The organism is Streptomyces luteireticuli, assembly GCF_041519305.1.
GTDB classification, from domain to species: Bacteria; Actinomycetota; Actinomycetes; order Streptomycetales; family Streptomycetaceae; genus Streptomyces; species Streptomyces luteireticuli.
On the sequence record NZ_CP167927.1, the window covers coordinates 6426832 to 6483474 of the forward strand.

Here is a 56643-nt window from a genome sequence, read left to right on the forward strand (position 1 = left end):
CACGCGGCCAGTCCCCGCGTCCGCAGCACCCGTCGCTCCAGCGGGCTGAAGACGGCGAGGTCGATGGCGATGCCGACGAAGAGGATGAGCAGGATCCCCAGGAGGACGCCCGGCATGTCGGAGTCGGTGCGGGCGTTCTCCAGGTACTGGCCGAGCCCGAGCCCCAAGTCGGGTGAGGAGGCGATGAGTTCGGCGGCCATCAGGGAGCGCCAGGAGAAGGCCCAGCCCTGTTTGAGGCCGGCGATGTAGCCGGGCAGCGCCGCAGGCAGCAGGACGAACCGGGCGCCCCGCACCCCCGTCGCCCCCAGCGTCCGCCCGGCCCGCAGATAGAGCGGGGGAACCTGGTCGATGCCGGAGACCAGCCCGTTGGCGATGGACGGCACCGCGCCCAGCAGGATGACCGCGTACATCGCCGTGTCGGTGATGCCCAGCCAGATGACCGCGGCCGGTACCCAGGCGACGGAGGGGAGGGACTGGAGGCCGGAGAGGATCGGCCCCAGTGCCGCCCGGACGAACGGCACCCGGGCCACCAGCAGACCCAGCGGCGTGCCGATGACGAGGGCGGCCGCGAAGCCGAGCAGGCCGCGCGAGACGCTGGTCCAGATGATGTCGAACAGCGTCCCGTTCAGCCACAGTTCGCGCAGGCTGCCCCAGACCGCCGAAGGGTCGGGAAGCTTGTAGTCGGCGGTGACCCCGGCGACGACCAGGAGCTTCCATACGGCGAGCACCAGCAGCACGGCGGACACCGGCGGCAGCACCTTGCGGAGCAGGACCTGGCGGAAGGGGGCGCGCCGGACCTGTACGGAGTCCAGTGCGTCGAGGCCGGCCTCCAGGCCGACGAGGTCCGGATGGACGGTCTCAGTGTTTGCCATGGCGGCGGATCTCCCCCCGTAGTTCCTCGGTGATCTCCACGGACAGCTCGGCGACGGCCCCGTCCTCGATGCGGCGCGGCTGCGGCAGGTCCACCGTCCACTCCCTGACCACCCGGCCGGGCCGGGACGACAGCAGCACCACCCGCTGGCCCAGCCGGACCGCCTCGCGGACGTTGTGGGTGACGAAGAGCACCGACAGCTCCGTCTCGCGCCAGATCCGGGTGAGTTCGTGGTGCAGCACGTCCCGGGTGATGGCGTCGAGCGCGGCGAACGGCTCGTCCATCAGCAGCAGCCGGCTGTCCTGGGCCAGGGCGCGGGCGAGGGCGACGCGCTGGCGCATGCCGCCGGACAGTTCGTGCACCCGCTTGCCGTACGAGCCGCCGAGCCGTACGAGGTCGAGCAGCCGCTCGGCCTCCGGGCGCCGCTCGGGCCGGGGGACGCCGCGCAGCCGCAGCGCGAGCTCGATGTTGCGGCCGGCGGTCAGCCAGGGGAACAGGGCGTGCTCCTGGAACATCAGCGCCGGGCGGCCGCCGGGCACGTCGATGGTGCCGGCCGTCGGCCGGTCCAGCCCGGCGACCAGGTTGAGCAGGGTGGACTTGCCGCAGCCGGAGGCGCCGAGCAGGCAGACGAACTCCCCGGGGGCGACCGTCAGATCGATGTCGTCCAGCACGGGGCGGCCGTCACCGGAGCGTCCGAAGCTCTTGCCGACGTGGTCGAGTCGGACCGCGTGGTCCAGGGCGGTCGTCGTTGCCGGGGCCATCCGGTCCTCCAGATATGTGGGCGGACACTGCCACTACTGCTTGCCGAGACCGGCCGCGCTCACCGCGGGCCGGCCCTCCGCCCTGAGCACCTTGTTGAGCGGAGTCAGGTCGTAGATGCCGGACAGGTCGGGCCGGTCGAGCAGCCCGGCGGCCACGGCGTGGTCGGCCTCGGCCCGCAGTGTCGCCGCGAGCGGGTCGTCGAGCGTCCGGATCGACTTCCAGGCCGGGTCGAGGATGTCGGCCGGAAGTGCCTTGCCGGAGAGCCTCTTCAGGGCCTCGTTGGCCGACGCCTCGGCCTGTTCCGGGTGCGCGGCGATCCAGGCGTTGGTGCGCACCGAGCCGCGCAGCACGGCCTCGACCACGTCCGGGTGCGCGGCCAGGAACTTCTGCGACACGATCACATTGGTGATCACGAACTTGCCGCCCGGCCACAGCGAGGACTCGTCCAGCAGCACCTTGCCGCCTTCCGAGACCAGCTTGGACGCGGTGGGCTCGGGCACCCAGGCGCCGTCCACGGAACCGGACTTGAAGGCGTCGGGGGTGACCTTGTTGTCCGTGCGGACGACCGAGACGTCCCCCTTGCCGCTCTGCGGATCGACCTTCCAGCCCTTGTCCGCGATCCAGTTGAGGAAGGCGACGTCCTGGGTGTTGCCCTTCTGCGGCGTCGCGATCCGCTTGCCCTTCACCTCGTCGAGCGAGGTGATCTTCTTGGGGTCGACGACGAGTTTGACGCCCCCGGAGGCGGAGCCGGAGACGATGCGCAGGCTCCTGCCCTTCGACTTGGCCCAGCCATTGATCGCGGGCGACGGGCCGATCCAACCGATGTCGATCGAACCGGCGTTGAGGGCCTCGATCTCGGACGGCCCCGCGTTGAAGGTGGCCGACTTCAGCTTCGTGCCGCCGAGTTCCTTCTGGAGGATCCCCTCCTGCTCGCCGACCAGGGGGGTGGCGTGCGTGATGTTGGGGAAGTAGCCGATGCGGACCGTGTCCGCGGAGAGCTTCTTCCCGTCCGTGGCCGTGGACTTGGCTCCCGTCCGATCGGCCTGGGAGCCGTAGCCGCAGGCGGTGAGCGCGGCGGTCAGCAGCGGCAGTGCGGCCAGGGCCGCGAGCACGCGGCGGGCCGGGTGGGGGGCGGACATGAGGGGGCTTCCTCTCGACGGTCCGGGGTGGGGGAGACGGTTACGGGCGTCAGCGTGCACATCGGCCGACTCCGCCCTGTCCGCTGCCGAGGAGGCCGCTGCCCACGCGGCCGCCCTTCTTGTCGAAACCGGAGAAGAGGTCCCGTGGCGTCATGTCACCGCTCCCCAAGTCACGGCTCCCCATGTCACCGCTCCCCCAGGGGTGTTGCGAACGCCGTGCCCGCCATGCCCGCCGTCAGCGTCGTCCCGTCGGCCGGGTCGATCAGCAGGAAGGAACCGGTGCGCCGGGAGACGGCGTACGGGTCGAGCGCCAGCGGTTCGGCCGTGCGCAGCACCACCCGGCCGATGTCGTTGGCGGTCAGCTCGCCCGGGGCGGGGTGCTGGGAGAGGTCGGTGAGGTTCAGCCGGGACGGGAGGTCCTTGACGATCGCCTTGACCGTGCGGGTGGTGTGCTTGAGCAGCACCCGGTCGCCGGTCCGCAGCGGCCGGTCGGCCACATGGCACACCGTCGCCTCCACGTCGCGCACCGGGGCGGGCGCGCCGGTGGTGGGCGCGATCAGGTCGCCGCGGGAGACGTCGAGGTCGTCGGCGAGGCGGACGGTCACCGACTGCGGGGCCCAGGCGACGTCGGCCGGGGTGCCGAGTGCGTCGAGGGCGGCGATCGTGCTGGTGCGGCCGGAGGGGAGCACGGTCACCGGGTCGCCGACGCGCAGCACGCCGGAGGCGATCTGCCCCGCGTAACCGCGGTAGTCGGGGTGCTCGGGGGTCTGCGGGCGGATGACGTACTGCACGGGGAAGCGGGCCGGATCGCGGGTGGGGTCGGCGACCACGGGAACGGTCTCCAGGTGCTCCAGCACGGTCGGTCCGCCGTACCAGTCCATGTGCGCGGACGGCGTCACCACGTTGTCGCCGGCGAGCGCGGAGACGGGGATCGCCGTCACCTCGGGGACGCCCAGCGAGGCGGCGTACGCGCCGAACTCCTCGGCGATGCGGGCGAAGACGGGCTCCGCCCAGTCCACGAGGTCCATCTTGTTGACGGCCAGCACCACGTGCGGGACGCGCAGCAGAGCGGCCACCGCGGCGTGCCGGCGGGTCTGTTCGACGACGCCGTTGCGGGCGTCGACCAGCACCACGGCGAGCTCCGCCGTGGACGCCCCGGTGACCATGTTGCGGGTGTACTGCACATGGCCAGGGGTGTCGGCGAGGACGAACCGGCGGCGGGCGGTGGCGAAGTAGCGGTACGCGACGTCGATGGTGATGCCCTGCTCGCGCTCGGCGCGCAGTCCGTCGGTGAGCAGGGCCAGGTCGGGGGCGTCGTGGCCGCGGCTGCGGGAGGCATGTTCGACGGCCTCCAACTGGTCGGCCAGGACGGACCGGGAGTCGTGCAGCAGCCGCCCGACGAGGGTGGACTTGCCGTCGTCGACCGATCCGGCGGTGGCGAAGCGGAGCAGGGCTGTCGCCCCGGTCTGCCCGGCTGTCGTCATGTGCGATCCTCTGCGTTCCTGCGCGTCCCCGCGCGTCCCCCTGCGTTCCCTTGTATTCCCCCGGGGCCGCGCCCCTGCGATCTCGCCAGGTGACCGGTGCCGGTCCGCGCGGCCGGGGTACGGCCCTGCGGGCGGGCTCAGAAGTACCCCTCGCGCTTGCGGTCCTCCATCGCCGTCTCGGAGAGTCTGTCGTCGGCCCGGGTGGCGCCCCGTTCGGTGAGGCGCGACGTGGCGATCTCGGCGATCACGGCCTCGACCGTCGTGGCGCCGGAGGCGACCGCTCCCGTGCAGGACATGTCGCCGACGGTGCGGTAGCGCACCCGGCGCTTCTCCACCGGCTCGCCGTCCTTGGGGCCGCCCCAGGCGCCGGCGGTCAGCCACATGCCGTCGCGGCGGAAGACCTCGCGCTCGTGCGCGTAGTAGATCTCCGGGAGTTGGATCCGCTCGCGGGCGATGTACTGCCACACGTCCAGCTCGGTCCAGTTGGACAGCGGGAAGACGCGGACGTGCTCGCCGGGGGAGTGCCGGCCGTTGTAGAGCTGCCACAGCTCGGGGCGCTGGCGGCGCGGGTCCCAGCCGCCGAACTCGTCCCGCAGCGAGAAGACGCGCTCCTTGGCGCGGGCCTTCTCCTCGTCGCGGCGGCCGCCGCCGAAGACCGCGTCGAAGCGGTGGTGGGTGATGGCGTCGAGCAGCGGGGCGGTCTGCAGGGGGTTGCGGGTGCCGTCGGGGCGCTCGCGCAGCCGCCCGTCGTCGATGAACTCCTGGACGGACGCGACGTGCAGCCGCAGCCCGTGGCGGGCGGCCGTGCGGTCGCGGTAGGCCAGCACCTCGGGGAAGTTGTGCCCGGTGTCGACGTGCAGGAGGGCGAACGGCAGCGGGGCGGGGGCGAAGGCCTTGAGCGCCGTGTGCAGCATCACCACGGAGTCCTTGCCGCCGGAGAACAGCAGTACCGGGCGCTCGAACTCGCCCGCCACCTCCCGGAAGACGTGCACCGCCTCCGACTCCAGGGCGTCCAGGTGGGAGAGGGCGTAGGGGCTGTCGGAGCTCACAGCAGTCCCCTCCCCGCCAGCAGTGCGTACACCGCGTCCGCCGACTCCGTCACCGTCCGGCCGTGTGCGGCGAGCCGCAGATCCGGGGCGTCCGGGGCCTCGTACGGGTCGTCCACGCCGGTCAGTCCGGATATCTCGCCCTTCGCCTGCCGGGCGTAGAGGCCCTTCACATCGCGTTCGGCGCACACCTCCAGCGGGGTCGCCACATGCACCTCGACGTACGGAGTGCCGTGCTCCAGGTGCCGTTTGCGCACCGCCTCGCGGGAGTCCGCGTACGGCGCGATGACGGGGACGAGGACGGTGACGCCGTGCGCGGCGAGCAACCGGGCGACGAAGCCGATGCGTTGGACGTTGGTGTCCCGGTCGGCGCGGGAGAAGCCCAGCCCGGCGGAGAGGAAGGCGCGGATCTCGTCGCCGTCCAGCACCTCCGCCCGGCGGCCCTCGTCGCGCAGCCGGCCGGCCAGCGCGCGGGCGATCGTCGTCTTGCCCGCGCTCGGCAGGCCGGTGAGCCACACCGTGGCGCCCGTCATCCGCTTCCCCCAGGGGTCCGTTCCGGTCATCCGTGCAGTCCGCACTCGGTCTTGGCCAGGCCGGCCCAGCGGCCGGCCCGGGCGTCCTCGCCCGCGCGCACCCGCCGGGTGCACGGCGCGCAGCCGACGGACGCGTAGCCGTCCATCAGCAACGGGTTGACGAGAACGCCGTGTTCGGCGACGTAGGCGTCCACGTCGTCCTGGGTCCAGCGGGCGATCGGCGCGATCTTGACCTTGCCGCGGCGGGCGTCCCAGCCGACGACGGGCGTGTCCGCCCGGGTCGGGGACTCGTCGCGGCGCAGCCCGGTAGCCCAGGCGTCGTAGCCGGCCAGCCCGTCCTCCAGCGGCCGCACCTTGCGCAGGGCGCAGCACAGGTCGGGGTCGCGGTCGTGCAGCCTCGGGCCGTGCTCGGAGTCCTGTTCGGCCACGGTCCGTACGGGCGTGAGGGTCAGGACGCGGACGTCCATCACCGCCTCGACGGCGTCCCGGGTGCCGAGGGTCTCGGGGAAGTGGTAGCCGGTGTCCAGGAAGACGACGTCCACCCCGGGCCGGACGCGGGAGGCGAGGTGGGCGACGACGGCGTCCTCCATGGAGGAGGTGACGCAGAAGCGCTCGCCGAAGGTGTCGGCGGCCCAGCGCAGGACCTCCAGGGCGGGGGCGTCCTCCAGCTCCCGGCCCGCGCGCAGGGCGAGTTGCTCAAGGCTGCTCATGCGGGCCTCCCGGGGCGGTGCGGCGGGCGAGCAGCCCGAGGAACTTCAGCTGGAACGCGCGGTTGCAGGCGGCGCACTCCCAGGCCCCGTGGCCCGACTCGTGGGGGCGCAGGTCCTCGTCGGCGCAGTAGGGGCAGTGGAAGGGGACGGCGCGGGCTCCCCCAGCTACCGCTGGGCGGTTCCCCCAGCTCATGACAGGTCCTCCTCGGACGCCCGGGCGGTCCAGGCCGCGAACCGCTCGCCGTCCGTGCGCTGTTCGAGGTAGCGGCGCAGGACCCGCTCGACGTAGTCGGGCAGTCCGTCCGACGTGACCTTGAGGCCGCGGACCTTGCGGCCGAAGCCGGCCGCCAGGCCCAGCGCGCCGCCCAGGTGCACCTGGTAGCCCTCGACCTGGTTGCCGTCGTCGTCCAGGACGAGCTGGCCCTTGAGGCCGATGTCGGCGACCTGGATGCGGGCGCAGGCGTTGGGGCAGCCGTTGAGGTTGATGGTCAGCGGTTCGTCGAACTCCGGGAGACGGCGCTCCAGTTCGTCGATCAGGGACGCGCCGCGCGCCTTGGTCTCCACGATGGCGATCTTGCAGAACTCGATGCCGGTGCAGGCCATCGTGCCGCGCCGGAAGGGGGACGGGGAGACGCGCAGGTCCAGCGCCTCCAGCCCGGCGGTCAGGGACTCGACCCGGTCCTCCTCGACGTCGAGCACGATCATCTTCTGCTCGGCGGTGGTGCGCAGCCGGCCGGAGCCGTGCTCCTCGGCCAATTCGGCGATCTTCGTGAGGGTGCTGCCGTCCACCCGGCCGACGCGCGGGGCGAAGCCGACGTAGTAGCGGCCGTCCTTCTGGCGGTGCACGCCCACGTGGTCGCGCCAGCGCTCGACGGGGACCTCGGGGCCGGGCCCGTCGAGGAGCGGGCGGCCCAGGTACTCCTTCTCCAGCACCTCGCGGAATCGTTCCGCTCCCCAGTCGGCGACGAGGAACTTCAGCCGGGCGCGGGTGCGCAGCCGCCGGTAGCCGTAGTCGCGGAAGATCCCGATGACCGCGCCGAAGACGTCCGGCACCTCGGGCAGCGGCACCCAGGCGCCCAGCCGGACACCGATCTTGGGGTTGGTGGACAGCCCGCCGCCCACCCAGACGTCGAAGCCCGGTCCGTACTCGGGGTGGCGGACGCCGACGAAGGCGACATCGTTGATCTCGTGGGCCACGTCGAGCAACGGGGAGCCGGAGACCGCCGACTTGAACTTCCGGGGCAGGTTGGAGAAGTCCGGGTTGCCCACGAAGCGGCGGTGGATCTCGTCGATCGCCGGGGTGCCGTCGAGGATCTCGTCCTCGGCGATGCCGGCGACGGGGGAGCCCAGGATCACCCGGGGCGTGTCGCCGCACGCCTCGGTGGTGGACAGGCCGACCGCCTCCAGCCGCCGCCAGATCTCGGGGACGTCCTCGATGCGGATCCAGTGGTACTGGATGTTCTGCCGGTCGGTGAGGTCCGCGGTGCCGCGGGCGAACTCCTGGGAGATCTCGCCGATCACGCGCAACTGCCCGGTGGTCAGCCGCCCGCCGTCGATGCGCACCCGCAGCATGAAGAACTTGTCGTCGAGTTCGGCGTCTTCGAGAACCGCCGTCTTCCCGCCGTCGATTCCCGGCCTGCGCTGGGTGTACAGCCCCCACCAGCGCATCCTTCCGCGCAGGTCGGCGGGGTCGATCGAGTCGAAACCCGTCTTCGAGTAGATCGTCTCAATCCGTGTCCGTACGTTGAGACCGTCGTCGTCCTTCTTGAACTGCTCGTTGCCGTTGAGCGGGGTGAAGTGGCCCACGGCCCACTGGCCTTCGCCTCGGTGGCGGCCGGCCTTCCGGCGGGCGGCCGCGTCCGCGGCGGCGGGGGGTTTCGGGGTGGCAGGCATGGCGATCCGTCCTTCGGGAGGTGCTGCTGCTGTCCTGCTGCGGCGGTGCCGGGGCTGCTGGCGGCGCGCGCGGGCACGCCTGCCACCTGCGTTCTGTACTGCGGTTTTGACCGCGTTTTTGCGCCAAGTGGCGCGGAACAGTGCGCACTTCGGACCGGGGGGAAGCGAACAGGAACACGTCCGTCCACGACGATGGGGACGGCGGTGGGAACGGTGGTGCTGTGACTGTCAGCCCGCCGGACAGATGGCGCTGGACACGCGGCCGTGGTCGATGTGACGCCGGCTCACCAAGGCAATCCCAGCTCGTGACATGAGGGAAGGGTGGCACGCGGCACTTCGGGCAGTCCACCATTTGCCAGCATGTGAGACACCCCGTCCCGGAATGCGGGACGGGGTGGTGTGGGGGCGCAACTTCGTGTCAGACCGCCGCGCCCTCGTGCACGCCTTCCTGCACGCCGTCGTACGGGCCGTCGTGCGCCCCCGGCCAGGGGCCCGGCGCGGCGACGTCCGGCTCGTCCGCCGTCTCCGTCGCGAACACCCCGAAGCCGCGCCGCTCGTAGTTGGCGAGCGCGTGCGGGCCGTCCTTGGTGCAGGTGTGCAGCCACACCCGCCGCGTCGGCTCCCGGTCCGGCCACCGCTCCGCCAGGTCCCAGGCCCGCTCGGTCCCGAACGCCAGCAGGTGCCCGCCGATGCCCCGGCCCTGGAAGGCGGGCAGCAGCCCGAAGTAGACGATCTCCACCGAGCCTTCCGGCTGCGCCTCCAGCTCGATGTAGCCCGCCGGGGTACCCCGGTCGTAGGCGACCCACGTCTCCACCCCCGGCCGCTCCAGATACGCGCGCCATCGCTCGTACGACCACGGCAGCCGGTCCGTCCAGGTCCAGTCGCCGCCGACCGCCGTATAGAGGTACCGGCTGAATTCGGGCGAGGGCACCTCGGCACGGACGAACCGGACCTCGGGTCCCGGAGCCGGAGCGGAGGGCGGGACCAGGTCGGCCGGTGAGGTCATCTGCAGGGACCAGGTGGTCACGGAGATCGTCGCGACGTTCATGGCCCCACCCAACCACGGTCCGCCGGAGGCCTGTCCTGCGGGTGAACGCACCGGTCGGAGGCGGATACCGTTAGCGCGTGCAGGAAGCGACAAAAGAACCACCGGGGCCACGGAAGGGCCGGCTCCACCGAGCCCGCGCCCTGTACCGGAACGTTTCGAAGCGCAGGATGGCCTGGCTGCTCCTCAAGGACACGGTCAACTCCTGCATGGAGTACCGCGTCACGGGACTGGCCGCGGAAGCGGCCTTCTTCACCCTGCTCTCGTTGCCGCCCCTGCTCCTCGCCCTCATCAGCCTCCTCGGCTACCTGGACGACTGGACGGGCACCCATACGATCCTGAGCCTGAAGAACAACATCATCAAGGCCTCCGCGGCCGTCCTTTCGGACCGCGGTGTCGAGGAGATCACCAAGCCGCTGCTGAAGGACGTGGACCAGGGCGGCCGCCGGCCGGAGATCGTCTCCATCGGCTTCGCCATCGCCCTGTGGTCCGGCTCCCGCGCCGTGAACGTCTTCATCGAGACCATCACGATCATGTACGGGCTGGAGGGCAAGCGCGGCATCGTCCACACCCGGCTGCTCGCCTTCCTGCTCTACATCGTCGCCCTCCTCATCGGGGCGGTGGTGCTGCCGCTGCTGGTCGTCGGGCCCGAGACGATGGTGAGCATCCTGCCCTGGAGCGAGGGCCTGGTCCGGTTCCTGTACTGGCCCGTGGTCCTCGTGCTCTCCATCGCCTTCCTCACCACGCTCTACCACGTGTCCGTCCCCGTGCGCTCGCCCTGGCAGGAGGACATCCCCGGGGCCGTCGTGGCCCTGACGATGTGGGTGCTCGGCAGCTTCCTGCTGCGCATCTACCTCACCCACACCGTGGAGGGCCCCACGATCTACGGCTCGCTCGCCGCGCCCGTCGCCGTCCTGCTGTGGATCGGCGTCTCGGCCTTCGCGGTCCTCGTCGGAGCGGCGGTCAACGCGGCCATGGACCGGGTGTGGCCGTCCGTCGCCACCGCCGCCGCCCGCGCCGACGTCGACCGGCAGCGCGCGGCGGCCGCGTCCCAGGCGGCGGTGGAGCGGGCGGCGCTGGCGATAGTCCACGAGTACGAGGACGACCCGGCCGAGGCGGGGGAGGACGACGGGGTGGCCGGGCAGGACCGGGTGCCGCCCTCGGAGTTCCCCGAGCGCTGGGCGCAGTTCCTGCCGCCGGAGGACGTCCGGACGCGGCTGCAGCACGCGAAGGGGGAGCGGGGCGGCAAGCACCGCAAGGAGTAGCCGGCGACTCCCGTGAAGGGCGCGGGGCGAAGGGTGAAAAACCCTTCGCCCCGCGCCCTTTCGCATGCGTAGAGTCCTCCCGACCCATCCGGAACGATCCGGAACTCTTCGGAATTCTTCGGAATTCTTCGGAAGCAGGAGGTGAGATCGCGATGACGGTCTTCACAGTGATCCCCGCGCACCGCACCACCTCCTCCTCCCTCCTTCCGAAGGAACACCACTGTGTCCACCACCGCTCACCCTCTCGCCCCCTACGGCTGGGACGAGGGCTTCGCTGACAGCCACGCGCCCTTCGCCGCCCGGGGCCTCGTCCCCGGCCGGATCGTCCGCGTCGACCGCGGGCACTGCGACGCCGTCGTCGCCTCCGCCGACGGCACCGGCGTCCGCACCGTCCGGGCCGACGCCGCGCCCGTCGCCACCGGCGACCCGCTGCGCATCATGTGCACCGGCGACTGGGCGGCCCTCGACCTGACGTCGGGCCACGTCCGGGCACTGCTCCCGCGCCGGACGGCCTTCGTGCGCTCCACCTCCTCCAAGCGGTCCGACGGCCAGATCCTGGCCGCCAACGTGGACCGGGCGGTCATCGCGTTCGCGCTCACCGCCGACCCGGACCTCGGTCGCGTCGAGCGGTTCCTCGCGCTGGCCTGGGAGTCCGGCGCCGAGCCCGTCGTCGCCCTCACCAAGGCCGACCTCGTGCCCGACGCGGACACGCTCGCCCATCTGCTCGCCGACACGCGGGCGGTGGCGCCCGGGGTACGGGTGCTGGCCGTCAGCTCGGCCACGGGCGAGGGCGTCGGCGAGCTCGCCGCGCTGCTCGCCGGGGGCACGGGCGTGCTGCTCGGCCAGTCCGGGGCCGGCAAGTCCACGCTCGCCAACGCCCTCGTCGGCGAGGACGTACAGGACGTGCAGGCCATCCGCGACCGCGACGGGAAGGGGCGGCACACGACCACCACGCGCAACCTGCTGCCGCTGCCCCTGCCGGGCGGGGGCGTGCTCATCGACACGCCGGGACTGCGGGGGGTGGGGCTCTGGGACGCCTCGTCCGGCGTCGCCCGGACGTTCTCCGACGTCGAGTCGCTGGCGGCCTCGTGCCGCTTCCACGACTGCGGTCACGACGGGGAGCCGGGGTGTGCGGTCGCGGCGGCGGTCGCGTCGGGCGAGCTCGGGCACCGCCGCCTGGAGAGCTACCGCAAGCTGCAGCGGGAGAACGCGCGGATCGCGGCGCGGACGGATGCGCGGCTGCGCTCCGAGATGCGGCGGGAGTGGAAGCGGCGGCAGGCGGAGGGGGCGTGGGCGGCGGAGCGCAAGCGGGGGCGTTTGCGGTAGGGGGGGGTGCCCCCGGCCCGCCCTTTCACCGTTTCTTCCGGGGGAGACCCCCGGGCCCCCATTCGCCCTTCGGGCGAAGTCCTCAAGCGCCGGACGGGCTGAATAGCCCGTCCGGCGCTTGAGGACACCCGCGCGGAGCGCAAAGAAACGGTGAAAGGGCGGGTCCGGGGCACAAAACCCCACGTCCGAATCCCGCCAGTCGCACACGCCCAGTTCCTCCACACTGGAGACGTGAACGCCTCCACCGACGACCTCCGCTACCAAGCGGTCAGCAGCAGAGACGCCCGCTTCGACGGCACATTCTTCTTCGCCGTCGCGACGACCGGCATCTACTGCCGGCCCAGTTGCCCGGCCGTCACCCCCAAGCGGCGGAATGTCCGCTTCTATCCGTCGGCCGCCGCCGCGCAGGGCGCCGGGTTCCGGGCCTGCCGGCGGTGCCGGCCCGACGCGGTGCCGGGGTCGGCGGAGTGGAACCTGAGGGCCGACCTCGTCGGCCGGGCGATGCGGCTGATCGGCGACGGCGTCGTGGACCGCGAGGGCGTCCAGGGCCTCGCCGACCGGCTCGGCTACAGCACCCGCCAGGTGCACCGGCAGCTCACCGAGGAGCTCGGCGCCGGTCCCGTCGCCCTCGCCCGCGCCCAGCGCGCCCACACCGCGCGCGTCCTGCTGCAGACCACCGACCTGCCGGTCACGGAGACCGCGTTCGCGGCCGGTTTCGCGAGCGTGCGGCAGTTCAACGACACCATCCGCGCCGTCTACGCGCAGACCCCCACCGCCCTGCGGGGCACACCCCGCAGGGCAGGGGACGCGGCACCGCCGGGCGGCATCCCGCTCCGGCTGGCGCACCGCGGCCCGTACGCCGCCCGGGAGGTCTTCGGTTTCCTCGGACGCCGGGCGGTCCCGGGGGCCGAGGAGATGACGGGCGTCCCGGGCGCCCGGACCTACCGCCGCACCCTGCGGCTGCCGTACGGCACTGGCATCGCCGAGGTCCGGGAGCCGCACCGGGCGGCGGCCGGCTGGCTCGCCTGCCGGCTGCACCTGACCGATCTGCGCGACCTGGCCGCCGCCGTCCAGCGCGTCCGGCGCCTGTTCGACCTGGACGCGGACCCGGACGCCGTCGCCGAACGGCTGGGCGCCGACCCGGTGCTGGGGCCGCTGGTGGCGGCCCGGCCGGGACTGCGCTCGCCCGGCGCGGCGGACGCGGACGAGCTCGCGCTGCGGGCCGTGCTCGGCCAGCAGGTCTCCGTCGCGGCGGCCACCCGCCTCGGCGCCCGGCTCGTCGCCGCGCACGGCACCCCGCTCGCGGCCCCGGACGGCACGCTCACCCATCTCTTCCCGGAGCCCGCGGCCCTGGCCGACGCGGAGTTCGACGGCATGCCCGAGGCGCGCCGGGACACCCTGCGCACGGTCGCCGCCGCCCTCGCGGACGGCACCGTGCGCCTCGACCCGGGCGCCGACCGCGACGACACCGGGCGGCGGCTGCTCGCCCTGCGCGGCGTCGGCCCCTGGACCGCCGGCTACATCCGGATGCGGGCGCTCGGCGACCCGGACGTCTTCCTCCCGGGCGACGCCGGGGCGCGGCGCGCGCTCACCGCCCTCGGCGCCCGGCCGGGAGCCGAGGACGCCTGGCGGCCCTGGCGCTCGTACGCCCTGCACCACCTCTGGAACCTCTGGGACAAGGACTCCTGACATGCCTGCCAACGACCTGCTCTACGCAGAGATCGACAGTCCCCTCGGCGTCCTGCTGCTCGTCGGCCGTCCCTCGCCCACCGCCCCGGGCGGGACCGCGCTCGTCTCCCTGTCCGTCCCCGGACAGAAGGGCGGCGCGACGGTTGCCCCCGACGGGCACCGGGCGCCCGGGGCGTTCACCGAGGCCGGGCGGCAGCTCGCGGCGTACTTCGCCGGCGAACTGCGGGAGTTCGACCTGGAGTACGCCGCGGACGGTACGGAGTTCCGCCGCCGGGTATGGGACGCCCTCGACTCTGTCCCGTACGGCGCCACCACCACCTACGGCGAACTGGCCCGGCGGATCGGGGCGTCCCGCGCCGCGGTCCGCGCGGTCGGCGGCGCCGTCGGTGCCAACCCGCTGCTGGTGCTGCGCCCCTGCCACCGGGTGATCGGCGCGGACGGGTCGCTCACCGGGTACGCGGGAGGGCTGGATCGCAAGCGGTACCTGCTGGACCTGGAGCGGTAGCCGTCCACCCCCGTTCCGCCGCCGTCCAGCCCAGCTGGAGGCGGGTGGTGACGCCCGCCAGTTCCATCAGCCGCTTCACCCGGCGCTGCACCGTCCGCAGCCCCAGCCCGAGTTGCTTGGCGACGCTCGCGTCGGTCAGTCCGGACAGCAGCAGCGACAGCACCGCCAGGTCCGTGGCGTCGGGCCCGACGGAGGGCCACAGCGGGCGCGCCTCGCGCCACATCGCCTCGAACAACAACACGAGGGAGTCGAGCAGTTCACCCGGGCCCACCGCGAGCGCGGCCGGTTCGGCGTCGGGCGCGGCGAGGACGAGGAGACCGTCGCGGCGGTCGGCGAGGAACAGTTCGGCCGGCACCCGCTCGGCGATCCGGACCAGGTGCGCCCCCGCCCGGTCGACGGGCGCGGGACGCACCCTGCGGTCAACAACGGTCCGGTGGCGTACTCCTCTGGCGTCGCCGGTGTCAACCCAGGGGCGGTTCCTCACCAGCGCGCACACTTCTTCGACCGCCCCCAGCCGCAGCCGGGTCAGCCGGTGCGCCACGGCCTGCGTCCCGGTGACGACCTCCACCGCCGCGCCGGTGGCCGGCGGCCCCTCCTGCGGCCACTCGCGCCCGTGCTGTCCTGCGCGTCTTTCCCGTTCGGCGTCCCCGACGACCGCCGGGCCTATGGCACCGGGCATATGACACCCCTCCCCACAACGGTGTTGCGACTGCCGCCATCATCCCGTGCGAGGGGCCTCGTGCACTCTTCCCGTATGCCCCGCAGTGTGGACAATAAGGGCATGAGTCAGCTGGGGGATCAGGGACAAGAGGACGCCTGGTGGGCGGAGTTGTACGGCCGGCCCGTCGAGGGCCAGGACTCCACCGCCGGCGGGGACAGCCTCGACGACCGGTTCGCTTCGGCAGCGGCCGTCGTGGGCGGCGATCCGCCGCCCCCGTCCGCCGCCCCGCCCGGCCGCCCCGCGCGCCCCGCGCCGCCGCCCAGCGGCCTGCCCGCCCGGGCCAGTTGGTCGCTCTCCCTGGGCGGCGCGCTCCCCGACCCCTCCCGGCTGCCCCCGCTCCCCGACCTGGCCGGCCCGCTCGAAGCGCCGCCGCCCCCGCCTCCTCCCGCGCCCGCGCCGCCGCCCCCTCCGTCCCCGTCGCCCGCCGTCACCCAGCCCCACTGGGAACTGGGAGTGCCCCCGGCGGGCCCGCGGCGGCGCCCGCCCCGGAGCGCCTCCGACGTCCCCGCCACCTTCCTTCCCGAGACCGCCGCCGGGCCCGGCTCGTCCCGGCCGCCGGGGGGACGGTACGCCGCCCCGGACCCGCAGGCGCCCGCGCCGCCGCCGTCCCCCCGCGGTCCGGAGCCGTCCCCGCACATTCCGGGGGTGCTGGACGTCCCGTCGTCGGAGGCGTCCGCCGCGCCGGAGCCTCCCCGGTCTCCCCGATCTCCCCGGTCTTCCCAGTCTTCCCGGGTCCCGGGGACGAGGGACGGCGCGCGGGACCCGGAGGCGTCCGCGGCGCCCGGGTCCTCCCGCCGGCCGGGCACACCGGAGCCCTCCCGCCTGCCGGGTACCCGGGGCGTGCCCCGGGTACCGGACCGTCCGCCCGTGCCGGACCCCCGCAGGCTGCCGGGGATCCCGGACGGCCGCCCGGTGCCGGAGAAGTCCGCCGCGTCCGAGGCCCCGGGGACGGCCGAGGCGTCCGATCCCCCCGGGACGTCCGAGTCGGCCGCCGCGCTGGAGGCGGCCGTCGTACCGCAGGTCCCGCGGCCCCGCCGGCGCGGCGGGAGCCCGGACGGCGTCCGGGACGCCGCCCGCTCCCGCGCGCCCGAGTACGTCGGCCAGGGGCCGCCCACCTACGAGGCCGAGCCGACCGCCTGGCCCGAGGCCGACCCCGGCGTGCTGGACGACCTCGTCCCCGACACCGTCCTCGACGGGGCGCGGTACGGGGCCATGACGCTGCGGGCCATGTCCCTGCGCGGGGACTCCGCCCGCTACCGCGGCGAGCCCCGGCGCGACGCGCTGCTCACCGCCCGGTTCGGCGCCGGGGACGAGGCCGTGCTGCTGGTCGCCGTGGCCAGCGGGGCGCGCGCCGCCGAGGGCGCGCACCGCGCCGCGCGCGACATCTGCTCCTGGCTGGGCAGCGCGGTCGGCCGCAGCCACGCCCGGCTCGGCGAGGACATCCGGGCCGGACGGCGCGGCGAACTGCGCACCGGACTGCACCGGCTGACCGACCGCTCCTACGGCCGGCTGCGCGCCCGCGCCGCCGAACTGGGGCTGCGGCCCGCCGAGTACACCGCGGCCCTGCGCTGTCTGCTGCTGCCGGCCGACACCCGCTGCCGCACCCGGGTCTTCTTCGGCGTCGGGGGCGGCGGCCTCTTCCGGCTGCGCGAGGGGGCCTGGCAGGACCTCGACCCCGAGCCGCGCGCGGACGGCACCCCCGGCGGTGTCCCGGGGACCGGCACGGCCGCCCTGTGCGAGGACCGGATCACCGTGGACCTCGGCGTCCCCACGCCCGGCACCACCCCCGTCATCGACCCCGAGGAGGTGCCGAGCGAGCCCTTCCGCTTCCGGGCCTCGGTGGCCCGGCCCGGTGACGCGCTGCTGCTGTGCAGCGCGGGCCTGGCGGAGCCGCTGCGCGGCGAGCCCGCGCTGGCCGACGCGCTGGCCGAGCGGTGGGGCGCGCGGCCGCAGCCGCCGGGGCTGGCCGAATTCCTGGCCGACGGGCAGCTGCGCGTCAAGGGCTACGCCGACGACCGCACCGCGTGCACGATCTGGGAGGCGTAGCACAGGACGGCGCGGAGCGCGAGGGGGCCGGGAGCGTTCCCGGCCCTTTCGCGCGTCCTCGCAGTGCCCGTTCGACGCAGCGCCCGTTCGACGCAGTGCCCGATTGACGAAGTGCCCGTTCGACGCGTCGTGTTCTTCGATGTGCACCGATGCGCCCGTCGAAGTGGCCGCCGGGGAGCGGCTATTCACCACCGGCGCACGATGCGCCCGCATTCCCGGATCGTGACCGATGTTGAGAAGTCAACAGGAGTCGTTCCGCCGGGCGCGGGGCATGCATTTGCCGTGAGCCTGTTCGATGCCGGGGCGCCGGGGAGGGGTCGGGGCGGACGGAAATGAAAAGGCGGACTGCACGCTGGGAGGGCGCGGGGAACCGCGAAGGTCGGGAAGGGTCCGCGGACGGCACGGCTTCGGAAGAGGTGAGGAAAGGGGGGCACGAGCCGTGCTGGGAAAGACGGCTCCGGCGCGGTGACCTGGCCGCCGTCGCGGAGACGCGGGCCGGACTGCGCCGGTTCCTGGAGCACTGGGGAGCGCCCGGGCGGGCCGAGACCGCCGAACTGCTGACGAGTGAGCTGGTCACCAATGCCCTGCTGCACACGGACGGCGGTGCGGTGGTGAGCGCGGTCCTCACCGGCGGCCCCGCCGCCCTCGCCAAGGGACTGCTGCGCGTGGAGGTGCGGGACCTCTTCTCCCGGCGCCCGGTGCCGCGCGCGTTCCCGGCGGTGCCGGACCCCCGGAAACCCGGGGACGGGAGTGCCGACGCGGCCGGGACCGCGACCTCCGGACGCGGGCTGCTGCTCGTCGACTCCCTCGCGGACTGCTGGGGTGTACGGGCCCACGGAGTGGGAAAGGCCGTGTGGTTCGAGCTCGACGCCGAGGACCGCTGACGGTCATGGGCGTCTGCCGGCCGCTCCGCTCCGAGCCGGAGGGGCCCGGAGGGAGCGGGTCAGCCGATCTGCTTGGCGATGCGCGCCAGCTTCTCCTCCAGCGTGTCGAGCCGCTGGATGGGCTGGGTGTCGTCCTCGGCGGTCAGGTCGATCGCCTGGCCGGACCCGGGCCGGTTCACCGCCTGGAACGGACGATTGTGCAGGGGGAACTGCTCCGGGTCGGTTATGGAAGGCTCCGCCCCGGACTGCGAGCCGATCTGGGCCGGCTGCGCCGCGGCCGCCACCGCGGTCACCTCCACCTGCCGTCCGCCGCGCGCCCGCCCCCACAGGATGCGGTGCTGGCGGTTGTACGCCTTGAGCCGGGCGCGCTCCAGCTTGCCCGCCTCGCGGCGGCGCAGCCGGTGCTGCTGGCGCTGCCGCTTGTCCTCGCGGACCTCGTCGACCGCCTCGTCCAGCGTGCGCACGCCCTCCAGGAGCATCAGGGACCAGGCGCCGAACGTCTCGCGCGGGGCCCGCAGCCAGCGGACTATGCGGATCTGCGGCAACGGGCGGGGCACCAGGCCCTGTTCGCGCAGCGCGGCCCGGCGGGTCTGCTTGAGCGCGCGGTCGAAGAGGACCGCCGCCGACAGCGACATGCCGGCGAAGAACTGCGGTGCGCCCGCGTGGTCCATCCCGCGGGGCGCGTGCACCCAGTTGAACCAGGCCGCCGCACCCGCGAAGGTCCACACCAGCATCCGGGAGCCGAGCGCCGCGTCGCCGTGGCTGGCCTCGCGCACGGCGAGCACCGAGCAGAACATGGCCGCGCCGTCGAGTCCGAAGGGCACCAGATACTCCCAGCCGCCCCACAGGCCCAGGTTCTGCCGTCCGAAGCCGACCAGGCCGTGGAAGGAGAGCGCGGCGGCGACCGCCGCGCAGCAGAAGAGGAGCACGTAGGAGGCGCTGCCGTAGAGGGCTTCCTTGCGCCTTCTGCGTTCCTCGGTGCGTTCCCAGGAATCGGTGGCCGCCAGGTCGTCCGGGCCGTTCTTGCCCCGGGCGTACACCGTCACCGCCACCACGGCTCCGGCGAGCGCCACGGCGCTGGGCAGAACCCAATTCAGCGGTATGTCGGTCACTCTCATCTTCTCGCGTCCCTTGCATCGCGGTACGGCCTTTCGCGCGCCATCCTGACGGAATCGGCCCGGGAGCCAAGGGGTTTCGTGGCAACTCCCCGCCAATGGACGCCAAGGGCATACGGATAGGTGTGTATCCTCTCGAACGCCATTCAGCGGCAAGGGAATTGTGTTCTCATCAATCCACTCGTCCGGGTGGATTCAGCTCGGTCGCCTTGCGGTCGGGTGCCGGGTGCGCTCTGCGTCACCGGCCCGGGGCTGCGCCCCTTCGCCCGGCAGGGCGGAACGGATGCGAGGGCCGTGAGGGCGGTGCGGCCGGGGTGGCGTGACCGGGCCGTTGTGACCGGGGTGGTGCGGCCAGCGGGTGGACATCCTGGACCATCGTCTGGCAAAGGGGTACAGGTAAGGCTTACCTTGCTCATGTCCACCGGGGTTTGAACTGCCGGACATGCCGCCTATGGTTCGAAGGAACATCGAGGAGGACCCCCCCATGGAGCAGGGCAGACCCCACCCCGCCGTGCCGCGTCAGCGCACCGAAGGACCCGGCGAAACCGCCCGCTTACCGCTTCCCGGGAGCGCCGCCGCCCGCGGCGAGCACATCCACGGGTGCGCCGAGGCCCCGGGCCCCGCCCGCCGGATGCCCACCCGCTACTCGGTCCGGGGCCAGGTGCTCGACGCCCTGCGCAAGGCGCTGCTCGGCGGCGAGCTCATACCCGGTGAGGTCTACTCCGGGCCCGTGCTGGCCGAGCGGTTCGGCGTCTCGGCCACCCCCGTCCGCGAGGCCATGCAGCAGCTCGTGCTGGAGGGCGCCGTCGAGGCCGTGCCCAACCGGGGCTTCCGCGTCACCAGCCGATCCGCCCGCGACCTGGCCGAACTCGCCGAGATCCGCGCCCTGTTGGAGGTGCCGGTCGTACTCCGGCTGGCCGGGGCCGTCCCCGCGGCCCGCTGGCGGGAGCTGGTGCCCCCGGCCCAGGCCGCCGCCGAGGTGGCCCGGCGCGGCGACCGCGCCGCCTACGCCGAGGCCGACCGGGCCTTCCACCGCGCCCTGCTGGGCCTGGCCGGCAACCGCCAGCTCGTCGCGGTCGCCGACGGGCTGCACCGGCGCGCCCAGTGGCCGGCCCCCGACGGCCCCGCCTCGTCCACCGCCGACCTCGTCGCCGACGCCGCCGAGCACCTGGCCCTGCTGGAAGCGCTGGCCGCGCAGGACCTGCGGACCGCGGAGGAGCTGCTGCGGGGGCACTTCACGGGGGCGGCCCGCTGAGCCGTCAGCCGTCCGCGGCCCGGGTGGGCGCCGGCGCCAGCCGGTCCGCCAGCCACGCCGGGACCCCGCCCAGCAGCCGGACCAGCCGGGCCGCCTCCGCCCGCATCCGGGCCGCCTCCGCCGGGTCGGGCAGCACGGCCGCCAGCGAGGCCAGCGCCGGGGCGATGCCCACCAGATAGCCCAGCTCCTCCCGGATGCGCAGCGACTCCGCGTAGCCGTGGCGGGCGTCCGCGAGCCGGCCGTGGTGCTCGGCCATCGCGGCCATGTGCCGCCAGGTGAAGGAGAGCAGCAGCCCGTGCCCGTGCGCCGCCGCGCCCGCGTGGGCGCGCTGGAAGGCGGCCGTGGCGTCGGACGGATTGTCGGAGAGATGCTGGGCGATCAGCCCGCGCCGGAAGTCCAGCAGGGGACGTCCGGGTGAACGGGGAGCGAGGAGCGCCGCCGCGCGCCCCAGTGCCGACCGTGCTTCGTCCGCCCGGTCGCGTACCCCCAAAAGGGTGGCCGCGTAGGCGAGATGACCCCGTTCGCAGGCCGTGGCCCCGCGCTCCTCGTCGTCCGTGGCCAGCGCCTCCGCCGCCCGCAGCGCGTCCTCGGCGGCCCCCCAGCCCCCGCCCGTGAACATGCACCGCTCCACCAGGACGGCCGTCCGCCAGCGCGCGGCGCCCGGATCGGACGCCGCCCGCGGGGCGATGAGCGCGGCCGCGTCCTCCCAGCAGGCGCGCGAGCGCAGCCGCCATACAGCGCGCTCCAGCGGCCCGTCCTGCGGACCGGGGCCCTTCGGCCCCCATGGCTCCGTCAACCCCGATTTCCGCATGGCGGTGTCCGCCACAGTGCCCTCCCCAAGCGCGCCGTCGAGCTGGAAGCCTGCACCGATCACAGCACGAAGATGCGCACCCGGCCAAGAGCCCGGTGTGAACCAATTCACAAAGGAGGGTGGGGAGTTCGTTCGAACACGGTGTCGCCCCGTCGGCCCGCCGCTCGAAAACCACTCGCGCGTCCCGCCCGCCGCTGGCAGCATGACCGCCGCACCGTCCGTCACCCGGAGGAGAGATCCCACAGATGCGCCAGGCCCTCGAAAACCCCCAGCGTCCCTTCCTGACGAACGTTTTCGAGGACTCCTCCGCCCATGCGCACTCCGCACACCTCCGCGCACACCTCCGCCACGGTGAACATCGGCATCCTGGCCCACGTCGACGCCGGTAAGACCAGCCTCACCGAGCGCCTGCTCTTCGACACCGGGGCCATCGACCGGCTCGGCAGCGTCGACGCCGGCACCACCCGCACCGACACCGGCGCCGTCGAACGCCGCCGCGGCATCACCGTCCGCACCGCCGTCGCCTCCTTCACCACCGGCGGCCTGCACGTCAACCTCATCGACACGCCCGGCCACGGCGACTTCACCGCCGAGGTGGAGCGCGCCCTCGGCGTGCTCGACGCGGCGGTGCTCGTGCTGTCCGCCGTCGAGGGCGTCCAGGCGCGGACCCGGGTGCTGATGCGGAGCCTGCGCCGGCTCGGCCTGCCCACGCTGGTCTTCGTCAACAAGACCGACCGCACCGGGGCCCGGGAGGACGCGACGCTCGCCGCGATCCGCGCCGGCCTCACCCCGCGCGTCGTCCCCATGGCCACCGTCCGCGCCATCGGCACCCGGGACGCCCGCACGGTTCCGCACTCCTTCGACGACCCGGCCTTCCGCGAACGCGTGGCCGAGGCCCTCGCCGAGGACGACGACGGCGTGCTCGCCGAACTCGTCGACGGCCGCGTCCCCGACGCGGACCGGCTGCGGACCGGTCTCGCCGACCACACGGCGCGCGGTCTGCTGCACCCCCTCTACTTCGGCTCGGCCCTCTCCGGACAGGGCATCGGCCACCTCCTCGACGGCATCGCGCGATGGCTGCCGCCCGCGCGGGGCGACTCGGCCGGCGAGCCGCGCGGCACGGTCTTCGCCGTCGAACGCGCCCCCTCCGGAGAGAAGACCGCGTATCTGCGGCTCTTCTCCGGCACCCTCGACCGGCGCGCCCGCGTCACCCTCCACCGGCGCGAGCCCGACGGCACCCTCGCCGAGCACGGCGGCCGGGTCACCGGCCTCGACGTCGCCGGCCTCGGCATCGCCGACGGGGATCGCCACCGGCTGACACCGGGCGGCATCGCCACGATCCGCGGCCTGCCGGCGGTGCGCGTCGGCGACCGGCTGGGGGCGAACGGAGGCCACCCGGAGGCCGTCTTCGCACCGCCGACCCTGGAGTCGGTCGTCCGCCCGTCGCGCCCGGCCGACGCGTCCCGTCTCCACGCGGCGCTCGCCGCGCTCGCCGACCAGGATCCGCTGATCGCCACCCGCCCCCTGCCGGACGGCGCCGGCACCTCCGTCCTGCTCTACGGCGAGGTCCAGAAGGAGGTCCTCGCGGCCACGCTCGCCGAGGAGTTCGGCGTCGAGGCCGTCTTCGAGGAGAGCCGCCCGGTCTTCCACGAGCGGCCCATGGGGACCGGCGCCGCGTACGAGGGCATCGACCGCCGTACGACCGCCGCCTTCTGGGCCACGATCGGGCTGCGCGTCGATCCCGGCGCACCCGGCTCCGGCACCGTCTTCCGCCGCGAGACCGAACTCGGCGCACTGCCCGCCGGGTTCGACCGCGCCATCGAGGAGACCGCCCGGCGCACTCTCCAACAGGGCCTCTATGGCTGGCCGGTGACGGATGTCGTCATCACCCTCACCCACTCCGGCTACGCCAGCCCCGTCAGCACGGGCACCGACTTCCGCCGCCTTACGCCCCTGGTGCTGATGCGCGCCCTGGCGGAGGCGGGAACGGGTGTCTACGAGCCGTGCCACACCTACGAACTGGAGGTGCCCTCCGACGCGTTGAGCGCGGCGACGGGCCTGCTCGCCGAACAGGGAGCGACTGTCGGCGATACCGTCCCCGCCGCGGCCGGCTGGCTGATCCGGGGTGTCGTCCCCGCCCGCCGGGTCGCCGCCGTGGAGCGGCGCCTGCCGGGAGTGGCCCGGGGCGAGGCGGCCTGGTGGTCGGCGCCGACCGTGGACCGCCCGCTGCCCGGGAAACCGCCGGCCCGTGAGCGCTCGGGCGCCGACCCCCTCAACAGGGCCGAATATCTGCGGAGTCTGGGCCGCGCGTGAGCGTGCCCCCGGGGGCTCCTTCCCCTCCGAGGAGCCCCCGGGAATCTGCGCAGTCCCCGGGGGGCCGGGGAGCCCCCCGGAAATCCGGGGACCTCCGTCAGAAGACGAGCCGGTACTGGTTCCAGCCGGAGTTGCCTATCTTCTCCTTGGCCTTGAAGGGGGCGGACGCCTTGCCGGTGCCCTTGTAGCGCCACAGGGCACCGGACTTGTCGCGGACCACCAGGTCGCTGTGGCCGTCCCAGTCCGTGTCGCCCGCGCCGTGGATCAGGTTGTACTGGTTCCAGCCGGCGCCGATCTTCGTCCGGGCCTCGAAGGGCTTCTTCCAGTCACCCGTGCCCTTGTAGAGCCAGAGCACGCCGTCCTTGTCCCGGGCGACGACGTCCGCCTTGCCGTCGCCGGTCAGGTCGCCCTTGCCGGTGATCTGGGTGTACTGACCCCAGCCGCCCCCGATCTGCTTCGCGCCGGTGAACGAGCCGTCGGGCTTGGCCAGATGGAGCCAGAGCACGCCCTTCTTGTCACGGGTCAGCAGGTCGGGCTGCTTGCCGCCGCCGAGGTTGCCGGGGGAGAAGAAGACGTCGTACTTCTCGAATCCGGAGGCGATCTTGCGCTCGGTCTGTTCCTCGAGCGGCCGCTGGAGGATCACCGAGCCGTCACCGGTGAGGAAGTAGGTGTCCCCCATGGGGATCCCGTCCTGGTCCATGTCGACCTGGGTCGCGGCGCGGGTGTTCCGCTCGTCGTCGAACATCTGGATGCGCTTCTCCAGCTTGCCCTTGACGTCCCACGTGTAGAAGAAGGTCTTGCCGGCCTGGTCCATCGTCTCCAGCGAGAAGTACGGCGCTCCGGCCGAACCGGCCTTCATCGCCCGTGCCTTCTGCTGCTGGACGGCGGCCGCGGCCTTCCCCGGCGCCTCGTCGGCGGCCGCGGCGCCCGCCGCGGTACCGGCCAGGGCCGCGGCGGCGACGGCCACGGCGACGAGGCGGCTGCTGTTTCGCGTCACGTCGTTCTCCGGATCAATGAGTGAACGGGCACACGGACTTGGACTCATCTGACGACGAGTCAGGCCCGTTCGTGTGCCCACATCATTTCACAAACTCGATGCGTGTCAACTCGGTTCACAGATGCTTTGTTGTCATGGGCGGCCACGTCGTAGGGGACAGCAGGCCCAGCGTGTACGCCCTGGCCACCAGCGCCGTCCGGTTCGGGACGCCCAGCCGGCGGGTCAGCCGCACGAGGTGGTAGTTCACACCGTCGGCGCTGAGCCCGACCGCCCGGGCGACCACGGAGGTGGTGCAGCCCGCGGCGACCAGCTCCACGATGCGGGCCTCCTGCGGGCTCAGGGCGACCGCCGTCCCCGCGTCGCCCGGCGGCGCCGACACGGGCCGCTCCCCGTCGACGCGGAGGGTCGCCAGCAGGGGCGGTGACGTGCCCCCGGGATCGCTGACCGGTTCGACGGTGAGCTGTCCCTCGTACTCCGTCCCGGCCGCGGCCCAGCGCACGCGGACCGGGTAGCGCGAACGCCGTCCGTGCTTCAAGGCGGCGTCGATCCGGGCCAGTTGTCCCCCTTCGGTGGGGGTGAACAGATCGAGCAGGTTGCGGCCCGTCAGCCGCCCCGGCGTGACGTCCCAGAGCGCCGCCAGGGCCGGGTTCGCGCCGGTGATCCGGCCCTCGGTGGTGCTGATCGCGGTCGGCACCGGCATGCGGTCGAGCAGATTGAGGAAGCGGGTGCGCCATACGGCGGCGTCCGCCTCGGGGTCCGACGGATCCGTACCAGAGGTCCCAGGCGCCCCCGACCCCCCCGAAGCCGGTCCACCGCCCGCTTCCCGTCCTTCGCGCATCGCGCCCTCACTCCTCCCGCCGCCCCGCTGTCCTTAGCCCACCAGCGCCCGGAGCGGGCGGAACGACGCGGTGCGGCCACTACAGGATCGTGTAGTTCTCGCCGACGACCGGCCGCCGCGCGGCGGAATCGTGGAGGCAGCAGCCGGCCGGCGACTCCGCCCGGCCGACGAGTCCACCCGGAACCCGGAGGAGACCTCCCATGACCCACCGCGAGCCGCCCCTCGTCGACGTCTCGGAGACGGGACTCACCAGTACGCCGGTCCAGCAGGCCATGGCCCTCGCCCGGGAGCACGGCCCGGTCTTCCGGCGGCGGTTCCACGACCGCGAGACGGTGCTGGTCTCGTCCTACGCGCTCGTCGACGAGCTCTCCGACGAGACGCGCTTCGCCAAGGCCGTCGGCCCCGCCCTGCGGAACGTCCGCGGCATCACCGCCGACGGCCTCTTCACCGCCTACAACGACGAGCCCAACTGGGCCAAGGCGCACGACATCCTGCTCCCCGCCTTCGCCATGGGCTCGATGCGCACCTACCACCCGACGATGCTGCGGGTGTGCCGCCGCCTCATCGCCTCCTGGGACGCGCACCTCGCGCAGGGCGAACCGGTGGACGTCCCGGCCGACATGACCCGGATGACGCTCGACACCATCGGCCTGGCCGGGTTCGGCTACGACTTCGCGTCCTTCGGCCGTCCCGAACCGCATCCGTTCGTCCAGGCGCTCGTGCGGTCCCTGGCGCACAGCCAGGCGGCCCTGTCCCGCGTTCCCGGCCGGGATTACGCGGCGGAGGACCGGGCCTTCCGGGCCGACGCCGACTTCCTCGCCGGGGTCGTCGACGAGGTGATCGGACAGCGCAAGGCCGACGGGGACGCCCGGGCCGACGACCTGCTGGGGCTGATGCTGCACTCCCCGCACCCCGCCGACGGGACCGTCCTGGACGAGGCCAACATCCGCAACCAGGTCATCACCTTCCTCATCGCGGGCCACGAGACCACCTCCGGCACCCTGTCCTTCGCCCTCCACCACCTCCTGAAGAACCCGGCCGCGCTCCACCTCGCCCAGGCCGAGGTGGACACACTGTGGGGCGACGACCCCGACCCCGAGCCGGCCTTCGAGGACATCGGCAGGCTCCGGTACGTACGCCAGATCCTCAACGAGACGCTGCGGCTCTGGCCGACCGCGGCGGCCTTCGGGCGCGAGGCCCGCGCCGACACCGTCATCGGCGGCACGTACCCGGTCCGGGCGGGGCAACAGCTGACCGTGCTCACCCCGATGCTGCACCGCGACCCGGTGTGGGGCGACAACGTGGAGGAGTTCGACCCGGACCGCTTCGCGCCGGAGGCCGAGGCCGCCCGCCCGGCCAACGCGTACAAGCCCTTCGGTACGGGCGAAAGGGCCTGCATCGGGCGGCAGTTCGCGCTGCACGAGGCGACGATGCTGCTGGCGCTGCTGATCCACCGGTACCGGTTCGTCGACCACGGGCGCTATGTGCTCGACGTCAAGGAGACGCTCACCCTCAAGCCCGAGGGCTTCACTCTCACCCTCGCGCGCCGCACCCCCGGGGCCCGCGCGTCGGCACCGTCGGCGGAGGAGGAGCCGCGGCAGGACGGGCTGCCGACCCGTGCCGCCACCGGCTCCACGCTCACCGTCCTGCACGGCTCCAACTTCGGCACCTGCCGTGGCTACGCCGAGGAACTCGCCGAGACCTTCGCGGACCTGGGCTTCGGGGCCACCGTCGCCCCGCTCGGCGAACGCGCCGGGAAGCTGCCCGCCGGCGCCCCCGTCGTCATCGTCGCGGCCTCCTACAACGGACAGCCCACGGACGACGCGGCCGCCTTCGTCTCCTGGCTCGCGGAGGCGGACGCGGGCGCCGCCGACGGCGTCCCGTACTGCGTCCTGGGGGTGGGGGACCGCAACTGGGCGGCGACGTACCAGCGCGTGCCCACCGAAATCGACGCCCGGCTGGCAGAGTTGGGCGGCACCCGGCTGATGGAGCGCACCGAGGCGGACGCGTCCGGCGACCTCGCCGGATCGGTCGCGCGCTTCACCTCGGCGCTGCGCCGCGCCCTGCTGGAGACGTACGGCGATCCGGACACCGCCGGTTCCCCGGAGGCCGCCTCCCTTGAGTACGCCCCCGAGTACGCCCCCGAATACGCCTACGAGGTCGCCGAAGTGACCGGCGCGCCCGGAGACGCGCTCGCCGCCCGCCACGGCGTCGTCCCCCTGACCGTGACGGAGACCCGGGACCTCGCGGACCTCACCCATCCCCTCGGGCGCCCCAAGCGGTTCCTCCGCCTCGCCCTGCCCACCGGTGTCACCTACCGCACCGCCGACCACCTGGCCGTCCTGCCGGTCAACGACCCCGGAACGGTCGAGCGCGCGATCAAGGCGCTCGGCGCCGAGCCGGACACGGTGCTGAACATCCGCGCCCACCGGCCCGGCCGCGCCGCGCTCCCGCTGGACCGCCCCGTCACCGTCCACGAACTGCTGAGCCGCTACGTCGAGCTCCGGGCCCCGCTCACCCCCGAGCAGGTGGAGCGGCTCGCCGAACTCAACCCCTGCCCGCCCGAGCGGGCCGCGATGCGCCGCCCGGCCTCCCGTTCCCTCGTCGATACCGTCGAGGAACACCCCGCCCTCCGCGGCCGGTTGAGCTGGCCGCTCGTCCTCGACCTCCTCCCGCCCCTCCGCCCCCGCCACTACTCCGTCTCCTCGTCGCCCGCCGACGACCCGCACCACGCCGACCTGATGGTCTCGCTGCTCGGCGCCGGCACCTTCACGGGCGTGGGGTCCTCGTACCTGCACCGCGTACGGGCCGGTGACCGCGTCCTCGCCCGGGTGCAGCCCTGCCGGGACGCCTTCCGCGCGGAACACGACGCCCGGACGCCCCTCATCATGATCGGCGCGGGGACGGGACTGGCCCCCTTCCGCGGCGCCATCGCCGACCGCCTCGCCCTCGTCCGCCGGGACGCGCCCCTCGCCCCCGCCCTCTGCTACTTCGGCTGCGACCACCCCGACGTCGACTACCTCCACCGCACCGAACTGGAGGAGGCGGACCGGGCGGGCGCCGTGTCCATGCGACCGGTCTTCTCCAAGGCGCCGGAACACGGCCGGATGTTCGTCCAGGACCGGATCACCGCCGAAGGCGCAGAGGTCTGGCGCCTGTTGCAGGACGGGGCGAAGGTGTACGTGTGCGGGGACGGAAACCGGATGGCGCCGGGTGTACGTGCCGCCTTCCGGGCGATCCACGCGCGGCACACCGGCGGCGACGACGCCGGGGCGGAGCGGTGGTGGCAGAACCTCGTCGCGGAAGGCCGCTACGTCGAAGACGTCCACACCTCCAAGTGACCATCCCTCTCCGGAGATCCCCATGACCACCATGCGCGCAGCCCGCTTCTCCACCGCCACCGGCGAACTGTCCGTACAGGACGTACCCGTTCCGCGCCCCGCCCCCGGCGAGGCGCTCGTCAAGGTCGCCGCCTGCGGCATCTGCCACTCCGACCTGTCGCTGCTGCACGGCGCCGCCCCCTCCCGTCTGCCCGTCATCACCCCCGGCCACGAGGCCTCCGGCACCATCGCCGGACTCGGCTCCCCGGCCCCGGGATGGAGCGAGGGCGACCGGGTCGTCGTCGCGGCGGGACGGGCCTGCGGCCAGTGCGGCGCCTGCGTCTCCGGCGCCGCCTGGGACGACTGCCGCGACCTGCGGGTGATGGCCTTCGACTACGACGGCGCCTGGGCCGAGTACGTCGTCGTCCCCGTCGCCGCCCTCACCCGCGTCCCCGAGGGCATCCCGATGGAACAGGCGGCCGTCGTCGCCGACGCCGTCTCCACCCCCTACGCGGCCGCGGTCGAGACCGCCCGGCTGCGCCCCGCTTCCGCCGTCGGCATCTGGGGCCTGGGCGGCGTCGGCGCCCATCTGGTCCAGATCGTCCGGCTGTTGGGCGCGGCCCCGGTCATCGCCCTCGACCCCCTGCCGGAGGCCCGCCGCCGCGCCCTCGACCTCGGCGCCGACCACGCCCTGGACCCCATGGCCGAGGACGTACCGCGGCGGATCCGCGAACTCACGGGCGGCAACGGCCTGGACACGGCCTTCGACGTCGTGGCCCGTCGCACCACGATGCGACAGGCCCGCCTCTCGCTCGCCCACCGGGGACACCTGGTGCTCGTAGGCGTCTCCACGGACACCGTGGACCTGGGCCCGGAGGCGGAGTATGCCATCGGCCGCCACACCGTCTCCGGTCATCTCGGTTACCGCAAGCGGCACTTGGAGGAACTGGTGCGGCTCGTCGCGCACGGCCGGCTGGACCTGTCGCGGTCGGTGAGCGCGGTGCTGCCGCTGGAGGAGATCGCGGAGGGGGTGCGGCGGCTGGAGTCGAAGGAGGGGAATCCGATCAGGGTGGTGATCCGGCCCTGACGGGGGAGGCGGGTCGGCGTGTCACACGCTCTGGCTTGCGCGGAAACCGCCGGGGGTGTGGCCGGTCTCGCGGACGAGGAACTTCCCGAAGTTGGTGGGCTCGGAGAAGCCGAGAGTCCGGCCGATCGCGGCGACGGGCAGCCCGGTGTGCACGAGCAGGCGTTGCGCCTCCAAGGCGACGCGGGCGTCGATGAGTTGCTTGGCCGTACGGCCGGTGGCGGCCTGGCACGCCCGGGTCAGGGTGCGCGCCGAGTAGCCGGTCCGGGCGGCGTACCTCTGCACGGAGCGGGTGACGGCGAACGAGCGCTCCAGCTCGTACCGGAAGGCGCGGAAGACCTCGCCGCCCGGGGCCGCCGAGGCGGCGCGGTCCGGGTGCGGCAGCCGGGCCAGGCGCAGCAGCACCGCGCCCAGGAGCTGGCGCAGCAGTTGGACGGTGAGGTCGGCGTCCGCGTCCTCACGAGGGTTGTCCACGGTGTGGTACTCGGCCGCGATCTCGGACAGGGCCCGGTCGAGCGCCTCGTAGTCACCCGGGGACAACGTCCAGCCGGCCGGGCCGAAGCCGTCGAGAAGGGACGCGGTCAGGGGCAGGCGTGGGGGGAAGGCGGCGGTGAAGAGCACCAGTACGGCGTCCAGTTCGGCCGGACGGCCCGTCGGATCGGCCGGGAACCGCTGCACCTGCCCGGGCCGTATGTGCAGCAGCCTGCGCGGCGCACAGGGCTGGGGGACGAAATCGACCATCGCGGTTCCCTCGCCGCCCCGTACGAGCAGCAGCTGATGGAAGTCCGGCCGGCTTGCGGTGCCGGCGACCGACCTCCTCAAACGGCGACGCAGGGCATCGAATGTCAGGACCTCGATTCCGAGCTGAGGGCGGTCGGGATTGTGATAGGCGATCTCGACGGGATCGTGTTGTCCAACTTCAACCATGGCGGGTCCGGACTCTACCTCGCTGAGGGAGCCCCCTGGCATGGATCGTGGAGGCATCGCGGCGCCGCTGCCGATCCGAGGCCGGCGGGCACGCACACATCGAACACATCGAAGAGGGACCCATCACCATGAAGTCTGCGATCACCGATCCCGCACAGCTGCCCGGCGCGTTCCAGGACGCCCTCAACAGCGGTGACGTCGAAGGCGTCCTGGCCCTGCTCGCCCCCGGGGCCACCATGCGCACGGTGGCGGGCCAGGTCATCACCGGCCATCAAGCGCTGCGTCAGGAGATCAGCGGGACGGTCGCCGCCCGTGGACAGCTCACCAACGTCCCCCGGCACGCTCTGGTCGGCGCCGACACCGCGCTGCTCGTCACCGACTGGACCCTCGAAGTCACCGCCCCCGACGGAGAGCGCGTCGCTCCGACCGGTACCACGGCCAACGTGGCGTGCCGAGGTGCCGACGGCTACTGGAGGTTCGCCGTGCTCAACCCACTGGGGACGGCCTGAGCGCGAGGACGCGGCGGTCTTTACCCGAACCGGCCCGCCCGGCCGGTGCTGTTCAGGGCGCTTCAACTCGCCAACGGGCTGAATTCAGCGGGGACTTACTCCCGTTGCCCTACTCCTTGTTTTCTCCGCCCGGAGTATCGACTGTGCAGAGATGTCATGGAATTGTGCTGAGGCTGTGAGGCTCGTGACTGCCCGGACTGCCGAGTTGTGGGGAGGGCATGGTGCGCTTGCACGGCGAGCGTGTCCTGGTGCGTGTGCCTGCGTGGTGGCGGCTGTTCACCGTGGGCGTGGTGCTCATCGCGTTCACGACGGGCACTGCACCAGCGGACGCGGCACCGCGTCGGATACCGGACCTGCCTGCGACGATCGGCCCTTCCACGCCGGGGCAAGCGCTCGTACCGCCCGGCCTCCAGCCATCCCGCAAGGGCAACAGAACGTCGGCCGGCAACGGCCCGGGGCCCACTACGGACTCGGCGGTCTACGCCTATGACGCCGCCGGCCGGCTGGTGGGCGTAACGGATCCGAAGGGGGAAACGGCCCACTACCGGTACGACGCCGCGGGCAACAGGCTGGGCATCGACCGGTACGGCTCCGGCACCCTGTCGGTGCTGTCCGTGGTGCCGACGCGTGCCCGGGCGGGGACCAAGGTCACGGTCTCCGGCACAGGATTCGCCTCGGTCGCGGCGGACAACAGGGTCTCCTTCGCGGGCAAGGACGCCGAGGTCGTCTCGGCTTCGGCGACCCGGCTGGTGGTCACCGTGCCGAACGACGTCCCGGCGGGAAAGGTGTCGGTGTCGGCGGGCGGGACCACGGCCGAGTCCCAGGAACCGTTCGCGCCCGCCCCGGACGCCCCGCGCATCACCAAGGTGGAACCGGCGTCCGGGCCGCCCGGCACCGAAGTCACGATCACCGGGGCGAACTTCTTCCCGGAGGCAGCCGACAATGTGGTTCGTTTCAACGGAGTTGTCGCTCGCGTACTACGCGCTGCCGAAGGGGCGCTCACCGTTCTCGTGCCCGGTGCCGCCCAGTCGGGGCGTATGGAGGTCGAGACACCGAGCGGGGCGGTCACATCGTCCGGGGACTTCACGGTCCCGCTGTCCGGAGACGAGGCGCTCTACGACACGACGGCGCGCGCATCGGCCGACGACGCGGATCCGACTCTCCTGACCGTGACGTCGAGCGGTCATCAGGCGCGGATCCTCTTCGACGCGGATCGCGGGGACTCGCTCGGCTTCGGACTCACCAACTCCACCTACCAGAAGGCAGTCGGCTTCCGCCTGGTGTCTCCCCGCGGAGAAGAGGTGGGCCTCGGAACGCTCTCGGGACGGAGCGCGAGCTGGCACGCCGCCAACCTCCAGGTCTCGGGGACCTATCAGTTCGTCCTCGACCCCAGGAAGGACAACCCGGGGTCGGTGTCCGTCCTGATCTCCAAGGCGGCGGGCGGGGAACTGAAGAGTGACGGGCCCACGGTCACCACGCAGATCTCGCGTTTCGGCCAAGGCGGCCGCTGGTCCGTCGAAGGACGGGCAGGCGAGAGCCTCGGCATCGGAGTGGAGGCCGGCGGGGCGGACGGGTACCTCCGCGGCGACCTCTACCGACCGGACGGTTCCCAAGGTGAACATCTCATAGTGCCCGGGCGGGGCAGCGCCTCATTGAGTATCCCCGCGCTGCCGCAGAGCGGGACCTATGTCCTGGTCCTGGATCCCGACAACGGTGGTACGCCGACACTGCGGCTGACCGCCTCGCACTCGGCCGATGCCGGCCGGCTGACATCGGACGGTCCGCCGCCCGTGCTGGACATGTCGCGGCCGGGCCAGGGCGGAGTGGCGACCTTCGAGGCGAAGGCAGGAGAATCCGTCAGCCTCGCGGCCACCGGGACAACTGTCAATGCGGCCGTGGACGTTCTCCAGCCCGACGGCAGGACAGCCGGTTCTTTCACCGCGATGAAGGGCCGTGACACGGACTGGGACAGCCCACCGCTCCTCGTGTCCGGCATCCACACCGTCCGTGTCACCCCCAAGAACACGGATACCGGGAAGGCGACACTCACCCTGTCCCGGCCCGTGGACCTCGGCACGCTTCCCGCCGGGGGAGACCCCGTGGCGCTCAAGGTGACGCGCGCCGGGCAGAACGGAGTGGCGTCGTTCGGCGGACGGGACGGCACCGCACCGGCGCTCTCCATCGCCGGCAACACCTTTGCCAAATCGCTCTTCGTCACGGTCCTCGCGCCTTCCGGCGCCAAGGTGTTGAACGACGGACTTGTCGGAGCCGGACGTCCGGCCACGTTCTCTCTGCCGAAGCTGTCGGAATCCGGAAATTACCGGGTGGTGATTGCGCCGCAGTTCGCGGCCACGGGTTCACTCAACTTGTCCGTCAAGGGCGCAACCGAAGTCCGGGCGTCGACCGGCCCGGCGGCCCGGCCGATGGACAGGGCTGTTATGGGACCGGACACATGGGACCCGGACCCGGCGAGCCTGGATGGCCAGGACTGGGTCACGCGTCGTGGGAGCGTACCGAAGACTCCCGGGACGCTTTGGGGCGAAGGTGACCGGACCGCACTCACCGGGCATGTCCTCAAGCTGAACGGGCTTCCGCTGGCGAAGGTGAAGGTGTCGGTCGGCAAGGTGAGTTCACTGACCGACGAGCACGGACGGTTCCTGCTCTCCGGCATTGACGAGAATGCCACGACCCTTGTCGTCGACGGCAGCACGGCGAATACGAAGGATCGTGAGTACGGGGTCTTCCACATCAGGGTGCGGCCGAAGGACCGGAAGATCGTCGAGCTCGGGTTCCCGGTATGGATGACTCCCCTGGACACCGCACACACCGTGTCGTTCGCCGCACCGGCCGAGCGGGACGTGGTGCTGAAGACCCCGAAGATACCGGGACTCGAAGTCCGCATCCCCAAGGGGTCGGTGGTCCGGGACGGGACAGGAAAGCCGGTCACCCGCTTGGGTATCACCCCCATCCCCATCGATCGTGCGCCCTATCCACTGCCCACGAATCGTGTGGTTCCGGTGTTCTTCACAGTGCAGCCGGGCGGCACCTATGTCTTCCCCAAGGGCGCACAGATCATCTACCCCAACTACACCCATGAGCCCCCGGGAACCCGGGTCGAGTTCATGGACTACGACCCCAAGGGCAAGGGCTGGTACGTCTACGGCCATGGTGCCGTGAGCCCCGACGGCCGTCAGGTGGTGCCTGATGAGAAGACCCGTGTCTGGGCCTTCCACGGGGCGATGTTCAACATCAGCGACTTGATCCCCTGGGACCTCTCGCGGATTGCGGACGTAGGCGATTGGCTGTCGGGGGACCCGGTGGACCTGGGGACAGGGCTGCTCACCGATGCCCGGACGGACCTCGCGGTCGCCGATCCGCTGGGGTCCGCCGAGGTCAACCGCACCTATTGGCAGGGCGATACGCGGAGCCGGGCCTTCGGGATCGGCCGAGACCTGTCGTACAACGCCTTCTTGAACTCGAAGGAGCAGTACAAGGAAGTCGATCTGTATCTGCCGGGCGGGCAGAGAGTGCATTATGTGCGTACCTCATCCGGGACGGGGTACAGGGACGCGGTCTTCGAACCCTCCGGCACGCCAAGTGGATTCCACGGCACGAAGATCTACTGGAACAACGCCAGCGGGTGGGATCTGCGTTTCCGGGACGGCAGTACCTGGGTCTTCCCCCAGTACGGAGCGGTGAGCGAAGTCCGCGACCGGCACGGGAACTCGGTGCGGATCGAGCGGGAGTCGTTCAACGGGCGCAAGAGCCAGGTGAATCGCATCGTGACGCCGGGCGGGCGCTGGATCGAACTGTCCTGGGACGCCCAACACCGGGTTCGTGAGGCCCGGGACAATCTGGGCCGGACCACGGGCTACACCTATGACAGCGCAGGCCGTCTGGAGACCGTGACCGATCCGGCGGGCAGGACAAGCCGCTACACCTATGACGGAAGCAGCAACCGAATCGCGTCCGCCACGGACGCCCGTGGCATCACCTACATGGCCAATGCCTACGATGCCGGCGGCCGGGTCAAGGAACAGACTCTCACCGAGGGAGCGAAGTTTTCCTTCTCCTACACCACGGACGGTACCGGCAAGGTCGCGGCAACGGAGGTCGAGAGACCGGGCGGCAGCGTTCGCAAAGTGACCTTCGATGTCGAGGGGTTCGGGGTCTCGGACACCGTGGCCCACGGTACCGACCTCGCCCGGAAGACGGTGTACGAGCGAGGGAAGAACCATCGGATCGAAGCCGTCGTCGATCCCTTCGGCAGACGCACCGAACTGCATTACGACGCCGTCGGCCACATCACGTCAACGACCGAGATGGCGGGTACTGACAAGGCCCGTGAGAGCGGCAGGACGGACTTCGACGGCCCCTTCGACCAGGTGTCCCGGTCCACCGACCGACTGGGCAACGCCACGTCCTTCGGCTACGACGTGCAGGGTGACCTGCGGACGATCACCGACGCCGAGGGACGCAGGACCGCAATCGACTACACCCCCCAAGGGCAGGTCAGCAAGGTCACCGATGCGGCCGGTGCGGTCTCCGAGTACAGCTACAGCCACGGTGAACAGGTCGCGGTGAAGGACGCCGAGGGCCGGGTGTCCCGGCAGTTCAAGGATGCCGTCGGACGGCCGACCCGTCTCTCGGACGCGGCCGGCGCGGAGAGCACGGTCGCATACGACAAGCTCAACCAGACCGTTCGCACTGCGGATCCGCTCGGCAGCAGCATCGCCTTCGGCTACGACGACAACGGCAATCTGACTTCGCTGACCGACACGCTGGGCAAGACCGCGACGTGGACGTACGACGACGCCGACCGGCAGAGGACGGCCACCGACGCGTTGAGGGCCACGGCGTCCTTCGCATACGACCTTGCAGGCCGGATCAAGCGCGCCACTGCCCGTTCCGGCAAGGCGGCGACGGTCGACTACGACCTCCTGGGGCGCCCGAAGGCCGCAGCATACGGTGTGGACGGAGGCGGTGCGGCCGAGTCCACAGCGACGTATGACTACGACGAACAGGACCGGCTCCGGCAGATCACGGATTCCGCCTCCGGTAAGCAGTCCTTCGCCTACGACGACTACGACCGCACCAAGAGCGTCCTCGGGCCGACCGGAGAAGTGACCTACGGCTACGACCAGGCCGACCGTCGGATCCAGATGACCGCTGCGGGGACCGGAACGGCTTACGGCTACGACAAGTCGGGTGTTCTCACCTCCCTCAAGTCCGGCTCCGACACTGTCTCCTTCGCTCTCGACGCGGTCGGCAGGGAGAAGACCGCCACGCTGCCCGGCGGGTGGACGCGCACCACGGATCTGGACGGCTCGGGGATCGTCAGGGCCGTCTCGTACGCCAGGTCGGGAGCTGTGGTCGGCGACTTGAACTACTCGCGGGATGAACGGGGTTTGCAGGCTGGCTTGTCCGGAAAGCTCGCCAAGGTCGCCCTTCCCGCGGCGGAAACCGGTGCGGTCTTCGACGATGCCAACCGCCTCACAACCCTGGGCGGTCGGTCCTTCGCCTACGACAAGGACGGCCGTCTGACATCGGACGGTCTGCGCGACTACACCTGGAACGCACGCGGTCAGCTGACCGGTCTGACAAGGAACGGTGCCACGTCGTCGTTCGGATACGACCCGCTGGGCGGGCGTGTGTCGAAGCAGGTGGACGGCAAGGCGTCGAAGTTCCTGACGGACAACGGCAATCCCCTTGCCGAGCTGGATGGTTCGGGTAAACCATCCGCGACCGTGACCGCCTCCGGCGTGGACCGGTTCCTCACCCGCACCGAAGGCGGCCGGACGCAGGTCTACTTGACCGATGCCATGGGCTCGGTGGTCGGCCTGGCCAACGACGACGGAACCATCGCGGCCACCTATGCGTACGACCCGAACGGCCAGGTCCAGTCGGATGGTTCGGCGTCCTCGAACCCCTATACCTTCACGGGCCGGGAGGACGACGGCACCGGCCTGCTCTACTACCGCAGCCGCTATTACGACCCGGCCACGGGACGCTTCATCTCTCAGGACCCGATAGGACAGGCCGGCGGCCCCAACCTCTACCAGTACGCCCTGTCGTCACCGACCACCTACACCGACCCGTCCGGGAACAACCCGATGATTGCCGGGTGCGTGGTGGGCGGCCTCATGGATGGCGGAATCGACTGGCTCGGACAGCGGTTGTCCGGCCGCAAGGTCAGTTGGGGGCAAGTAGCCACTTCGGCCGCGAGCGGTTGCCTGACCGGGATGTTCATGGACGGGCTGGGCGCGTTCATGGGGGCCAGGGGTGGCAGCAAGGCGGCGCAGTGTCTGAAGAACAGCTTCACGCCGGACACCCCGGTGCTGATGGCCGACGGAACGACCAAGGAGATCGCGGACGTACGGGTCGGTGACCGGGTAATCGCTACCGATCCGGAGACCGGTGAGAGCGGTGCGCGTGCGGTGACGGCGCTGATCCGGGGGGAGGGGGAGAAGCGTCTCGTCGATCTGACTATCGCCGGGCCTGGAGGTCCTGATGAGCCGAAGGCCGGACACCTCACGGCGACCGACGGGCACCCTTTCTGGGTTCCTGACCTCCACCGATGGGTGCCTGCCGAGAAGTTGAAGCCTGGCCAGTGGCTCAGGACCAGCAGCGGGACATGGGTTCAGGTTGCGGCAGTCAGCCATCGTGCAGCCAAATCTGCGGTCAACAACCTCACAGTTGTCGGACTTCACACCTACTATGTGCTGGCCGGGAATTCTCCGGTTTTGGTTCACAACTGCCGGGAGGGCTTTGCCACGGTCTACCTGGACCGAGTTGAGGGGCATGCCACCGTGAAGGTCGAGATGGGGGATGATGTGCTGCACACTGAGCAGATAGGCCGTCCAGGAACCTACGCTGTACCGGCGATCCGCACAGCGCCGCACTCACCCACGACCATCAAAGTGAGAATACCGCTACCGAACGCTGGTGGTGCGCTCGCCTATCAAGAGGTGAAGTTGGGGAAGAACCTTGGTCGGTATGATCTCGATACGAGGAGCTGCGTTACCTACTGTGCCGAGGTGCTGCAGGCCGGAGGCGTCACAGATCTCCCGGACATGACGTCATCGTTGGAGTTGACGAAATACCTGATTCGTCGCCATAACACGGGATGACAGGAGGGGCGATGTCGGTGCCTGGTGGTTGGGAGTTCTTGGAGGAGCTGCCCGACAAGGTATGGCCTGTGCCGGAAGAGATTGCAGGTCCCACAGGATCCCTGAGTTCTAATTTGGCGATTCGGATGCTCACCAGTGATGCGCTGGGTAACGACATGGTGGCGCTTGTCGGTGACTATCTTGCCGAGGGGGCGCGGTTCAACTGGTGGTTTGGTAGCTATGGGAAGGGAAGGGTTTCCATCCGTCAAATGTCCGAGTGCTCGTCTCTGAGTAGGGAAAGCGTCAGGATGATCTACGAGGCGTGGCGTAAGTTCTCCCAGGTGTACGAAGAATCGAATCGGACGGCAGGGGTGGCGCAAGCTGAGTATGAGGAACTTGAAACTGAACTGAAAGTAGCGATCGGGAGGTTGCGCGGCCGTAGGATGCAGTGGCCTGGCGCCTGGGGGAGTTGATGTTACGACCGTACGGAGTGCGCTTCGGCTCGCGTAGAGGTGCACTGCCTGATTCAGGCGAAGACGGCGGAGGGGGAGGTCATCAGGGGCGGAATCACGCGGACGGTGAGGAGGGCGGAATAATTCAATGCCGACATCAAATGCGGCTGGACATGGTGAACCAGCTCACCCCTGCGGCCGTTGCGTTCGGCTGCAGGAAGATCTGGAGGGTGACTTGTCCACGGTTCGATTCGACTCGCTCAGCCAGGATTCGCTTGGTGCGCTTGCTGCGTCCGGGTGGAGTACGGAGAGAGCCGTCGACGATGGTCAATGGGTGAAGCCATTGCAGGATGAAGGTTATCGGGCCCATCCGTTGGCTAGAGAAGTCCTCAGGGCGCTGGGAGGGCTTTCGGTCGAGCCGGTCAGTCGAGTTGGCCCGAATTTCAACAATGACGAGCCGTACAACTTCGATCCTCTCGTGGCCGGATCAGGCCAGCGTGCCCTGGCTATGGAGGTGGAGAGTGTTCTCGGTGGAGAATATTTCCCCATCGGCGAGTGGCTCAGTTATTCAAGCGTCTTCGTAGAAGTCAAGGGGAGGGTCGTCGCTGCCGGCATGGGTTGGATTTGGGAGCTTGGTCCAACCTTTGAAGATTCTTTGGAGTTGGCGGTCTGCGCGAATCGCCCGTTGGTGTGCCTGCATTCTGATCCGGGACTGGCTCCTTGGCCGCACCCGTAACCCCTTCCACTCCGCCGAAGGCGTTGGTAACCCGCCTGCCGAGCGCGAGGTCAGGGGACGCTCCTTATCTTGACCCGGAATGCGGTGGTGCAGGTCGAGTCGGGGTACGGCGAGAGTACTTTGAGGTAGGCGCTGAGGACTCGGGAATTGGCGGACTATCCAGCGATTATGTACCTCCCGCAAGGCAGCGGAAGCATGATTGAGAGCCTTGAGCAGGCTGGCATCATGGTTACGTGCGACAAGGACGTTCTGCTGGACGTCCTGTCTCCATAGTTCGAATCCGTAACCGGGCAGCTCGTCAAGATAGGAAGACTCATGCGGCCCACCATTGTCCTACTCAGCCCTCTGGCGGACCATCAGAGCATCGTGACTCGACTTCAGCAAGTCGGCGTCTATAGTGAGGGATTGATTCTCGATCTACTCGATCGGGGAGAGTGCAGCTTCGGCGTAGATGTGTCCGGGGATGTTCTGGGGGAGTTCGATGCAGAGGAAGCGGATGAAGTTCGCAACAGGATCGGCGAGTTCCGGGTGATTCTGCTCGAATACTCCCGAGTGTCCTGCGTCCGCGATCTCTTGGGTGAGGTACTTCAAGGAATGTCGGGGTTGCTGGATACGAATTACGGCGAACTGCTCGAGTATGAAGAGGTCCTGGCGCGTTTTCGTCGCGAACCTCTTTGGGATTGGCGCTCTACGGTAGCCGAGTGAGTGTCTCAAATTGCCGTAAGGGTCGATCTATCGATTGGTCCAGCAGAGCACGGTACTTATGCAGGTCGAAATATTGTTTCCGTCCTTGGAGGGGTTCGTGGACTGGATCGGTGACCCAGGGATGGTGCGGGAAGCGCGAAGGCGGCTGAAGTTGTACTCGTGCCAGGGGTGTTGAATGAATCTGCGGGAACTGGTGGACCGAAGAACCGTTTTGGGGCTAGCGGGAACACTGCTCGCAGGGAGTGTGATGGCCTGTCGGCGGACTGGGGCTGACGAGTCCGGGGCAACGGAGGAGGGCGTTCCGCGGCAGGTTCCGGCTCAACTGCGGGGTTCGGCCCCGGCGCCGTACGCATGCGTGATGGCGCTCGATCTGCGGGGCGATGTGCCGGACCGCGCCATGGAGTTGCGCCGATTGGCGCGGGCTGTGGGCGGGAGCGGGGGAATCGCGTTGGGTGCGGGGCTGCTCGGTGGCGGAGCCGGGCGGCCCCGCCATTTGCGGAGGATGCCGACCTTCCCCGGCGATCTGCTGGATCCCAGTGCATCGCATGGCGATGTCCTGGTCCAGATCGAGGCGCGTTCGCGGTCAGCCGCCGCAGAGGCGTCGGACAGATTCCTGAGAGCCGTTCCGGCGTGGAGGCTCCGCTGGCGGATAGACGGGTTCCTCGCGGGCTCCCAGACCGAGCGTGGAAGGGCCCTCACCCGTGACCCCTTCCATTTCACCGAAGGCTTCGGAAACCCACCCACTGAGCGGGAGATCAGGGAACGCTCCTTGGTGCGGCCGGGGCAGGGTGAGCCGGACTGGGCCGTGGGCGGCAGTTACCAGGTCGTCCGCCTGGTGCGACTCGCGACCGAGCTGTGGGACAGGGATTCTCAGGAGGAACAGGAACGGATCATCGGGCGGCGACGGAACGGGCGATGGCTGGACGGGACGCCTGCCGAAGAGCGACCGGACTTTCGGTCCGATCCCAAGGGGTGTGTTACGCCGCTCACTTCCCATGTGCGTATGGCCGCTCCAGATCGGCGGAATCCGCCCCCACTCGTCCGCCGCAGCTATGGTTACGACCGGGGTGACGGCGACATCGGGCTGATTTTCTCCTGTTTCCAACGGGACTTGGCGGCCGGCTTCGAGGCCGTGCAGCGGCGGTTGGAGGGCCAGGAGCTGGGCAAGTATGTTCTCACCTTCGGCGGTGGCTACTTCTTCGTGCCGCCGCTCGGTGATGCGTGGGTGGAGGCGGCATTGCGGTAGCGGGTGCTGTCAGCCGCCGGCATTGATCTCGGTGATGAACGAGCGCCAGGACGGCGAGGAGAAGGTGAGGGACGGCCCTTGGGGGCGTTTGCTGTCCCGTATGGGTATGGCGCCGTGTGTGGCTCTGGAGGGTGCCCACTCGACGCACTGGCCTCCCTGGCCGCTGCTGTAGCTGGACTTCACCCACTCTGGATGTGAATGATCCCGTGTGCTCATCTCGGCAACTCCTCCATCGCCTTGCGCAGTTCGTTGATCGAATTTTCCGGTGAGAGCGCGTCGGCGCGCAAACGCTCGTAGATCTCGTCGGCTGTCACCACGTGTGCGGATGAGTCGATGACGCGTCCCATGCCCTGAGCCTCGGTGTAGAGAGCTGTCGGCTGTTCCTCGAACTTGAGCAGGGTGAAGCTCTCGCCCGCCGGGGGTGCCCCCGTGTCGAAAGGGAGTACTTGCAGGGTGATGTGTGGTGACTCCGAGAGCTCCAGCAAGTGGGCCAGTTGCTCGCGCATGATCGAGGGTGAGCCGACTGTGCGACGGAGACAGGACTCGTCCAGAATCACCCAGACCAGTGGAGGAGCATCACGATCGAGTACGTCCCGCCGCCGCACTCTTGCTGCGACCTTTTCCGCTGTCACGTCGAGGTCCTCACGTGGTGCTGACGCGCGGAAGAGCGCATGGGCGTACTTCTCGGTCTGCAGCATTCCCAGGACAAGGTACGAACTGAAGTCAAGAATCTGCGTCGCCCGCGCCTCCAGCTCCAAGTACGGCAGGAACCACTCCGGATGCCCCCGCCGCGAGGCCCGCTTCCACAGCCGCGTGAACGTCCCCGGCGTGCCGAACACCTCGTCGCAGTGCGCGGCGAATTCCGGCGACCCGATCCGGTCCCCGCTCTCGACCATGGCCACGTACGACTGCCCGTACCGCGCCCCCTCACCGAGTTCCCGCTGGCTCAGGCCCCGTAGCAGACGCCACTCCCGGACCTCCGTGCCATACTCCGAACCCCTGGAAGTCGAACTGTTGGGCGGCTTGGTCAAAGCTCAACGTCCCTTCATCACACGTCACTTGTGATGCCGCCAACCCTGTCGTCAAGAGCGCCGATCGGCAACTCTGGGCCGCACGGTTGATGCCCGCCCGCCGTGGGCGGGACACGCGGAGGATCGAACGCAATGACGGGAACAGTGGTGGTGCCATGTGCGAAATGCCGCAGGATCAAGAGCGCTCATGCCAGGGCGGCGGCAGCCCGGCGCACTGCCGTGGTGGACCGGCTGATCGCCATCATGGGCAGGCACCTGCGCAGGGAGCACGCGTGACGCTCGTGACCCTGCCCCACAGTGCGGGGCCGCCCCTGCGGCGCGACGACCGCTGCCCGGTCTGTCTCCGGCTCCATGACGCCATGGTCGAGGCGGGACGGCGGGGGGACGGCAAGGCGGGAGAGCTGTTCCGCGATGCGCTCGTCCGGCACCGGGAGTTGCGGCACATCTCATGAGGGCTGGGCTCCCCTCACCCCGTCGGCGGCCCCGACTTCAGCCCCGTCCCGCACAGCGGTGCCACCGCGAACAGGCGGTCGCCCTCCACCGGGGGCACGGGCGCCAGCCCCGCCTCCAGGGCCGCCCAGCAGACGGCGGACGTCGGTTCGACGTAGAGGCCGGCGCGGGCCAAGTCACGGTGTGCGGCGCGGATTTGGTCGTCGGTGACCGTCACCACCGTCCCGCCCGTGGCGGCGACCGCCGACAGGATCTGGGCGCCGCGCGCCGGGCGGGCGATGGCGATGCCCTCGGCGATCGTGGGCTCAGGGGTGACAGGGGTGATCCCCGCGGGGGACGCCAGCGGGGCGCAGGCCGCCGCCTGGACGGCGGTGATGACCGGCATGCGGTCGATGAGGCGCTGCTCCAGCAGCTCGCGGCAGCCGAGGTACGCGCCGAGGACCAGGGTGCCGTTGCCGACGGGCAGGACGAGGGACGACGGGAGGCGGCCGCCCAACTGCTCCCAGAGTTCGAAGACGTAGGTCTTCGTGCCGTGGACGAAGAAGGGGTGGTGGACGTGGCTCGCGTAGAAGACGCCGGGCTCGTCGGCCACCCCCGCCGCCGCCTCGGCGGCGGACTCGCGGGGGCCCTCGATGCGGCGCACCTCGGCTCCGTAGGCGCGGAGTTGGCCGAGTTTGCCCTCGGAGGTGGCGGCGGGGACGTACACCGTGCACGGCAGACCCGCCCGCGCGGCGTACGCGGCCACCGCCGTCCCCGCGTTGCCGCTGCTGTCGGCCACCAGCCGCTCCGCGCCCAGCCGCAGTGCGAGCGCGACCAGCACCACGGCGCCGCGGTCCTTGAACGAGCCGGTGGGCATGAGGTAGTCGGCCTTGAGGAGGACGTCCGGGCGGCCGGGCGCGGACACCAGGGGGGTCATGCCCTCGCCCAGGGTGATGCGGGGCGGGCCCGGCACCGGGATCGCCTCCGCGTAGCGCCACAACGTCGGCGGGCGGCGGCCGAGTTCGAGCGCGTTGGGCAGGGACGGCTCGAAGCCGTGGACGTCGAGCAGGCCGCCGCATGCCGTGCAGCGCCAGGGCATGTCCGTCAGCGGATGCAGCCGCCCGCACGAGGCGCATCCCAGGGTCACCTCGATCACCACCCCACCCGTCACCTCCCGAGAACGACTTGAGTCTCCGGCGGTCCACCGGCGGAGGTCAAGATCGAGTCAAGCCAAGATCAGCTCATCCGCAGCGCCAGGAAGAAGTCCAGCTTGTCCTCCAGCCGCGACAGGTCGCGCCCGGTGAGCTGCTCGATCCGGCCCACCCGGTACCGCAGCGTGTTCACGTGCAGGTGCAGCCGCGTCGCACAGCGCGTCCAGGAGCCGTCGCTGTCCAGGAACGCCTCCAGGGTGGGGATCAGCTCGGCCCGGTGCCGGTGGTCGTACTCGCGCAGCGGGTCCAGCAGCCGGGCGGTGAAGGCGCGGCGGACGTCGTCGGGGACGAAGGGGAGTAGCAGGACGTGCGAGGCGAGCTCCTGGTGGCCGGCGGCGCAGACGCGGCCCGGGCGGGCGGCGGCGACGCGGCGCGCGTGCCGGGCCTCCTCCAGGGCGCCGCGCAGGCCCTCCGCGGACAGGACGGGGGCGCTGACGCCGAGGGTGAGGCGGCCGTCGCCGTCCAGCCCCTTCGAGAGGGGGGTGCGGATCACGGCGAGGAGTGCGTCGGCATGGAGGCCGGAGCCGGACGCGTCGGCCGGCTGCTCCGTATCGGTGACGGCATCGGCGACGGTCGCCGGCAGCGGCACCAGCGCGACCGCCTCGTCGCCGGTGTGCGCGACGGCGATCCGGTCGGACGGCTCGGCCCCGACGGCCTCCGGCGCGACCAGCGCCTCCTCCAGCAGGCTCTGGGCGACCGGCCCGCCGGCCAGTTCGTCGCCCTCGCCGTCCGTCCACTCCACCTTCGCCACGACGACCTGCCAGTGCGGGGCGGTGACCGGACCGGGCAGCAGCACGGGCGCGGCGACCCGCAGCCGCGCCGCGATCTCGGCGGGGGAGGCGTTGGTCTGGACGAGCTCCAGCACCTCCTGGGCGAGCCGGCGCCGCACCGTACGGGCCGCGTCGCGCCGCTCCCGCTCGACGGCGATCAGCTGGGTGACGCCGTGCAGCAGGTCCAGCCGCTCGGCGGGCCAGTCGCCGGCGTCGGCCTCGACGGCCAGCAGCCAGTCCGACAGGACGGTCTCGCGGATGTCGGAGGGGCCGGCGCCCGCGCCGCGGATCGGGAACAGCGAGTAGGTGGTGGTGCCGGACAGGACCCGGTGCGGGCCGCGCCGGCCCGAGCGCGCCGCGGCCAGCTGCTCGCCCGCGAGCATCGCGGCGACCTCGGGCGGCAGCGCGGGGCCCGTGCCCGCGAGCGAGGAGCCCGCGATCACGCGGCCGGTGGGGGAGAGCACCCAGGCGCGCAGGTCGAGGTCGGAGCCGAGCAGGTCGAGGACGACCTCGGGGCCGCCGCCCGCCGGGCCCGAGGTCATCAGGCGGCGGTGCCGGTCCACCACGGCCGCCAGGTCGCCCGCGCGCTCGCCGGAGACCTGCCGGACGACGTACTCGGTGATGGATGCGAACGACACCTTCTCGTCCACGGAGAACAGCGGCAGCCGGTGCCGGGCGCAGGCCTCGACCAGGTCGTCGGGCGTGGAGCTGATCTCCGCCTCGCCCGCCGCCAGCCCGGCCACCCCGGCGGTCGCCAGGATGCGGACGAACCGCTCGGAGTCCGCCGGTTCGCGCCGCCAGGCCAGACCGGTGAGGACCAGCTCGCCGCCGGAGAGGTAGCGGCTGGGGTCGCGCAGGTCGGTGGTCATCACGCCGCGTACGGTGCGGTCCAGCTCGTCCTCGCCGCCGAGCAGGCGGAGGCCCAGTGCCTCGGTCTCCAGCAGTGCGCGCAGCCGCATCGTGGGTCGCCGCCGATCTTTCTCGATGTTCTGGGTGTTTCCGGTGCGAAGCCGTGAGGTTTCGAGGCTCCGCCTTTCGTTCGAATCTACAAGACCCGCCCGGCGACCAGCCAACCGCTTCATGGTTTCGGTGACTGCTCGCATCCGGCGGGCCCTCGCTGTACTGGCTGCACGCGGCGCGCACGGACACGGCACACGGACACGGCACACGGCCAACGAGAAGAGAAACGCCCATGGACTTCCTGCGCCCTGCCCGCTGGGAGGAGGCTCTCGCCGCCAAGGCCGAGCATCCCACGGCGGTCCCCCTCGCGGGCGGCACGGACGTGATGGTCGAGATCAACTTCGACCACCGTCGCCCCACCCACCTGCTGGACCTCACCCGCGTCGCCGAGCTGTACACCTGGCAGGACGGCGGGGACCACGTACGCCTCGGCGCCGCCGTCCCCTACGCCCGCGTCATCGACCGGCTGGCCGACGGGCTGCCCGGCCTCGCCCTCGCCGCCCGCACCGTCGGCTCCCCGCAGATCCGCAACCGCGGCAGCGTCGGCGGCAACCTCGGCGCCGCCTCCCCGGCCGGCGACTCGCACCCCGCGCTGCTGGCCGCCGGCGCCGAGGTGGAGGCGGAGTCCGTGCGCGGCACGCGCCTGATCCCCGTCGAGGAGTTCTACACCGGCGTCAAGCGCAACGCCCTCGCCCCCGACGAGCTGATCCGCGCCGTGCACATCCGCAAGGCCACCGGCCCGCAGCAGTTCTCCAAGGTCGGCACGCGCAACGCGATGGTCATCGCCGTCTGCGCCTTCGCCCTCGCTCTCCACCCGGACACGCGCACGGTGCGCACCGGCATCGGCTCGGCCGCGCCGACACCCGTCCGGGCCCGGGCCGCCGAGGACTTCCTGAACGCCGCGCTGGAGGAGGCCCGTTGCTGGGACTCCGGCGCGCCCGTACCACCGTCCGTCGCGGCGGAGTTCGCCCGGCTCGCGTCGGCCGCCTGCAGCCCGATCGACGACGTGCGCGGCAGCGCCGCCTACCGCCGGCACGCGGTCGGCGTCATGGCCCGGCGCACGCTCGCCTGGGCCTGGGGGCAGCACACCACGGGGGAGAGGAACGCACGATGCGCGTGAAGGTCACCGTCAACGGCCGCCCGCAGCAGGCCGACGACGTCTGGGAGGGCGAGAGCCTGCTCTACCTGCTGCGCGAACGGCTGGGCCTGCCCGGCTCCAAGAACGCCTGCGAACAGGGCGAGTGCGGCTCCTGCACCGTCCGCCTCGACGGCGTCCCCGTCTGCGCCTGCCTCGTCGCCGCCGGTCAGGCGCACGGCCGCGACGTCGTCACCGTCGAGGGCCTCGCCGCCCGTTCCGACGGCCCGGAGGGCGAACTCTCCCCGATCCAGCGGGCGTTCGTCGACGCCGGCGCCGTCCAGTGCGGCTTCTGCACCCCCGGTCTCCTCGTCGCCGCCGACGAACTGCTGGAGCGCGACCCGGACCCGTCCGACGCCGACATCCGCGAGGCCCTCTCCGGCAACCTGTGCCGCTGCACGGGCTACGAGAAGATCCTCGACGCCGTCCGCCTCGCGGCGGCCCGCACCGCCGGCTCCGGACGCTCCGGACAGGGGGCCTGAGCCATGCGACCCTCCCGCTCCACCCCCTTCACCCAGCAGAGCACCCGCGGCGGCATCGGCGAGTCCACCCTGCGCCCCGACGGCGGCCTCAAGGTCACCGGGGAGTTCGCCTACGCCTCCGACCTGTGGCACGAGGACATGCTCTGGGGCCACACCCTGCGCAGCCCGCACGCCCACGCCCGCATCGTCTCCCTCGACACCGCCGAGGCCCTGGCCACCCCCGGCGTGTACGCGGTGATGACGTACGACGACCTCCCCGCCGCCACCCGCTACGGCCTGGAGATCCAGGACGCCCCCGTCCTCGCCGACGGCGTCGTGCGCCACCACGGCGAACCCGTCGCCCTCGTCGCCGCCGACCACCCCGAGACGGCCCGCCGCGCCGCCGCGAAGATCAAGGCGGTCTACGAGCAACTCCCCGTCGTCACCGACGAGAAGAGCGCCACCGCTCCCGGCGCCCCCCTGCTGCACCCCCACCGCACCGACAAGCACGCCCCCCACGTCCCGCACCCCAACATCGTCCACCGTCAGCCCGTCGTCCGCGGCGACGTCGCGGCCGCCCGCTCCCGCGCCCACGCCGTCGTCACCGGCGACTACGAAGTGGGCATGCAGGACCAGGCGTTCCTCGGCCCCGAGTCCGGCCTCGCCGTCCCCGCCGAGGACGGCGGCGTCGACCTCTACGTCGCCACCCAGGCGCTCCACGCCGACCTGCGCCAGATCGCCCCCGTCCTCGGCCTGCCCGAGGACAAGGTCCGCATGACCCTCTCCGGCGTCGGCGGCGCCTTCGGCGGCCGCGAGGACCTGTCGATGCAGGCCCACGCCTGTCTGCTCGCCCTGCGCACCGGGCGGCCCGTGAAGATGGTCTACAACCGCTTCGAGTCCTTCTTCGGCCACGTCCACCGCCACCCGGCCACCCTCCACTACGAGCACGGGGCCGACCGCGACGGCAAACTCCTCTACGTCCGCTGCCGCATCGTCCTCGACGGCGGCGCCTACACCTCGTCCTCGCCCTCCGTCGTCGGCAACGCCGCGTCGCTGGCCCTGGGCCCCTACGAGTGCGACAACGTCGACATCGAGGCCCTCGCCCTCTACACCAACAACCCGCCCTGCGGGGCGATGCGCGGCTTCGGCGCCGTCCAGGCGTGCTTCGCCTACGAGGCCCAGATGGACCGGCTCGCCGACGAACTCGGCCTGGATCCGGTGGAGTTCCGCCGCATGAACGCCGTCTCGCAGGGCTCGCTCATGCCCACCGGCCAGGTCATCGACGCCCCGGCCCCCGTCGCCGAACTGCTGCGCCGCGTCAAGGCCCTGCCGCTGCCGCCCGAGCGCCAGTGGGAGTCCGCCGGCGGCTCCGCCGACCTGCGGGCGCTGCCCGGCGGGGTGTCCAACACCACCCACGGGGAGGGCGTCGTCCGCGGCGTCGGCTACGCCGTCGGCATCAAGAACGTCGGCTTCTCCGAGGGCTTCGACGACTACTCCACCGCCCGGGTCCGCCTGGAGGCCGTCGGCGGCGAGGCGGTGGCCACCGTGCGCACCGCGATGGCCGAGGTCGGCCAGGGCGGCGTCACCGTGCACGCCCAGATCGCCCGCACCGAGCTGGGCGTCGCCCGGGTCACCATCCAGCCCGCCGACACCCGTATCGGATCGGCCGGTTCGACCTCCGCCTCCCGCCAGACGTATGTCACCGGCGGCGCGATCAGGGCCGCCTGCGAGGCCGTCCGCGAGCGGGTCCTGGAGATCGGCCGGGCGAAGTTCGGGACGTACCACCCGGCCTGGGCCACCGCCGAACTCCTCCTGGAGGGCGGCAAGGTCGTCACCGACGGCGGGGAGGCGCTGGCCGACCTCGCCGAGGTCCTCGACGGCGAGGAGCCGGTGGAGTGCGAACGCGTCTGGCGCCACCGGCCCACCGAACCCTTCGACGTGCGCACCGGGCAGGGCCGGGGACACGTCCAGTACTCCTTCGCCGCGCACCGCGCCGTCGTCGAGGTGGACACCGAACTGGGCCTGGTCAAGGTCGTCGAGCTGGCCTGCGCCCAGGACGTCGGCAAGGCCCTCAACCCGCTCTCCGTCCTCGGCCAGATCCAGGGGGCCACCGTCCAGGGGCTCGGGCTGGCCGTCATGGAGGAGATCGCCGTGGACCGCGCCACCGGCCGGGTCCGCAACCCCTCCTTCACCGACTACCTCATCCCCACCGTCCTCGACACCCCGGCCATCCCCGTGGACATCCTCGAACTCGCCGACGCCCACGCCCCGTACGGGCTGCGCGGCGTCGGCGAGGCGGCCACGCTCTCCGCCACCCCGGCCGTCGTCGCGGCCGTCCGCCGGGCCACCGGCCTGGCGCTGAACCGCGTACCCCTGCGACCGGAGCACCTCACGGGGACGTGACGTCCCCCGTACCCCCCACCCTGTACCCCCCACCCCGGGCCGTCCCCCGGGTCGTGTGGTCGCCGCCCGTCATCGGCATCCCAAGGAGCAGGCACCATGACCCAGTCGTCCCTCGGGCCGGCCGTCACGGCCGGGGGCGGGTGTCCCCCGCCCCGCAGGTCCTGGCCCGACCGGTACTTCCGCATCACCGAACGCGGCTCCACCCCCGCCCGCGAAGTACGCGGCGGCATCACCACCTTCATGGCGATGAGCTACATCCTCCTGCTCAACCCGCTGATCCTGTCCGGCAAGGACGCCACCGGCCGCACCCTCTCCCACGCCGGGCTCATCACCGCCACCGCGCTCGCCGCCGCCGTCTCCACCCTCCTCATGGGCCTCGTCGGCCGCGCGCCGCTCGCCCTCGCCGCCGGGCTCGGCGTCTCCGGGGTGCTCGCCGGGCAGGTCGCCCCGCACATGAGCTGGCCGCAGGCGATGGGCATGTGCGTCGTCTACGGCGGGGTCATCGTCCTGCTCGTCGTCACCGGGCTGCGCGAACTCGTCATGAACGCCCTGCCGTTGGCGCTCAAGCACGCCATCACCATGGGGATCGGGATGTTCATCGCCCTGATCGGCCTGGTGAAGGCGGGGTTCGTGCACGCGGGCCCGAAGGGCGGCGGCCCGGTCACCCTGGGCCCGGCCGGCGAACTGGCGGGCTGGCCCGTCCTCGTCTTCTGCGCCACCCTGCTCGTGGTCTTTATGCTCCAGGCCCGGGGAGTCCCCGGCGCCATCCTCATCGGCATCATCACCGGTACCCTCCTCGCCCTCGCCGTCGACGCCTTCGCCCGCCCCGGCGCGGGCGCCTGGCAGGCGGGCCCGCCCGAACTGCACGGCGGCGCGGTCTCCATGCCCGACTTCTCCCTCCTGGGCCACGTCGAGTTCGGCGGCTGGGGCTCGCTCGGGGCCCTGACCGTGGGCGTGATCGTCTTCACCCTCGTCCTCGCGGGCTTCTTCGACGCCATGGCCACCATCATCGGCGTCGGCACCGAGGCCGGACTCGCCGACGACCGCGGCCGCATGCCCGGCCTCAGCCGCGCCCTGTTCGTCGACGGCGCGGGCGGCGCGATCGGCGGCCTGACCGGAGCCTCCGGCCAGACCGTCTTCGTCGAGTCCGCGACGGGCGTCGGCGAGGGCGCCCGCACCGGCCTGTCCGCCACCGTCACCGGACTCCTCTTCGCCGCCTGCCTCTTCCTCACCCCGCTCACCCGCATCGTCCCCGGCGAGGTCGCGGCGGCGGCGCTGGTGGTCATCGGGGCGATGATGATGGGCAACGCACGGCACATCGACTGGAACGACCGGGCCGTGGCCGTCCCCGCGTTCCTCACCGTCGTCCTCATGCCCTTCACCTACTCCATCACCGCCGGCGTCGGCGCGGGCGTCATCGCCTACACCGCGATCCGCACGGCCGAGGGCAGATGGCGGGAGCCGGGCCCCTTCATGTGGGTGCTGACGGCGGTCTTCGGTATCTACTTCGCACTGCACCCGATCGAGGAATGGCTCGGCGTCAAGTGATTAAGCAGGAGGCGTCATGCTCGACCTGGCCCGCGAACTGCACCGCTGGTGCACGGAGGGACGCGACTTCGCTGTCGCCACCGTCGTCGCCGTCCACGGCAGCGCGCCCCGGCAGCCGGGCGCGTCCCTCGCCGTGGACGTCTCCGGCACGGCGATCGGCTCGGTCTCCGGCGGCTGCGTGGAGGCCGCGGTCTACGAACTGTGCCGCGAGGCACTGGAGACGGGCCGGGGGACGGCCCACCGCTTCGGCTACTCCGACGAGGACGCGTTCGCGGTCGGCCTGACGTGCGGGGGAGTCCTGGACATCCTGGTGACGCCGGTCGCCTCTGCCCAACGTCCCGTATATGAGGCGGCGTTCACCGCCGTGCTACGGGGCGAGGCCACGGCCGTGGCCCACCCGGCGGACGGCTCGCCGGGCGTCCTGGTCGTCCATGCCGACGGTACGCACCGGGGCGCGATGGCCGGACTGCCCGACGTCGCCGCCTTCCTCTCCACCGGCCGCACCGGCACGGTCTCCGTCGGCTGCGAACGCACCACCCTCTTCGTCGAGTCGAGCGCCCCGCCGCCCCGGATGATCGTCTTCGGCGCGGTCGACTTCGCGGCGGCACTGGTCCGCGCGGGCAAGTTCCTCGGCTACCACGTCACGGTCTGCGACGCCCGCCCCGTCTTCGCGACGCGGCAACGCTTCCCGGACGCCGACGAAGTGGTGGCCGACTGGCCACACCGCTACCTGGAATCCCAACACGTCGACTCGCGAACGGTGTTGTGCGTCCTTACCCACGACGAGAAGTTCGACATCCCGCTCCTGGAACGGGCGTTGCGCCTCCCGGCCGCCTACGTGGGCGCGATGGGCTCGCGCCGCACGCACACGGCCCGTCTGCAACGGTTGCGCGAGGCGGGCCTGAGCGACGCCGAACTCTCCCGCCTGCGCTCGCCCATCGGCCTGGACCTGGGAGGCCGGACGCCGGAGGAGACGGCGCTGTCGATCGCGGCGGAGATCGTGGCGGTGCGCAGGGGCGGGTCGGGGGTGCCGTTGACGGGGGCGGGGGTGCCGATCCATCGGGCGGAGGTGGCCCCGGGTACGGCGCGTCCGAGGGAGGAGATCGGTCTGGCGGTTCCGATGTCGACGGTCTGACGCAAGCCTGGGGCCACGGCACCGGAGTACGTCGGCGCGCCGTCGCAGGGGACTCCACAGACGGGGCCTTCGTGGAACGATCAGCCCTCCTGTCGAGCCCGGGCTGTGCGCCCGGTGCTGAGTATCATGAAGTGAGTCCCGGGAGGAGGCGCGTGATCATGAATGCAACGCGGGAGCGGTCACAGATGGACGTGGAAGACTTCGAGGAGATCGCCCGCCACGCACCCGAGACGGTCACCCTGGAGTTCCTCTACGGAAAGATCGGTGCCAAGCCCATGCCGGATGGCGATCACGGGCAGATCATCATGTGGCTCATCCGGCAATGCATCCAGCAGCGCCCGGACCTCAACCTCTTCCCGGAACAAGGCTTGAAGGTCGACACGTACCGCAACGGCAGGGTGAAGCCGGACGGTGCACTCGCTCCCGAGGAACACTTTGCCGGTCAGGAAGAGTACGGCACTCCGGACGGCGTTCTGATGGCAGTCGAGATCACCTCATGGGACCGGGACACCGATCGACGCGACCGGGCCGAGAAGCCCCGTGCGTACGCCGAATCCGGCATTCCTGTCTACCTTCTCGTGGATCGCGAGCACTGCACCCTGGTCGTCCACTCCGGCCCGCAGCGCGGTCGGTACAGCGACGTCCACACCGCCGGCTTCGGTGACACCGTCGACCTGCCGGGGCTCGGCATCACCCTCGACACCGAGCGTTTGAAGAACTACGTCCGTTGAGGTGGGGTTCGAGTTCGCCGGGCTGTCCGATCCCGTTCGTCCCAGCTCAGAGAGCACGGAAGTTCGGGATTGGCACGGTTCGGTGAGCAGGTCACCAGGGCCACCGACAGGAACAAGGTTCCTCGGAGGTAGAAGCCGAGTGAAACGTCCCCGCCGAGGGCCAGACGCTCGGCAGCGGAGGCGACGAGGGCGACGATCCTCGTGGTGTCCCGGTCGTGGTCCGATGCGAACCGGGACGCGTGCTCGGTCAGCTGTTGTCCAAGCCGGTCGGCGGCTTCCTTCGGCTCTTCCCACGTGCCCCGGATCAACCGGGGCGGCTTCAGCAGCCACAGGGCCGTCTCGATCGGCGGAACATCGGTCGTCTTCCACTCCGCGACGGCTTCCCGGTACCGCTGCTGCACTTCGTCGGGACTGGTCGCCGTCGGCGCCAACGGCGGCGGTGGGCGACGAATGCTCTCCTTGTCGAACGTGGTCTTCTCGCCGGTCCAGAGATACCCGTGAGCGTGCAACTGGTCGTCCTGTCCAGAGCAGATGAGGGCGGCCCCCACCCCCGGGAGGGTGGAGGCCGCCGGTCAACGAGTGGCCGTGAAGGCCGTGGTCAGGCCGTGAGGTTGAAGCGGGCCGGGTCGATACCGGCCGCGTTCAGCTCTGCCGTGGTGAAGCGCAGTGGTTCCGCGCCGGGTCGCTTGCTGTCGCCCAGGGCCCAGGCGTTGTCACCGATGCGGGCGAGGACGACGCACGCTTCGCCGTCTGGGTGGGTGTTGCCGCCGCATGCCTTGGAGAACCGGGCGCCGTCGATGTCGAGCCCGTACAGGTTGGTCATGATGAGCCTTCCTGATCGAGGTTGGGTACGGACACCGGGCTAGGCGTCGTGACCGGAGTCGCGCCGACTCCTTCGGGACGACTCCGCGGAGATCAGGGCGTCGATCAGCTTCCTGACCGTGGCCAGTGGAACCGTCCCGAGGAAGACGGACGGCTCACCGCTGAGGGACGCGCGGCCCTTCAGCAGCGGCCACGAGTCCGTGTCTCCGACCCTGATGCCCATCTCGGCCAGCACACGCCCCAGCGTGAAAGCCATGTCGTCGGCCTTCTTCTTGCCTGCCAGGAAGGCGTCGGCTTGCTGGGCGGCTGCTTCGATGTCCGTGGTCATGAGGAGAAGTTAGATACCAACGGTCCCTGGCGGCCGCGATGTTGCACGATGTTGTACGCCTTCATGCTTCGCAGGCGTCGAGAGCCGTCCTGACCAGGGCTTTGGCCTTCGAGCCGTACACGGCTGCGCGTGCCATCTGAGCGAAGGCACCGAGGTATACGTTGATCTCGGATGGGTTCGTCACACGGACCATGGCTGTCAGGGTCTCGACTTGAACTTCGCGATCATCGAACGCATAGAAGGTTTCGATGGGCCATACCGAGCGGCGCGACATCTTGGGGATGATCCCGAAGGAAAGATTGGGGCGCCCGATGACTGACAGGAAGTACTCCAGCTGCCCCGCGTGCTGGGGGAGTTCAGTCATCGGCATGTACAGGGCCAACTCTTCCATGAGGATCGAGACCTGATGTCTGCCCTGGATGACGTCGTCTGAGCGCTCCAGCCGGGCCTGTACGGCGTCCTCGACGTCGTCCGGCAGGTTCCTGAAACGGCGGATCGCGCGGAGAATGCCACGGGCGTACGGCTCCGTCTGAAGCATCCCGGGAAGCACACCGCAGCTGTAGACCCGGAAGGCGCGTGTCTCCTGGTAGATGCTGCTGCGCTGTGCCTTACTGAGCCCGCCCTTCAGGTACTGCGTCCACTGGACGTACAGGGTCTTGGCTGTGCGAGTGGTCTCTATCAGCGCTTCGGCTTCTTCGGGTTTGCCACACGCAGCGCACCAAGCGCGGATGTCAGCGGGCTTCGGGATTGTCTTCCGAGTGATGATCCGGTGCGTCTTGGAACGGTCCCAGCCGCACAGAGCGGCCAGCCGGGCTCCCGAAAGATCGGCGTCTTCCATCATGCGCATGAGCCGGTCGGCAACTGCCTTATGGGCCTCTTCAGCCGTAGACAGAGGTGAGGTCATGGACTGGCCGCTGTTCTGTTAGATGCTGTACTTGTCGTGCGGGATGGCTCGCTCCCAGACCGCCTCGAACATGTCGGCACACCGCGCCGCCACGCCCGCGTCTTCGGTGAAGTCCGTGTGCATCCAACGGCCGTCACCGTCAAAGATGTTGAACTGGACTAGCTTGTCATCGAAGAGCCAGATGTCGTTGCCGGGCAACGCCAAGTCGGATGCCTGACGGCGCGGGAGCCACCGGACTTGCTCCCCGCAGGCGATGTTGCCGTACGTGACGTAGTGCTCCCACCTGATGTAGTCCGAGACCGGCTCGCTGATCACCCGCGCACGGCGTACCGAAACACCCTGCGCTGTCATGTCCTGAATGAGGCCGTGCCAGTCGTCGCGCCACCACGACGAACGGTCCTCCCAGGTCTTTCGCTCGCCAGCCAGCCAGGCATCGAAGCCGGGATGTTCTCCGGGGACAGCGTACGCATCGCGGGTCTCAAGGTGCACTGCCGAGCGCTCGCACTGCCGGAGCAGAGCGGCGAACTCAGCCAGACTCTGCGACACGGATAGCCTCCTTCAGGAGTGGGATCATCCTCGGTTCAAGAACGATCAGCGTCTCATCCTCAGACCGCGGTGAGTCTGCCAGCGTACGAGCTTGAGCGTCGCCCCCGGCCTGCCGCCCCTGAATGAGCAGCCGCCGGTCGTCATCCACCCAGACCGCCGGGCACCCGTTCACATCGGACTCGGGGACCTTGTCGATGAAGGTGTAACCCATAGTGCGCCTTCCTACCGCGAGCGTTGCGCTGCGTTGCAGGGCGTCACACTGCCAGTAGAGCCCGGTCAAGGGAGCGTGCGGGATCTACAAGGGGCGCCCGCTGCGGCGTTGTGCCTCCAGCGCACCAATCGACCTCGGGAAGAACAGAGGCGAGTTCACACCTGCTGGCAGCGCGAACACCAGCAGGAGTGCTGCGGCTGCGCCGGGGCTTCCCTGGAACGTCAGCTCAGCCGCAACGACTGAGCCGCAGAGCACAAGCAGCATCGGCAGAATCCACGCGCACCTGGCCGACGTCTTCGGCGTCGACTTGGTTCTCGTTCGTGTGCTCGGCTGGCCGGACTGGCTCCCCGGAAGTGATGAGACCCGTACGCTCGCCCCGCATTCCGCCCCTGCCGCGCTCAGAGAGGCCATTGCAGCCCGCATGGACCGCCGAAACTTCGTCGCCTACACCGCCGCCTCCCTGGCCGGTTTCGCCCACGAGTGGGCTACCACGCCCCCTGCTGCCTTCGCCGCGGCACAGCAGGGAAAGCCGGTGGACGCCGACTTGGTCGGCTCCCTGGAATCGATCAGCCGGAACCTGACCACCGCGCCGACCGCCCCGCGTCAGTACACCGCCCCACTGCTCGACGACCAGTTGAAGATCGTCACTGATCTCATCGAGGAGGGCCGCTACACCGAGCGG

At 71.4% G+C, this 56643-nt stretch carries 52 protein-coding genes (3 of these 52 running past the window's edge); 25 read left to right on the forward strand and 27 right to left on the reverse strand.

Annotated elements, in window-relative coordinates:
* Positions 1-3 carry the start of a sirohydrochlorin chelatase gene (locus tag AB8735_RS28915; RefSeq protein WP_372410373.1) on the reverse strand. It extends 789 nt beyond the left edge of the window, so 3 of the gene's 792 nt are visible here — the first part of the coding sequence; it begins with the start codon at positions 1-3; the stop codon falls past the left edge of the window.
* Positions 1-872, reverse strand: the 5' portion of a protein-coding gene (locus AB8735_RS28920; RefSeq protein WP_372410374.1) for an ABC transporter permease. Its footprint begins 1 nt before the window's first position; 872 of the gene's 873 nt are visible here — the first part of the coding sequence; the start codon lies at positions 870-872; the stop codon is cut by the window's left edge — 2 of its three bases fall inside, at positions 1-2. Before AB8735_RS28920 ends, AB8735_RS28915 begins: the two co-directional genes overlap by 4 nt.
* A complete protein-coding gene (locus AB8735_RS28925; RefSeq protein WP_372410376.1) occupies positions 859-1632 on the reverse strand; it encodes an ABC transporter ATP-binding protein in 774 nt (257 codons plus the stop codon). The genes AB8735_RS28920 and AB8735_RS28925 overlap by 14 nt, the downstream gene beginning before the upstream one ends.
* A gap of 33 nt (positions 1633-1665) precedes the next feature.
* Positions 1666-2772: an aliphatic sulfonate ABC transporter substrate-binding protein gene (locus AB8735_RS28930; protein WP_372410377.1), complete on the reverse strand. Its 1107-nt coding sequence runs from the start codon at positions 2770-2772 to the stop codon at positions 1666-1668.
* Positions 2773-2957: 185 nt separating this feature from the next.
* Positions 2958-4256 carry a sulfate adenylyltransferase subunit 1 gene (locus tag AB8735_RS28935; RefSeq protein WP_372410379.1) on the reverse strand — a complete coding sequence of 433 codons (1299 nt, stop codon included), beginning with the start codon at positions 4254-4256 and terminating at the stop codon, positions 2958-2960.
* A gap of 137 nt (positions 4257-4393) precedes the next feature.
* The gene (gene cysD / locus AB8735_RS28940; protein ID WP_344019645.1) at positions 4394-5305 is read right to left on the reverse strand and encodes a sulfate adenylyltransferase subunit CysD; all 912 of its coding nucleotides are present in this window, start codon (positions 5303-5305) and stop codon (positions 4394-4396) included.
* Entirely contained in the window at positions 5302-5835 is a 534-nt protein-coding gene (gene cysC, locus AB8735_RS28945) for an adenylyl-sulfate kinase (protein WP_372411929.1), read from the reverse strand. The genes cysD and cysC overlap by 4 nt, the downstream gene beginning before the upstream one ends.
* A gap of 26 nt (positions 5836-5861) precedes the next feature.
* Positions 5862-6545 (reverse strand): phosphoadenylyl-sulfate reductase, encoded by a 684-nt coding sequence (locus tag AB8735_RS28950; protein WP_344019647.1) that lies wholly within the window; start codon positions 6543-6545, stop codon positions 5862-5864.
* Positions 6532-6738 carry a hypothetical protein gene (locus AB8735_RS28955; RefSeq protein WP_372410382.1) on the reverse strand — a complete coding sequence of 69 codons (207 nt, stop codon included), beginning with the start codon at positions 6736-6738 and terminating at the stop codon, positions 6532-6534. The genes AB8735_RS28950 and AB8735_RS28955 overlap by 14 nt, the downstream gene beginning before the upstream one ends.
* Positions 6735-8438 (reverse strand): nitrite/sulfite reductase, encoded by a 1704-nt coding sequence (locus AB8735_RS28960; RefSeq protein WP_372410383.1) that lies wholly within the window; start codon positions 8436-8438, stop codon positions 6735-6737. Before AB8735_RS28960 ends, AB8735_RS28955 begins: the two co-directional genes overlap by 4 nt.
* 418 nt (positions 8439-8856) lie before the next feature.
* Positions 8857-9486: a GNAT family N-acetyltransferase gene (locus AB8735_RS28965; RefSeq protein WP_344019653.1), complete on the reverse strand. Its 630-nt coding sequence runs from the start codon at positions 9484-9486 to the stop codon at positions 8857-8859.
* A 167-nt stretch (positions 9487-9653) separates the two neighbouring features.
* Between AB8735_RS28965 and AB8735_RS28970 the strand changes: the two genes are divergently transcribed.
* The 4 genes from AB8735_RS28970 to AB8735_RS28985 all read left to right on the forward strand — a co-directional run bounded on the left by AB8735_RS28970 (position 9654) and on the right by AB8735_RS28985 (position 14268).
* On the forward strand, positions 9654-10748 hold the full coding sequence (locus AB8735_RS28970; RefSeq protein ID WP_372410385.1) for a YihY/virulence factor BrkB family protein: 1095 nt from the start codon (positions 9654-9656) through the stop codon (positions 10746-10748).
* A gap of 222 nt (positions 10749-10970) precedes the next feature.
* Positions 10971-12074: a ribosome small subunit-dependent GTPase A gene (gene rsgA / locus AB8735_RS28975; protein WP_372410386.1), complete on the forward strand. Its 1104-nt coding sequence runs from the start codon at positions 10971-10973 to the stop codon at positions 12072-12074.
* 231 nt (positions 12075-12305) lie between these two features.
* Positions 12306-13763 carry an AlkA N-terminal domain-containing protein gene (locus AB8735_RS28980; RefSeq protein ID WP_372410387.1) on the forward strand — a complete coding sequence of 486 codons (1458 nt, stop codon included), beginning with the start codon at positions 12306-12308 and terminating at the stop codon, positions 13761-13763.
* A gap of 1 nt (position 13764) precedes the next feature.
* Positions 13765-14268, forward strand: coding sequence for a methylated-DNA--[protein]-cysteine S-methyltransferase (locus tag AB8735_RS28985; protein ID WP_372410389.1), 504 nt, complete (start codon positions 13765-13767; stop codon positions 14266-14268).
* Here AB8735_RS28985 and AB8735_RS28990 read toward each other — a convergent pair.
* Positions 14210-14947 carry a winged helix-turn-helix transcriptional regulator gene (locus AB8735_RS28990; RefSeq protein WP_372410392.1) on the reverse strand — a complete coding sequence of 246 codons (738 nt, stop codon included), beginning with the start codon at positions 14945-14947 and terminating at the stop codon, positions 14210-14212. The genes AB8735_RS28985 and AB8735_RS28990 overlap by 59 nt on opposite strands.
* A gap of 102 nt (positions 14948-15049) precedes the next feature.
* Between AB8735_RS28990 and AB8735_RS28995 the strand changes: the two genes are divergently transcribed.
* Positions 15050-17035, forward strand: coding sequence for a protein phosphatase 2C domain-containing protein (locus tag AB8735_RS28995; RefSeq protein WP_372410394.1), 1986 nt, complete (start codon positions 15050-15052; stop codon positions 17033-17035).
* A 332-nt stretch (positions 17036-17367) separates the two neighbouring features.
* The gene (locus AB8735_RS29000; protein WP_372410396.1) at positions 17368-17919 is read left to right on the forward strand and encodes an ATP-binding protein; all 552 of its coding nucleotides are present in this window, start codon (positions 17368-17370) and stop codon (positions 17917-17919) included.
* 59 nt (positions 17920-17978) lie between these two features.
* On the opposite strand, the gene AB8735_RS29005 is transcribed toward AB8735_RS29000, so the two are convergent.
* Positions 17979-19037 carry a DUF2637 domain-containing protein gene (locus AB8735_RS29005; RefSeq protein WP_344019669.1) on the reverse strand — a complete coding sequence of 353 codons (1059 nt, stop codon included), beginning with the start codon at positions 19035-19037 and terminating at the stop codon, positions 17979-17981.
* 481 nt (positions 19038-19518) lie between these two features.
* Here AB8735_RS29005 and AB8735_RS29010 point away from each other — a divergent pair, with 481 nt between their 5' ends.
* Entirely contained in the window at positions 19519-20289 is a 771-nt protein-coding gene (locus AB8735_RS29010) for a GntR family transcriptional regulator (RefSeq protein ID WP_372410397.1), read from the forward strand.
* 4 nt (positions 20290-20293) lie between these two features.
* Here the strand turns inward: AB8735_RS29010 and AB8735_RS29015 are convergent, their stop codons facing one another.
* Positions 20294-21115, reverse strand: coding sequence for a hypothetical protein (locus AB8735_RS29015; protein ID WP_372410398.1), 822 nt, complete (start codon positions 21113-21115; stop codon positions 20294-20296).
* A gap of 297 nt (positions 21116-21412) precedes the next feature.
* On the opposite strand from AB8735_RS29015, the gene AB8735_RS29020 reads away from it, so the two are divergent.
* Positions 21413-23413 (forward strand): GTP-binding protein, encoded by a 2001-nt coding sequence (locus AB8735_RS29020; RefSeq protein WP_372410399.1) that lies wholly within the window; start codon positions 21413-21415, stop codon positions 23411-23413.
* Positions 23414-23510: 97 nt separating this feature from the next.
* On the opposite strand, the gene AB8735_RS29025 is transcribed toward AB8735_RS29020, so the two are convergent.
* On the reverse strand, positions 23511-24410 hold the full coding sequence (locus tag AB8735_RS29025; RefSeq protein WP_372410400.1) for an FG-GAP repeat domain-containing protein: 900 nt from the start codon (positions 24408-24410) through the stop codon (positions 23511-23513).
* Positions 24411-24525: 115 nt separating this feature from the next.
* Entirely contained in the window at positions 24526-25248 is a 723-nt protein-coding gene (locus AB8735_RS29030) for a LuxR C-terminal-related transcriptional regulator (protein WP_372410402.1), read from the reverse strand.
* 200 nt (positions 25249-25448) lie between these two features.
* Between AB8735_RS29030 and AB8735_RS29035 the strand changes: the two genes are divergently transcribed.
* A complete protein-coding gene (locus AB8735_RS29035; RefSeq protein ID WP_372410404.1) occupies positions 25449-28589 on the forward strand; it encodes a cytochrome P450 in 3141 nt (1046 codons plus the stop codon).
* 22 nt (positions 28590-28611) lie between these two features.
* Positions 28612-29655, forward strand: coding sequence for a zinc-binding dehydrogenase (locus tag AB8735_RS29040; protein ID WP_372410405.1), 1044 nt, complete (start codon positions 28612-28614; stop codon positions 29653-29655).
* 21 nt (positions 29656-29676) lie between these two features.
* Here AB8735_RS29040 and AB8735_RS29045 read toward each other — a convergent pair whose 3' ends face one another.
* Entirely contained in the window at positions 29677-30393 is a 717-nt protein-coding gene (locus AB8735_RS29045) for a helix-turn-helix domain-containing protein (protein ID WP_372410406.1), read from the reverse strand.
* Between the two features lie 314 nt (positions 30394-30707).
* Between AB8735_RS29045 and AB8735_RS29050 the strand changes: the two genes are divergently transcribed.
* From AB8735_RS29050 to AB8735_RS29075, 6 genes are all read left to right on the forward strand, one after another.
* A complete protein-coding gene (locus AB8735_RS29050) occupies positions 30708-31088 on the forward strand; it encodes an SgcJ/EcaC family oxidoreductase (protein WP_372410407.1) in 381 nt (126 codons plus the stop codon).
* A gap of 218 nt (positions 31089-31306) precedes the next feature.
* Positions 31307-38218, forward strand: coding sequence for an RHS repeat-associated core domain-containing protein (locus AB8735_RS29055; protein ID WP_372410409.1), 6912 nt, complete (start codon positions 31307-31309; stop codon positions 38216-38218).
* Positions 38219-38229: 11 nt separating this feature from the next.
* On the forward strand, positions 38230-38670 hold the full coding sequence (locus AB8735_RS29060; protein ID WP_372410410.1) for a hypothetical protein: 441 nt from the start codon (positions 38230-38232) through the stop codon (positions 38668-38670).
* 127 nt (positions 38671-38797) lie between these two features.
* Positions 38798-39385 (forward strand): SUKH-3 domain-containing protein, encoded by a 588-nt coding sequence (locus tag AB8735_RS29065; protein ID WP_372410411.1) that lies wholly within the window; start codon positions 38798-38800, stop codon positions 39383-39385.
* Between the two features lie 315 nt (positions 39386-39700).
* The gene (locus tag AB8735_RS29070) at positions 39701-40090 is read left to right on the forward strand and encodes a hypothetical protein (protein WP_372410413.1); all 390 of its coding nucleotides are present in this window, start codon (positions 39701-39703) and stop codon (positions 40088-40090) included.
* Positions 40091-40448: 358 nt separating this feature from the next.
* The gene (locus AB8735_RS29075; RefSeq protein ID WP_372410414.1) at positions 40449-41336 is read left to right on the forward strand and encodes a Dyp-type peroxidase; all 888 of its coding nucleotides are present in this window, start codon (positions 40449-40451) and stop codon (positions 41334-41336) included.
* Between the two features lie 9 nt (positions 41337-41345).
* On the opposite strand, the gene AB8735_RS29080 is transcribed toward AB8735_RS29075, so the two are convergent.
* Together AB8735_RS29080 and AB8735_RS29085 are read right to left on the reverse strand one after the other, a co-directional pair.
* Positions 41346-41552, reverse strand: a complete 207-nt coding sequence (locus AB8735_RS29080; protein ID WP_372410416.1) for a DUF397 domain-containing protein — start codon at positions 41550-41552, stop codon at positions 41346-41348.
* Positions 41549-42367, reverse strand: a complete 819-nt coding sequence (locus tag AB8735_RS29085; RefSeq protein ID WP_372410417.1) for a helix-turn-helix transcriptional regulator — start codon at positions 42365-42367, stop codon at positions 41549-41551. The genes AB8735_RS29080 and AB8735_RS29085 overlap by 4 nt, the downstream gene beginning before the upstream one ends.
* Before the next feature lie 132 nt (positions 42368-42499).
* Here AB8735_RS29085 and AB8735_RS29090 point away from each other — a divergent pair, with 132 nt between their 5' ends.
* Together AB8735_RS29090 and AB8735_RS29095 are read left to right on the forward strand one after the other, a co-directional pair.
* Positions 42500-42643 carry a hypothetical protein gene (locus AB8735_RS29090; protein ID WP_372410418.1) on the forward strand — a complete coding sequence of 48 codons (144 nt, stop codon included), beginning with the start codon at positions 42500-42502 and terminating at the stop codon, positions 42641-42643.
* Positions 42640-42819: a hypothetical protein gene (locus tag AB8735_RS29095; protein WP_372410419.1), complete on the forward strand. Its 180-nt coding sequence runs from the start codon at positions 42640-42642 to the stop codon at positions 42817-42819. Before AB8735_RS29090 ends, AB8735_RS29095 begins: the two co-directional genes overlap by 4 nt.
* 14 nt (positions 42820-42833) lie before the next feature.
* Here the strand turns inward: AB8735_RS29095 and AB8735_RS29100 are convergent, their stop codons facing one another.
* Together AB8735_RS29100 and AB8735_RS29105 are read right to left on the reverse strand one after the other, a co-directional pair.
* Positions 42834-43895 carry a threonine synthase gene (locus AB8735_RS29100; protein WP_372411930.1) on the reverse strand — a complete coding sequence of 354 codons (1062 nt, stop codon included), beginning with the start codon at positions 43893-43895 and terminating at the stop codon, positions 42834-42836.
* A gap of 137 nt (positions 43896-44032) precedes the next feature.
* The gene (locus tag AB8735_RS29105; RefSeq protein ID WP_372410420.1) at positions 44033-45736 is read right to left on the reverse strand and encodes a PucR family transcriptional regulator; all 1704 of its coding nucleotides are present in this window, start codon (positions 45734-45736) and stop codon (positions 44033-44035) included.
* Between the two features lie 233 nt (positions 45737-45969).
* Between AB8735_RS29105 and AB8735_RS29110 the strand changes: the two genes are divergently transcribed.
* From AB8735_RS29110 to AB8735_RS29135, 6 genes are all read left to right on the forward strand, one after another.
* Entirely contained in the window at positions 45970-46857 is an 888-nt protein-coding gene (locus AB8735_RS29110; RefSeq protein WP_372410421.1) for a xanthine dehydrogenase family protein subunit M, read from the forward strand.
* Positions 46848-47354, forward strand: coding sequence for a (2Fe-2S)-binding protein (locus tag AB8735_RS29115; RefSeq protein WP_372410422.1), 507 nt, complete (start codon positions 46848-46850; stop codon positions 47352-47354). The genes AB8735_RS29110 and AB8735_RS29115 overlap by 10 nt, the downstream gene beginning before the upstream one ends.
* Before the next feature lie 3 nt (positions 47355-47357).
* A complete protein-coding gene (locus AB8735_RS29120; RefSeq protein ID WP_372410423.1) occupies positions 47358-49736 on the forward strand; it encodes a xanthine dehydrogenase family protein molybdopterin-binding subunit in 2379 nt (792 codons plus the stop codon).
* Positions 49737-49832: 96 nt separating this feature from the next.
* The gene (locus AB8735_RS29125) at positions 49833-51284 is read left to right on the forward strand and encodes an NCS2 family permease (protein ID WP_344019713.1); all 1452 of its coding nucleotides are present in this window, start codon (positions 49833-49835) and stop codon (positions 51282-51284) included.
* Between the two features lie 16 nt (positions 51285-51300).
* Positions 51301-52419: an XdhC family protein gene (locus tag AB8735_RS29130; RefSeq protein WP_372410424.1), complete on the forward strand. Its 1119-nt coding sequence runs from the start codon at positions 51301-51303 to the stop codon at positions 52417-52419.
* 185 nt (positions 52420-52604) lie between these two features.
* A complete protein-coding gene (locus tag AB8735_RS29135) occupies positions 52605-53150 on the forward strand; it encodes a Uma2 family endonuclease (RefSeq protein ID WP_372410425.1) in 546 nt (181 codons plus the stop codon).
* Here AB8735_RS29135 and AB8735_RS29140 read toward each other — a convergent pair.
* The 6 genes from AB8735_RS29140 to AB8735_RS29165 form a co-directional block, all read right to left on the reverse strand.
* Complete coding sequence (locus AB8735_RS29140) at positions 53138-53659, reverse strand: hypothetical protein (RefSeq protein ID WP_372411931.1); 522 nt, start codon at positions 53657-53659, stop codon at positions 53138-53140. The two genes, AB8735_RS29135 and AB8735_RS29140, sit on opposite strands and share 13 nt — an antisense overlap.
* Positions 53660-53748: 89 nt before the next feature.
* Positions 53749-53973, reverse strand: coding sequence for a DUF397 domain-containing protein (locus AB8735_RS29145; protein ID WP_372410426.1), 225 nt, complete (start codon positions 53971-53973; stop codon positions 53749-53751).
* 39 nt (positions 53974-54012) lie between these two features.
* Entirely contained in the window at positions 54013-54300 is a 288-nt protein-coding gene (locus AB8735_RS29150; RefSeq protein WP_344019719.1) for a hypothetical protein, read from the reverse strand.
* Positions 54301-54361: 61 nt separating this feature from the next.
* Positions 54362-55204 carry a DUF5753 domain-containing protein gene (locus AB8735_RS29155; RefSeq protein ID WP_372410428.1) on the reverse strand — a complete coding sequence of 281 codons (843 nt, stop codon included), beginning with the start codon at positions 55202-55204 and terminating at the stop codon, positions 54362-54364.
* Positions 55205-55222: 18 nt separating this feature from the next.
* Entirely contained in the window at positions 55223-55750 is a 528-nt protein-coding gene (locus tag AB8735_RS29160; protein WP_372410430.1) for a DUF6879 family protein, read from the reverse strand.
* Complete coding sequence (locus AB8735_RS29165) at positions 55731-55961, reverse strand: hypothetical protein (RefSeq protein WP_372410432.1); 231 nt, start codon at positions 55959-55961, stop codon at positions 55731-55733. The genes AB8735_RS29160 and AB8735_RS29165 overlap by 20 nt, the downstream gene beginning before the upstream one ends.
* A gap of 421 nt (positions 55962-56382) precedes the next feature.
* Between AB8735_RS29165 and AB8735_RS29170 the strand changes: the two genes are divergently transcribed.
* Positions 56383-56643: the 5' portion of an XRE family transcriptional regulator gene (locus AB8735_RS29170; protein WP_372410434.1), read on the forward strand. 738 nt of this gene lie beyond the right edge of the window; only the first 261 of its 999 coding nucleotides appear in the window; its start codon is at positions 56383-56385; the stop codon falls past the right edge of the window.

Excerpts from the sequence above, each read along its gene's own strand:
- AB8735_RS28925 (WP_372410376.1), bottom strand. The coding sequence starts at position 1,632 with ATGGCCCCGGCAACGACGACCGCCCTGGACCACGCGGTCCGACTCGAC.
- AB8735_RS28930 (WP_372410377.1), bottom strand. The coding sequence starts at position 2,772 with ATGTCCGCCCCCCACCCGGCCCGCCGCGTGCTCGCGGCCCTGGCCGCA.
- AB8735_RS28935 (WP_372410379.1), bottom strand. The coding sequence starts at position 4,256 with ATGACGACAGCCGGGCAGACCGGGGCGACAGCCCTGCTCCGCTTCGCC.
- cysC (WP_372411929.1), bottom strand. The coding sequence starts at position 5,835 with ATGACGGGCGCCACGGTGTGGCTCACCGGCCTGCCGAGCGCGGGCAAG.
- AB8735_RS28950 (WP_344019647.1), bottom strand. The coding sequence starts at position 6,545 with ATGAGCAGCCTTGAGCAACTCGCCCTGCGCGCGGGCCGGGAGCTGGAG.
- AB8735_RS28955 (WP_372410382.1), bottom strand. The coding sequence starts at position 6,738 with ATGAGCTGGGGGAACCGCCCAGCGGTAGCTGGGGGAGCCCGCGCCGTC.
- AB8735_RS28960 (WP_372410383.1), bottom strand. The coding sequence starts at position 8,438 with ATGCCTGCCACCCCGAAACCCCCCGCCGCCGCGGACGCGGCCGCCCGC.
- AB8735_RS28965 (WP_344019653.1), bottom strand. The coding sequence starts at position 9,486 with ATGAACGTCGCGACGATCTCCGTGACCACCTGGTCCCTGCAGATGACC.
- AB8735_RS28970 (WP_372410385.1), top strand. The coding sequence starts at position 9,654 with ATGGCCTGGCTGCTCCTCAAGGACACGGTCAACTCCTGCATGGAGTAC.
- AB8735_RS28985 (WP_372410389.1), top strand. The coding sequence starts at position 13,765 with ATGCCTGCCAACGACCTGCTCTACGCAGAGATCGACAGTCCCCTCGGC.
- AB8735_RS28990 (WP_372410392.1), bottom strand. The coding sequence starts at position 14,947 with ATGCCCGGTGCCATAGGCCCGGCGGTCGTCGGGGACGCCGAACGGGAA.
- AB8735_RS28995 (WP_372410394.1), top strand. The coding sequence starts at position 15,050 with ATGAGTCAGCTGGGGGATCAGGGACAAGAGGACGCCTGGTGGGCGGAG.
- AB8735_RS29000 (WP_372410396.1), top strand. The coding sequence starts at position 17,368 with ATGAAAAGGCGGACTGCACGCTGGGAGGGCGCGGGGAACCGCGAAGGT.
- AB8735_RS29005 (WP_344019669.1), bottom strand. The coding sequence starts at position 19,037 with ATGAGAGTGACCGACATACCGCTGAATTGGGTTCTGCCCAGCGCCGTG.
- AB8735_RS29010 (WP_372410397.1), top strand. The coding sequence starts at position 19,519 with ATGGAGCAGGGCAGACCCCACCCCGCCGTGCCGCGTCAGCGCACCGAA.
- AB8735_RS29020 (WP_372410399.1), top strand. The coding sequence starts at position 21,413 with ATGCGCACTCCGCACACCTCCGCGCACACCTCCGCCACGGTGAACATC.
- AB8735_RS29030 (WP_372410402.1), bottom strand. The coding sequence starts at position 25,248 with ATGCGCGAAGGACGGGAAGCGGGCGGTGGACCGGCTTCGGGGGGGTCG.
- AB8735_RS29035 (WP_372410404.1), top strand. The coding sequence starts at position 25,449 with ATGACCCACCGCGAGCCGCCCCTCGTCGACGTCTCGGAGACGGGACTC.
- AB8735_RS29040 (WP_372410405.1), top strand. The coding sequence starts at position 28,612 with ATGACCACCATGCGCGCAGCCCGCTTCTCCACCGCCACCGGCGAACTG.
- AB8735_RS29045 (WP_372410406.1), bottom strand. The coding sequence starts at position 30,393 with ATGGTCGATTTCGTCCCCCAGCCCTGTGCGCCGCGCAGGCTGCTGCAC.
- AB8735_RS29050 (WP_372410407.1), top strand. The coding sequence starts at position 30,708 with ATGAAGTCTGCGATCACCGATCCCGCACAGCTGCCCGGCGCGTTCCAG.
- AB8735_RS29055 (WP_372410409.1), top strand. The coding sequence starts at position 31,307 with ATGGTGCGCTTGCACGGCGAGCGTGTCCTGGTGCGTGTGCCTGCGTGG.
- AB8735_RS29060 (WP_372410410.1), top strand. The coding sequence starts at position 38,230 with ATGTCGGTGCCTGGTGGTTGGGAGTTCTTGGAGGAGCTGCCCGACAAG.
- AB8735_RS29065 (WP_372410411.1), top strand. The coding sequence starts at position 38,798 with ATGCCGACATCAAATGCGGCTGGACATGGTGAACCAGCTCACCCCTGC.
- AB8735_RS29070 (WP_372410413.1), top strand. The coding sequence starts at position 39,701 with ATGCGGCCCACCATTGTCCTACTCAGCCCTCTGGCGGACCATCAGAGC.
- AB8735_RS29075 (WP_372410414.1), top strand. The coding sequence starts at position 40,449 with ATGGCGCTCGATCTGCGGGGCGATGTGCCGGACCGCGCCATGGAGTTG.
- AB8735_RS29080 (WP_372410416.1), bottom strand. The coding sequence starts at position 41,552 with ATGAGCACACGGGATCATTCACATCCAGAGTGGGTGAAGTCCAGCTAC.
- AB8735_RS29090 (WP_372410418.1), top strand. The coding sequence starts at position 42,500 with ATGACGGGAACAGTGGTGGTGCCATGTGCGAAATGCCGCAGGATCAAG.
- AB8735_RS29100 (WP_372411930.1), bottom strand. The coding sequence starts at position 43,895 with ATGCCCTGGCGCTGCACGGCATGCGGCGGCCTGCTCGACGTCCACGGC.
- AB8735_RS29105 (WP_372410420.1), bottom strand. The coding sequence starts at position 45,736 with ATGCGGCTGCGCGCACTGCTGGAGACCGAGGCACTGGGCCTCCGCCTG.
- AB8735_RS29110 (WP_372410421.1), top strand. The coding sequence starts at position 45,970 with ATGGACTTCCTGCGCCCTGCCCGCTGGGAGGAGGCTCTCGCCGCCAAG.
- AB8735_RS29115 (WP_372410422.1), top strand. The coding sequence starts at position 46,848 with ATGCGCGTGAAGGTCACCGTCAACGGCCGCCCGCAGCAGGCCGACGAC.
- AB8735_RS29120 (WP_372410423.1), top strand. The coding sequence starts at position 47,358 with ATGCGACCCTCCCGCTCCACCCCCTTCACCCAGCAGAGCACCCGCGGC.
- AB8735_RS29125 (WP_344019713.1), top strand. The coding sequence starts at position 49,833 with ATGACCCAGTCGTCCCTCGGGCCGGCCGTCACGGCCGGGGGCGGGTGT.
- AB8735_RS29130 (WP_372410424.1), top strand. The coding sequence starts at position 51,301 with ATGCTCGACCTGGCCCGCGAACTGCACCGCTGGTGCACGGAGGGACGC.
- AB8735_RS29135 (WP_372410425.1), top strand. The coding sequence starts at position 52,605 with ATGGACGTGGAAGACTTCGAGGAGATCGCCCGCCACGCACCCGAGACG.
- AB8735_RS29145 (WP_372410426.1), bottom strand. The coding sequence starts at position 53,973 with ATGACCAACCTGTACGGGCTCGACATCGACGGCGCCCGGTTCTCCAAG.
- AB8735_RS29150 (WP_344019719.1), bottom strand. The coding sequence starts at position 54,300 with ATGACCACGGACATCGAAGCAGCCGCCCAGCAAGCCGACGCCTTCCTG.
- AB8735_RS29155 (WP_372410428.1), bottom strand. The coding sequence starts at position 55,204 with ATGACCTCACCTCTGTCTACGGCTGAAGAGGCCCATAAGGCAGTTGCC.
- AB8735_RS29165 (WP_372410432.1), bottom strand. The coding sequence starts at position 55,961 with ATGGGTTACACCTTCATCGACAAGGTCCCCGAGTCCGATGTGAACGGG.